The following is a 53,944-nucleotide window of genomic DNA, read 5'->3' as shown; positions in this document are numbered from 1 at the left end:
TGGCTGCCAACCCGGCCCGTTGTCCTTCCAACCTGCTCATACCAAACCAACGACTCGCCGAGCGGAAAGCCACGAGTTAATGATCTGCACGCCCTAAGAGGGCGCGCGGATAGGAGCGGTCGGGTAGACCGGCAGTGGGCAGGCACGGGTCGAGGTGATCATGGAGTTGCGACGCTCTGTGACCATCGGAGAGACCTGTGCCCCCCTGTGCTGCCGTCATGGCTGACCGAACCGCTGTGGAAGCAATTCGCGGCACTGCTGCCGAAGCGGCCGGTCCATCACTCGGATCATCCCCTGGGGTGCCATCGTCCCCGGATCAGCGACCGGGTCGTCTTCGACGAGCTGCTGCAACTGCTCCGGCTCGGTTGCTCCTACGAGGCGTCGGAGACACGACGTGTTCCGCCAGTACGATCCGCAGCCATCACGACGAATGGATCCGGCTCGGAGTGTTCAGCCGATTCAAGCAGATCGCGCTGGAGTCCTACGACCGGACTGTCGGCCTCGTCCTCGATCAGATGGCGATCGACGGCGCCATAACCAAGGCCCCCGGCGGCGGCGAGGTCGCCGGCCGTGCCCCGGTCGACCGGGGCACGCTGGGACTGAAACGTCTGGCATGACCGATGGGTACAGCATCCTGCTGGGACGGGTCCTGACCGGAGCCAACCGCCACGACTCCCCACTGCTGGCCCCTACCCTGGACCTCCTGGACCTCCTGGACGATCTTGGCCCACTGCCCGATGAGATCACCGTGCACTTGGACGCCGGATACGACTCCGCCGCCACCCGTGCCGAACTTGACGAACTCGGCCTGCACGGCAGGATCGCGCACAAAGGCGAAAGGCCCCGATCCAGGCCGGCCAGCGGTGGCACGTCGAACGCACCCACGCCTGGCAGAACAGTTTCCACCGCCTCGCCCGCTGCTACGAACGCCGCGCCGTCGTCATCGACGCCTTCTTCGACCTCGCAGACACGGTCATCACCGTCCGCGGCCTCATCCGCCGCTCCTGGAAAACCCACCGCTGGGACGGGCGGCCTTCTCGATGCCCGTGCCGCCATCGCGGCCGACATCGGAAGGCGTACGAGCGAGAATAGGCGCCACCATGGATGACGAGACCCCACGACCCAGGTGGCGATTCACCCTGCCCTGGGGAATCCTCGACGTGTTCGCCGACGGCCCCGTCCCCTTGACGCTACAACCCACCGCCGCAGTCCTCGCACACCTGGAAGACCGCTTCCGCCCAGCACTGCTCCGCCCGCACCGATGGCCGGACTGCGCCTACGCAGCAGTTTGGCCTGCAACCCGACCGATGCCTGAGCCTGCCGAAACTTCTGCCGAACCGGGCTTGCAGGGGTTGGAAGGCGTCGTCCTCGCAGAGATCCAGCCCCTGGCCTGCCACGTCTGCACGGCACGCTTCCAAGCGGTCTATCCAGACCCGGGCATCCCGTTCTTCGGTCGGCACCTGGCAGCACACCAACTGATCCGCGGATGCACCGTCTGCAGCAGCGACTTCGCAGCCTCCCGGATCCAGGCTCTCGCCCTGCTACCGACCCCGTAACGGCCATCCTGTCACTATCCGTCACCGCGGCACGAAATGCAGACCCCAATTCACCGCCCCCGGCTTCACCAATTCGCCTGAGTTCTAAGCCTCCTGGGACTGCACCACCGATACGTGAAGCGCAGGCATTCGGACAGTTCCCATACCCGACTCCACGATCAGCCGTCTTCGCCGAGAACATCGTCGCGTCCTACCGGCAGTTCCTGAACCACCCGGACCCTGCGGGCCGGAGGGCGAATACAGCGGCGTCACAGCCGAAGAACGGGCCGAGCTCGAAGAGCACTTCGACAAGCGCAAGGTCGAACTCGGCAACTGCGCTCGAACCTTGCGGGACGCCCCGGCGCCACGAGCACGCCTGCATCCGCTGCCCGATACTCCAGACCGACCCCACATTGCAGTCCCGACTCGCAGACATCGAGAAGGACCTCCTCATACGACGCAAACGCACACGGGAAGAACAGTGGCTTCCTCCACACCGAGCAAGCCGGCGCCGCCCGCCGCACGCAGCGGACCACCGTCGGCCCTGGCCTTCCCCGCCCCGCCCCGGAAAAGATCACACGGCGATGAGTAGGCCGCCGTGTGCCAGCGGGAGCAGTTCGGCCGCGTGGTAGACGGCAATGACGGAGTCGAGGAGGCGGAGTCCCGCGCTGGCGCCTATCGCGGGGTGACCCGGCCGTGCCGCGATTGGCCACGGTGAAGACCGCAGGCGACGTCGAGCCACCGGAGCACGGCGACCCCGACGAAACCACGCAACCACGCCTCCCGAAGCCGGCCTCGACGCCGTGGAAGTCCCCGACCCGTTTTCTCCCCACCGCAGCGACTGGCCCAGCACCCGGCAGCGCGCCTGGGTCGGCAATACCCTCACCGGATATGCTCGCCGCCCGGCACCAGGGCCCCACCGCACGGCCGTTCGTCGGACGGCAATGCCCCACGACCGCGCCGATCCCGACACACTCCCGCCCGGCTCCGGTCCGAATTACCTGCCGTTCACAGCAGCGCGGCGGCGATGTCCTCGACCGTCGACACCGGCACGAGTGCCGACTCCGCCGGTGTCCGCACGTCGTCGTCGGCGTACCAGCCGGAACCGTGGACCACCACGTCGCGACCCGCCTCGACCAGCCCGCGGTCGACGGCGTTGCACACGCCGGTCAGCGCCATGACCAGCGACCACTCGCGGAGCGCCCGCGGATCGCCCGGCAGCGGCCGCGGATGGTCCGCGACCAGTTCCCGCAGCGCCGGGTAGCGTTCGAGGCACTCGCGGCGCGAGACTACGATGCCGTCTCCGCCGTGCCGGGCGATGAGGGCGTTCATCGCCGGTGAGGTGGCCGGGCGGTGGGTGTAGAAGGTCGGGTCGAGGATCTCGTCCACCTCGTCGGCGATGCCCGGGAAGTGCGGGTCGGCCCGCTGCCGCCACAGTCCGTCGCCGCCGCGCTCGTAGCCCGGCAGCCCGGCTCGGTCGAAGCTTCCCCGGCGCAGGCTGAGCACCATGTCCGGGGTCCCCAGATGCTGGACGAGCAGGCTCGCCGGGCGGCTCGCCGGACGGGCTGTGCCGGCGGCCTCCAGCACGTCCCGGCCTGCGTGGTAGCCGAGCAGTCCGAACGCGCTCGACACGGCGTGTGCATGCAGCCGCGGCCCGGCGGCATCGGTCGGATCCGCGTCCTGCTCGAAAAAGGCCCGCGCGGTGTCGGCCACGAGGTAGTTGCGCAGGTCCAGCGAGAACCACAGGTTCACGCCGTGGCGCCGTTTGAGGTCCGCCGCGTACGCGTCGGTGAACTGCCGGGCCAGTGCCTTGACGTCCTCGGCGCGCTCGCCGTCGTACACCATCAGCGGGTTGCGGGCCCGTAGTTCCGCGTCGTCGGTCAGGCTTCCGGCCCGCAACTTGGACCGTCCGGAGGCCGGGGCCAGCGTGGCGATCCGCAGTTGGTCGGGGGTGGCCAGCCCGGCGGCCAGTGCCCGCGCGACGGCGTCGCGGAGAGCGGTCCCCTTGTTCGCCGACGTGGGCGTGAAGATCATGACCGGTTCGCCCGTACGGCGGATGTACTCCACAGCGCGGGCGACGATCAGCAGGGAGGGGAAGGTCTTGGTGGTGTGCGTGCCGGGGTTGCCTGCCAGGTCCAGCAGGACCAGCCGGTGGCTGCCGTACGTGCCCAGTTCCCGCCACTGTGCCCGGGCCGGCTCGAAGAAGCCGCGGACACCGGCGTCCGGTTCCGGCAGCGCGAAGCCCGGGGAGAACGCGCCGGGTTCGGTGACCGGCGCCGGGTCGTCCACCAGGGCCGCGACGGCCTGCGGCAACCGTTCGTAGTAGTCGAGGATCAGGTTGCGCTCGGCGACGAGTGCGGTGGTCATGCGGGTCCTCCCCGGTCTGCTGCCCGATGGGCCGGCGGATCGATCCAGTGCCGCCGACGCCGGAACGGATAGGCGGGCAACGTGCAGACCCGTCCCGGGCGGTCCTTGAAATAGCTCATCCAGTCGGTGTCCTCACCGCGCAGCCAGGAGTCGGCGGCCGCGTGCAGCTCCGGTCCGGCCTCGCCCGGCAGCGGTGACCCGGCCGGCAGTCCCGCCGCGGCCTGCCGCAGTGCCGCGGCCGCCTCGCCGGGCTCGCGGGCGGTGATCGCCGCCCGGTACGGCAGGACCCGGCGGCCCGCGGCCAGGGTGTAGGCGACATCGGCCAGGCGCAGGCCGGGGCCGGCGGTCTCCAGATGCCCGGCCAGCCGCCGGCAGGCCTCGGAGAGCGCCGCAGGGGAATGCGCGGAGAGCGGCAGCAGCTGCCAGCCGGCCGTCGGTGCCGGAGCGGGCCGGGCGGCCTGTTCCAGTACCACGTGTGCGTTACTGCCGCCCAGCCCGAACGAGCTCACCCCGGCCAGCCGGCTGCCGCCGTGCGGCCAGGGCCGCAGCGTCCGTGGCACGGTGAACGGCCCAGTCCCGAGACCGAGTTCCGGGTGGGGCTCACGGAACTGCACGTGGGCGGGGACGCTGCCCTCGCCGACGGCGCGGACGGCTGCCACCAGTCCGGCGATGCCCGACGCCGCGTCCAGGTTGCCGATGTTGGCCTTGACGGTGCCGAGCGCGCAGGACCCGCCGGGTGACGCGCCGGCCGCCCGCCAGACCTGGCGCAGGGCGGCGAGCTCGATGGCGTCGCCGAGGACCGTGGCGCTGCCGTGCGCCTCCAGATAGCCGAGCTCGTGCGGGCTCACCTCGGCGCGGGCGAGTGCCTCGGCGACCACTGCGGCCTGCCCGTCCGCCCCCGGCGCCGCGAAACCGGCGCGGTGGGCGCCGTCGTTGTTCACCGCCCAGCCGCGCAGCACGGCGTGCACGCGGTCGCGGTCGGGGTCGACATCGGCGTAGCGCTTGAGGACCACCGCGGCGGCACCGGTGCCGTACCCGGTGCCGGCGGCCGCCACGTCGAAGGCCCGGCACCGCCCGTCCGGTGAGACCAGCCCCTCGGGCGTGTGCCGGTGGCGCGGCAGCGAGACGCTCGCACCGCCGGCGAGGGCGAGGTCGCAGCCGTAGTCGAGGAGGCTCTGCGCGGCGACGCAGACGGCCGTGAGCGAGCTGGAGCACGCGGTCTGGACGGCCATCGCCGGCCCGCGCAGGCCGAGCCGGTATGCCACCTGCGCGGGCAGGTAGTCGGCGCCGGGCCGGGTGGCGAGCTGCGCCTCCCAGTCGTCCGGGCCGCCGCCCGAGGCCGCGGGGTTGCCGAGCAGGTGGAAGAGGAAGTACCGGTTGGTGGAGATGCCGGTGAAGACCCCGACATCGCCGTCGTGCCGCCGCGGATCGCAACCGGCGTCCTCCAGCGCCTCCCACGCCGATTCGAGGAACAACCGGTGCTGCGGGTCGAGCAGCGCGGCGTCATGGGCGTCGAAGCCGAACAGTTCCGCGTCGAACCCGGCGATGCCGTCGAGCACCCCGCCGGGCAGCACCCCGCCGGATCGCACCAGCGCCGGGTCGTCCAGCAGCCCCGGGCCGACGCCGAGTTGCCGCAGCTCCGCCTCGGTGTAGTCGTGGACGGCGTCGACGCCGTCGCGCAGCAGCCGCCAGAGTTCCGGCACGCTGTCCGCGCCGGGGAACCGGCCGGCGAGGCCGACGACGGCGACGCGGTCGTCGTACGCGCTCACCTCCGCCCCTTCCCTTCGCGGCGGGCCCGGCGCGCGGCCCGTTCGGTGACCCGACGCAGACCGGGCGCAGCGGTGGGAGCGGCGTCGCCGTCGAGGTGGCGGGCCAGCGCGGCGACGGTCGGATGCCGGTACATGTCCAGCAGCGGCACCGGTACACCGAGGCTGTCCCGCAGCAACAGCTGCACATCGGCCAGCAGAAGCGAATTGCCGCCCAGGTCGAAGAAGTTGGCGTCGGTGACGACAGCCGGTGCCTTGAGGACCGTGCACCACGCCCGGGCTATCGCCTCTTCGGTGGCGGTACGCGGGCCCGGGCCCTGTCCCACGGGCAGGGGCGCCTGCGGAGCGGGCAGTGCCCGGGTGTCCACCTTCCCGGTGCTGGTCAGCGGCAGAGCGTCGAGGACGGTCAGCAGGCGCGGCACCAGATGCTCCGGCACCTGGGCCGACAACCGGCGGCGCAGCTCCCCGGAGTCGAGCCGGGTGCCTGCGACGGGCTGCACATGACCCAGCAGTTCCGTGCGGCCGGTGTCGTCGGGCCGGGCGACCGCCACCGCCCGCAGCACGCCGGGCAGTGCCGCGAGGTGGTACTCGACCTCGCCGAGTTCGACGCGGATGCCGCGGATCTTCACCTGGCGGTCCAGTCTGCCCAGATACGCCAGCCTGCCGTCCGGCAGCCGGCGCCCCAGATCGCCGGTGCGGTAGCTCGACATGCCGCGTCCGGTGCCGCCGTCGCGGCCGAACCGGACGGCGGTCAGCTCAGGCGCCTGCCAGTAGCCCGGTGCGACGTACGGGCTGTGGATGACGATCTCCCCCTCGTCGGCCGACGGGTCGCCCCCGGGGCCGAGGAGCGAGACGGAGTACCCGGCCAGCGGGTAGCCGATGGGCAGGACGTCGTGCTCCAGCGGGGCGTCCGGCGGCAGGTGGTCCTGAACGGCGAAGCTGGCCTCGGTGGCCCCGTACCCGTTGACGAACACGCAGTCCGGCGCGAAGTGCTCGCGGCACCGCAACGCGTCGTGCCGGGTCACGGTTTCGCCGCCGAGCACCACCGCGCGGACCGTGTCCAGGCGCCGCCCCCCGAGCGCGTCGACCAGGTAGCGGTACACCGTCGGTGTGGAGTGGAAGACCGTCACCCCCCGGTCGGCCAGGGCGTGTGCGAGGTGGGCCGGGCCGTGCCGCCGCACGTCCACGACGACGACGGCCGCCCCGGCGAGCAGTGCCGCGAAGGTGTCGGTCACCGCCATGTCGAAACTGAAGGAGGACACCACGCTCAGACGGTCCGCAGGCGTGATGCGGAAGTTCCCGATGTGGTTGGCGATTCCGTGCAGCACGTTGCGGTGCGTCTGCGGCACGCCCTTCGGCCGGCCCGTGGAACCGGAGGTGCAGAGCAGATAGGCCAGGTCGTCGGTACGGGCCGGCTGCTCGGCGGGACGGACGTCCGGCCCGCCGGGACCGGCCGACCCCGGCGGCGGCACCACGCGCAGCGGTTCGGCCCGCAGCCGGTCCACCGGGCCGGCCCCGTCGGCGATCACGATGTCGATGCCGGCGAGGTCGACGAGCTGTGCCAGGCGAGGCACGGGATGGGCCGGGTCCAGCGGTACGTAGCAGCCGCCGGCGAACAGGACGCCCAGAATCGCGGCCACGGTCTCCGGCGAGTGCTCCAGCAGGATGCCGACTCGATCACCGTGCCGGACGCCGGCGTCCCGGAGTGCGGCCGCCGTCCGGTTCGCCGCGTCCGCCAGCATGCGGTACGTCCACGGCTCGCCCTCGCCGAGCACCGCCACGGCGTCGGGCCGCTGGGCGGCCTGTGCCGCGAAGGCGGCCGGGATCGTCCCATGGCCGGCGAGAGGCCGGTATCCGGTCTGCCGCCGGTGCCGGTCGGCGAAGGGCACCGGCGGCAGACCGTCCGGTTCCGGAGGGATCGGACGGTCGTGCGGAGTTCCTGCGGTCACGTGGCCCCACCGTTCTCTTCCGGTACGGCGGACGGCCCCGCCGGTGTGCGGCGCAGGCGCTCGCGCAGCGCGAGCAGCCGGCGACAGACGTCCGGGGTCCGCTCGGCCGTGAACTCCTCCGGCTCCCAGCCCGGTTCGGCCTCCGCCAACGCGGCCGCCGCGGCCGGGGCGAACCTGACCCGCCCGCCCTCGACGACGATCCCGTCGGCCTGCGACCACCGCTGGTTGGCGGCCACCGCCTCGGCCCGGCTCAGTCCGACCGGCAGACGCAGGGTAAGACGGCCGCCGCTGATCCTCACCGGGTAGCCGCCGGGCAGCCCGGTCACGCCCGGCAGGCTGGTGTCCAGCTCCGAGCCGCTCGCCAGCGCGTCGATCAGCATCGCCCCCGCCTGTCCGGTCACCTGGTTGAGGGCCGGCCGGTCGCAGGCACGCTGGCCGGCCAGCGCCGCGGTGACCCCGTCCAGCGGCTCGTCGTCCAGCCAGCCGAGGGCCTCGCCCGCCGGGCCCGGCGGGTTCAGGTGCACATGGTGGCCGACCACCCGCAGCCGGCGCTGGTCGGGCAGGCCGAGCCGGGCCTGCAGACTCGCGGCCAGCAGCGCGACGTTGCCGATGCCGCACAGCACCGGAACCCGCAGTGCGGCCAGCACCGGGTTGACCGCGTCCGGGAAACAGGCGTTGACGAACCAGGAGCCGCAGTCGGCCGCCGCCCGGCCGGCCACCACGGCGAGATCCGCCTGCAGCGGGAGGGTCATACCGAATCCACCGCGCGCGAGGAGGGCAGTCCAGGCGGAGGGCGCCCCGCGGCGCTCCCACGGCGACTGGTGGGAAGCGCACAACAGCACACCGTCCGGCGCCTCCTGACGGATCACCTCGGACAGCGCGGCCCGCATGTCCGGCCCGGTCGTCCGCGACCGGAAGCGCACGGCGCGACCGGCCAGCGCGGCACGCGTGTCGGCCAGAGCGCACAGTTGGCCGACGCTCTCCCCTCGGGCTGCCACGACCACCTGCAGCGGCGGGCCGGCCGCTGTCGCCAAGGCGGCGCAGACGGAGGCGGCCAGAGAACCGCTGCCGATCACCACGACCGTCGGCACCGCCGTCATCGCACCGGGGCCCGTCCGTGCGGTCTCGCGGTCGCGAAAGCGATCTTCGGTATCGGCACCGCTGGATAGTAACGCCTCACCGGCAGCGCCGGAGGCCGGTGCGGCAAGGTATTCGAACACTTCCCAAGCACCGACGTCGTGGTTAGCATGCCCACTCAGTGCGAGATCAACTAAGCCTGCTCCGACCGGTGTTCCTGCCGGCGGTGTGGTGTCGGCGGCGAACCAACGGACACCTGAGGGCGTTTTCCGGGGGGAGCTGGGTTGAGGGTGTCGCCGATGTCCGCGCCGGCCGTGTACGGCACGGGCCAGGAGCCGGTCGGGCTGGCCGACCTGCCCGGGACCCGCTGGCAGGTGTGGCGCGACGCCGTCCTGCGCTCCACCGGGTTCCCCGCGGAGGGCCTGCGCGTGTTCGCCTCGGCCGCCGCCGCCTCGGCCGCCGAGGCCCGTCTCGCCGGAGACATCGACGAGGCCGGCTATCGCGCAGCCTTCGGGGAGGCCGCCGCGGTCATCGGCGCCCGGCTGTACGAGATAGCGGGCGACCCACTCTTCCGCGAGGCGATCACCTGGCAGAACCCCGGTGTGCTGGCGTCCCTGGACGGGCTGCGCGCGGCCGGCCCCGACGCCCCGCCGGACCGCAAGACCCGCCGTCGGCAGGCGGTGGTGGCCCGCTACTGGCAGCGCTACTGCGCCAAGAACGACACCATCGGCTTCTTCGGCCCGGTGTGCTGGGTCCGGCTGACCGACGACGACGCTGTGGTGACGGCCCGTCCGGGACCCGGCCTGGTGACCGGGCGGCAGGTGTACTTCGAGTGGTGGGCCCTGGCGGCGTTCGCGGACCGGATGGCCTCCGATCCGCGCTTCCGGCCGCACCTGCCCGTGGCACTGCAGCCCCAACTCTCGGTACGGAAAGGGATGTTGCACCGTCCCGTGGCCCCGTCCGTGGAGCTCACCCCCGCCGAGGCGGCACTGCTCGGCCTGCTCACCGGGCCGCGCACGGCCGCCGGGCTGGTGGCCGAGCTCGTCGCGGACAGCGGCAACCCCGTCCGCCGCAGCGCGGACGGGTTCATGCTGCTGGAGCGCCTCACCGAGCGCGGCGTGCTGCGCTGGGGCATCGACCTGCCGCTGAACCTCACCGCCGAACCGACCCTGCACGCGGCCATCGACGCGATCGGTGATTTGGCCGCCCGCGAGGACGCCCGCGAGGAATTCGGCCGGCTGGACGCCGCCCGCTCCGCGGTGGCCGCCGCGGCAGGCGACCCGGCCGCCCTGCACGCCGCGACGGTCCGGCTGGACGAGGTGTTCACCGAGCTGACCGGGCTCGACAGCCGTCGCAGGGCAGGGCAGACGTACGCCGGACGCACGCTGTGCCACGAGGACTCCGTGCGCGACCTGGAGCTGTCGTTCGGCCGGCCGCTGCTCGAGGAGCTGGCGCCCGCACTCGACGTGCTGCTCACGGCCGCGCGCTGGCTCAGCCACGCCCTGGCGTCGGCGTACCGGCAGGCGCTGCGGGAGGTCCACGCCGACCTGTGCGCCGACCTCGGCACCCATGAGGTGCCGCTGGGTGATCTGCGCTATCTCGCCCACGGCTTGTTCTTCGGCGCCGGCCGACGGCCGGTCGACGACGTCGTGGCCGCCTTCGCCGAACGGTGGGCCGAGCTGACGGGCGGGACGGAACCGGCACCGGGCACCCGCCGGGTGCGGCTGCGCTCCGCGGAGCTGTCCGCCCGGGCCGCCGAGCTGTTCGACGCGCCGGGGCCCGGCTGGTCCACCGCCCGTATCCACAGCCCGGACCTGCAGATCGCCGCGCCCAGTCTGGAGAAGCTGGCCGCCGGCGACTACACGGTGGTGCTCGGCGAGCTGCACGCGGCGTATCTGACGCTGTGCACCGGCGTGTTCAGCCGGGCCCACCCCCGGCCCGGCGCCCTGCGGTCCGCGATCGACCGGGATCTCGGGACGGACCGGGTGCAGCTGCTGCTGCCGGAGGACTTCCCCCGGATGACCGCCCGGGTCGCCGACCTGCTGTGGTCGCCGGACAACTGGCAGCTCGGTTTCGTACCGGCGCCCGGCGCCGAGCACTCCCGGCTGCTGCCGGTCACCGCGCTGACGGTGACCGAGCGGGACGACGACCTGGTGGCGCGGCACGCCGACGGGCAGGAGTGGCCGCTGCTCGAGCTGTTCGCCGACTTCCTGTCCATGCACACGGCGGACGCGTTCAAGCTGGTCGCGGCCGGCCCGCACACCCCCCGGGTGTCGATCGACCGGCTCGTCGTGGAGCGCGAGACCTGGCGCAGCACGGCCGGGGCGACCGGCCTGGCCACGGCCAAGGGCTATGCCGAGCGGTATCTCGCGGCCCGGCGCTGGGCGTCCGAACTCGGTCTACCGGACCGGGTGTTCATCCGCCTCGGCACCGAACTCAAACCCACGTACGCGGACCTGACCAGCCCGCCGCTGGTGTACTCGCTCGCGTCCATGGTGCGCCGCGCCTGTCTGGACGCAGGGCCCGACGTCGAGGTGGTGGTCACGGAGGTGCTGCCGCTCCCCGAGGACACCTGGGTGCCGGATGCCGCCGGCCGCACCTATTACTCGGAGCTGCGCGTGCAGGTCCGCGATCCGCTGGTGCCGCCGCACGCCACTGGGAGCGCCGATGACTGAGGCCGTGCCCGAACCCTGGGGCAGAGGAGAGTTGCTCGCGGCGGACGCGCCGACCGTGCCGCGGGCCGTCCTGGCGGCGGCGCGGCGGCGCCCCGGCGCGATCGCCGTGCGGCAGGGCCGTCGTGCGGTGACCTACGCCGAACTGGCGGCCTCGGCCACCGGGCTCGCTCACACGCTGCGTGACCTCGGCGTCAGCCCGGAGACCACGGTCGGTGTGTGCGGCCGGCGCCGGCCGCACACGATCGCGGCGATGCTGGGCGTCATGCTCGCGGGCGGCGCCTACGTACCGCTGGACCCGGCGCACCCCCGCGACCGGCTGCTGGCTGTCCTCGACGACGCCGGTGCGGAGTTCGCGGTCGTCGACGCCGACGGCCGCGCCCTGCTCGCCGACGCGGCGCCGGACCGGCTGTTCGTGTCCGCCCCGACCGGCGGCCCGGCGGCTCCGGACCAGCCGGTCCCGGACGCCCTGACTCCGGACCACCCCGCGTACGTCATGTACACCTCCGGCTCGACCGGCGCCCCGAAGGGCGTGGTCGTCACCCATCGCAGCGTGACGGCGTTCCTGACGGCCTCCGCACACCGATTCGGGATCGGTGCGGACACGATCGCCCTGGCCACCGCGTCGTTCGGCTTCGACGTGAGCGTGCTGGAGGTCTTCACCACGCTGGCCGCCGGCGGCACCGTCGCCCTGGTCCCGGAGGCCGACCGCGGTTCACCGGAGCGCCTCGGCCGCTTCGCCGCAGCCCACCACGTCACCTGGGCCACCCCGCCGGTGTCGATGCTGCCGCTGCTGGACCCGGCCGATTTCGCCGCGCTACGGGTGCTCGTGGCCACCGCCGAACCGGTGGCGCCCGATCAGGTACGGCGCTGGGCGGGCACCGCCGAGGCGCCGAGACTGCGCTTCATCAACGCCTACGGTCCGACGGAGACCACCGTCGAGGCCACCGCGTACGACGCCGTCGGCGACTGGGCCCGGCCGGTGCCGATGGGCCGCCCGCTGCCGAACCTGCGCGTGTACGTGGTGGACGCGGCGCTGTGCCGGGTGCCCGTCGGTGTGGCGGGCGAGCTGCTGATCGGGGGCGCCGGGGCGGCCCGCGGATACCTCGGACGGCCGGGCCTGACCGCGCAGCGGTTCGTCGCCGACCCGTTCTCCGGGTCGGGCGGGCGGCTGTACCGCACCGGAGACCTGGCGGCCTGGGAGCCGGACGGATCCCTGCGCTACCTCGGCCGCGCCGACCGGCAGCTCAAGGTCCGCGGTCACCGGGTCGAGCCGGGGGAAGTGGAGACCGCTCTGGCCGGCCACCCCGGGGTCCGCCAGGCGGTCGTCGACCTGGTCCCGACCGCGGCGGGGCCCCTGCTGACGGCGTTTCTGACACCCGCGCGGGCGCCGGCGGACGCGGTCCTGCGCGAGCACTGCACCCGGCTGCTGCCGGCAGCCATGGTGCCCGCGCGTTTCGTCCGGCTCGACGCGCTGCCGCGCAACGCGTCCGGCAAGACCGACCGGGCGGCGCTGCACGAGCTGGCGACGCCGGCCACCGCGGAACCCGGCGGCGGCTGGCGGCCGGACGGCGAGGAGGCGGCCGTGGTGGCCCGGGCCTGGGCCGACGTACTGGGCGTGCCGGTGCGCTCCGGCGACGACACCTTCTTCGACGCCGGCGGCCACTCCCTGAGCGCGATGCGGCTGGTCGCCCGGCTGCGGGCCGACCTGGACCGGGACGTACGGATCGAGGACGTCCTGCGCGGCCGTACGGTCGACGGCATCGCCGCCGCCCTGGCCGCCGCCGCGCCGGCCGGCCCGGAACCGGCGCGCGGCAGCCCGCCGGCGCTGTCGGCGGCGCAGCGCCGGCTGTGGTTCCTCGACCAGCTCACGGCGCAGACCGGCGCCTACAACATCGCGCTGGCGCAACGGCTTCACGGCCCGCTGGACCCGGCGCTGCTCCGGTCCGCCCTGGCCGAGGTCGCCCGTCGGCACGAGGTGCTGCGCTGGCGGATACCGACCGTCGACGGCGCACCGACCGTGCTGATCGACCCGCCCGGCGACATCCCCCTGCCGGTCACCGACCTGACGACGCTGCCGTCGGCCGAGCGGGCCGGCGCCCTGGCCACGCAGCTCACGCAGGCCGCCGGCGCCCGCTTCGACCTGGCCGCCGACCGGCTCTGGCGGGCCCGTCTGCTCCGGGTCGGCGTGAACGAGCACGTGCTGGCGGTCACCGCCCACCACGCCGTCTTCGACGGGTGGTCACAGGGCCTGTTCCTGCACGACCTGGGCACGGCGTACGCGCGCCGCGCGGCACCGCTGCCCCCCTCGGCCGCCTCGTTCGCCGACTACGTGGCCTGGCGGACGGACCGGGCGAACCGCCGCGCCGACACCGATCTGCGCTGGTGGCTGGACCACCTCGACGGCGTGCCGCCCGTACTGGAACTGCCCGGCGACCACCCCCGCCCGGCCGAGCAGACCTTCCTGGGCGGTCGCGTGGAGACGCTCCTCGGAGCGGAGACCACCGCGGCGGTGCACGCGCTGGCCCGTGGCTGCGGGGCGACGCCGTCGGCGGTGCTGCTGGCCGTGCTCGGCCAGCTCGCCGGACGGCTCGCCGGGCGCGACGACCTGGTCATCGGCACACCCGCGGTGGACCGCCGGCACCCCGCGTTCCTGGATCTCGTGGGCTTCTTCGTCGAGGTGGTGCCGCTGCGGCTGCACCCGGCCGTCGGCCGGAGCTTCCGGGCGCAGGTACGGGACACCCGGGACGAGCTGCTCGACGCCCTGGCCCACCCCGAGGCACCCGTCGAGCGCCTGGTGGAGGCGCTGCGACTGCCCCGCGACGCGTCCCGCCAGCCGCTGGTCCAGGTGCTGTTCAACGCCTACAACTTCCCGCAGCCGCAGCTCGAACTGCCCGGACTGGACGTCACGGCGGAGCCCGTACCCGTGCCCGGGGCTCCGTTCGACCTGACCGTCTACGCCACCGAGGCCGACGGACGCTACCGGATCGAACTCGTCCACAACACCGATCGCTTCACGACCGCCCGCGCCGAACGGCTCCTCGCCGCCTACGCACACCTGCTGGACGGTTTCCTCGACGCGCCGGACCGCCCGGCCGGGGACATCGGCCTCGGCCCGTACGCCGATCTGAGAGAGGGAACGACCGCCGGGCCCGCGCCGGCCGTGCCGCCGGTCCTCCCCACGCTCCCGGCCCCCGGCGGCGGCACCGAGGCGGCTGTCCTGGCCGTCTGGCGGCAGGTCCTGGAGCGTGACGACATCAAGGCCACCGACAACTTCTTCGACGTCGGCGGAACGTCACTGCTGCTCGTCACGGTGCGGCAGCGACTCGATGACGCGCTCGGCCGGTCCCTGAGGGTCGTGGACCTGTTCCACCACCCGAACGTCCGCGCGCTCGCCGCCCATCTCGACGGGTCCGCACCGGCAGCCGGTGCGGACCGCGGCACCGACCGAGGCCTGGCACGCCGCCGTCGCGCCCCGGCCCGCGCCGCCCGGCGACGCGGGCCGAACTGAACAGCACCGCCCGGCTTCCGGACTCGGAGAGGCAAAAATGACGACCCCGCAGGACACCCCCGGCGGCGATGGCGACGCCGAACCGATCGCGATCGTGGGAATGGCGTGCCGTCTGCCCGGCGCGGCCGACGTCGACGCCCTGTGGCGCAACCTGGTCGACGGCGTGGTGTCGACCCGCACCGTGCCGCGCGCCGAACTGCTCGCCGCGGGAGTGTCTCCCGCGGCGGTCGACGACCCGTCGTACGTGCCGGTGGTGTCCTCCCTGGACCACCCCGAGTCGTTCGACCACGGCTACTTCGGCATGACCCGCCGCGAGGCGGAGCTGGCCGATCCGCAGATCCGGCTCTTCCTCGAACTGGCGGACACCGCGTTGCAGCACGGTGGTTACGACGCCACACGCTTCGACGGGGACATCGGCGTCTACGGCGGGGTCGGTCCCACCCGGTACTACTGGCGGCATCTCGGCGCCAACCGCGCCGTGAGCGACGCCCTGGACGGCTCGATGGCCCTGTCCAACGCCAACCTGGCCGACTACGTCACGACCACCACCTCGTACCACCTCGACCTGCGCGGACCGAGCGTCAGCGTGCACACGGCCTGCTCCACCTCGCTGGTCGCCGTGCACACCGCCTGCGAGTCGCTGAGGGGCGGCGAATGCGACCTGGCCCTGGCCGGAGGCGCGTCCATCGAGCTGCCGCTCGGCCGCGGCTACTCGCACGTCGAGGGCGGGGTGGAGTCCGCCGACGGCCGCTGTCGTCCGTTCGACGCCGGCGCGACGGGCACCGTGTGGGCCTCCGGAGGCGCCATGGTGCTGCTCAAGCGGTTGTCCGACGCTCTGGCCGACGGCGATCACGTGCACGCGGTGATCCGCGGCAGCGCGATCAACAACGACGGCGCAGGCAAGGTGGGCTTCACCGCGCCCAGCGTGGCAGGACAGGCCGCCGTGGTGTCGACGGCTCTGTCCGTGGCCGGGGTCGACCCCCGGTCGGTGAGTTACGTCGAGGCGCACGGCACGGCCACCCGCCTCGGCGACCCGATCGAGGTGACGGCGCTGTCGCAGGCGTACGGCCGGCAGGCCGGCGACCGGGGCTGGTGCGGCCTGGGCTCGCTCAAGTCCAACATGGGCCACCTGAGCCAGGCCGCCGGGGCCGCCGGGCTCATCAAGGCGGCGCTGGCCCTGCGCCACCGGATGATCCCGCCCAGCGTCGGCTACGAAACACCCAACCCCGCCATCGACTTCCGCACCGGTCCGTTCTACGTCAACGCCACGCTGGCCAAGTGGGAGACCGGTGACACGCCGCGCCGGGCCGGTGTCAGCTCGTTCGGCATCGGCGGCACCAATGCGCACATCATCCTCGAGGAGGCGCCGAGTCCGGCCGCCACCCGGACGGAGCGGTCCGCGCACCTGCTGCAGCTGTCCGCGCGTACCCCCGAGGCCCTGGCCACTGCCGTGGACGAACTCGCCGCGCACCTGGCCGACCGTTCCGAACCGGCCATCGCGGACGTGGCGCACACCCTGCGGGTCGGCCGGCGCGAGCACCGGCACCGTACGGCCGTCGTCGCCACCGACAGCACGGCGGCGGTGGCCGCGCTCAGGGCGGCCAAGCGCCGGCCGACCGGCGAGGCCGCACCGGAACGCCCCCGGCTGGCCTGGCTCTTCTCCGGCCAGGGCGCCCAGTACGCCGGTATGGGCGCGGCGCTCTACCGCACCGAGTCCGTCTTCCGCGACACCGTCGACACCTGCGCCGAACTCCTCACCCCTGAACTGGGCCTGGACCTGAGGCGGGTGCTGTTCGCCGACGGCAGCGGTCCGGACACCGAGGTCGCGCGGACCGAACGGGAGACCGCCGAGCAGCAGTTGCGCCGCACCGTGTACACCCAGCCGGCGCTGTTCACGATCGAGTACGCGCTGGCCCAGCTCTGGCGCTCGTGGGGCCACACCCCCGACGCGATGGTCGGCCACTCCATCGGCGAGTACGTCGCCGCCACTCTCGCCGGGGTGTTCGACCTCCCCGACGCGCTGCGCCTGGTCGCGCTGCGCGGGCGGCTGATGGACGCCCTGCCGGCCGGCGCGATGATCGCCGTACAGCGGGCGGCCGAGCAGGTGGCACCGCGGCTGCCCGCCGGACTGTCGGTGGCCACCGTGAACGGGCCGGACGTGTGCGTGGTGGCCGGCCCCGTCGGCGCGGTCGCCGAGTTCGCCGCGGAACTGAAGGCCGACGGCGTCCGCAGCCGCGAGCTGCGCACCTCGCACGCCTTCCACTCGGCGATGACGGACCCGATCCTCGCCGAGTTCACCGCCGCCGTGGCCGCGGTACCCCGGCAGGCCCCGCGACTGTCCTTCCTGTCCAACGTCACCGGCACCTGGTTCACCGCACAGGACGCCGCGGACCCGGCGTACTGGGCGCGGCACCTGCGCGGCACCGTCCGCTTCGGGGACTGCGTCGGCACCCTGCTGACCGACGGCGAATGGGCATTCGTGGAGTGCGGCCCGGGACGGCAGCTCGCCGGACTGGTGCGGATGCAGACCGGACGCGACGCGCTGGTGCTGCCCAGTCTGCCCGGACCGACCGAGTCCGCCGACGACCCGACCGTCTGCTACACCGCCGCCGGCACGCTGTGGACCCGCGGATTCCCGCTGGACCCGGAGACGTTCGGGCAGCGGGCGGCCCGGATGCCGCTGCCGGTCTACCCGTACGAAAGGGTCCGCTGCTGGATCGAGCCGGACCCGCCGGGGGCCGCGCCCGCGAAGACCGGGGACACCGCCGGCGCGGGCGCCGACGACCAGGTCCCGGCCGACCCGGCCGAGTGGTTCCAGGTGCCGGTGTGGCGGCAGCTGGCCCCCACCCCCACGGCCCGGCCGGCCCCGGCTTGCGTGCTCTTCGACTTTGGGGACGGCACGGACGGCCTGTCCGCCGCGCTGTCCCGGACCGGGACGGCGGTGACCCGGGTGCGCCCCGGCAGCGGCTACGCCCGCGACGGTGCCGGCGTCCACACCGTGCGCCCCACCGAGCCGGACGACTACCTCACCCTGGTGCGGACCCTGCTGGCCGACGGGGTCCTCACCGAAGGCGTACGGGTCGTACACGCCTGGGCACTGGCTCCCGGGACCGGCGAGGACCGCGTCGCGGCCGCCTGGTCGGCCCAGGAGCACGGTTACTTCAGCCTCCTCTGCCTGGCCAGGGCCCTGGCCGCCGAGGCCGCCGACGTCCCCGTGCACCTCGATGTGGTCACCGCCGGGGTGCACGACGTCGTCGGGGGCGACGCGCGGCGCCCCGAGCACGCGACCGTGGCCGGGGCGGTGCTCGCCGTCAACCGGGAGCTGTCCGCCGTCACCGCCCGCCACCTCGACCTCGACACCGAACAGGCCCGTACCGGCCACGCCGCGGACCGGCTGGTCGCCGCGCTGTGGCGCGATCCCGGCGGTGACCGGGACCGGCCGTTGGCGCTGCGCGGCGGCCGGCTCTGGGTACGCGGCTTCGACCGGGTGCCGCTGCCGGACGGCGGGGCCGGCCCGTGGCATGCCGGCGGCGTCTACCTGGTCACCGGCGGCTACGACGGCCTCGGGCTGGCGGTGGCGGAGGACCTGGCCCGCCGCTTCCGGGCACGGCTGGTCCTGCTCGGCCGCTCCGGACTCCCGCCGCGGGACCGGTGGTCCGCGCTGCGCGGCACCTCCGGCCGCGCCGGCGCCGCGGTCGCTGCCGTGGAGCGGATGGAGGCCGCGGGCGGGGAGGTGCTGCCGGTGACCGCCGACGTGTGCGATCCGGCCGCCCTGCGACGGGTCCGCGAAGAGATCCTGGCCCGGTTCGGGCGGCTGGACGGCATCATTCACTCGGCGGGCCTGCCGGGCGACGGCATGCTCGAGGTCAAGACGCTCGACGCCGCACGCGCGGTGCTCGCCCCGAAACTGGCCGGACCACCGGCCCTGCAGGCCGCGTTCGGGGACCTCCCCCTGGACACGGTGGTCCTGTTCTCCTCGGTGTCCTCGGTGGTCGGCGGCATCGGCGACACGGACTACACCGGCGCCAACGCCTTCCTGGACGCCTACGCCGCCTCGGCGCACGGCTGGTCGGCCCCCGTGCTGTCGCTGGGCTGGGGCGCCTGGGCCCGGATCGGGATGGCCGCCCGCTCCACCGCACGCGATCGCCCGGGCGCACCGGCCGTCTCCGGCGGCGTGGCGATCCCCGCCGCCGCGGCACCAGGCCGGACCGGAGCCGTACCGATCGCGCACCCGGTGCTGACCGAGCTGGTACCGGCCTCCGGCGGCGCCCCCGCGTACTGCCGCGGCACCGTCTCGGCCGAACAGCACTGGCTGCTCGACGAGCACCGCATCGGCGGGGTGCCCGTGGTGCCCGGCACCGGCCAGCTCGAACTCGTCCGCGCGGCGGTGACGGCCTGGCGGCCCGCGCCGGACGGGGAGAGCGAACTGGAGCTGTCCGAAATCGCGTTCACCGAGCCGATCACCGCCGCCGACGGCACGCGGACGGAGGTCCGCGTCGCACTGCGGCCGGACGCCGACGGGGCGGAGTTCACCGTGTCGAGCGTGCGCGACGACACCGTGCGCACCCACACCCGCGGCCACGCCGCGTGGGTCCGGCCGGACGGTGCCGCGGCGACGGTCGACCTCGCGGCGGTCCGCCGGCGGTGCGCCGAGTCGGCGGCGGAGGCCGAGCGCTTCGACGAGCAGCTCGACGGCAACCCTGTCCTGACGTTCGGGCCGCGCTGGCGATGCCTTCGCGAGGCATGGATCGGCGCCGACGAGGAACTCGTCCGCCTGGTCCCGGCCGAGGCGGACGGCGCCGACTGGCCGCTGCATCCCGCGCTGCTGGACGTGGCGACCATGCCGGTCGGGCCGGGCGGCAGCGGTACCCGGCTGCCGATCGGCTACGGCCGCGTGCGCATCCACGCCCCGCTCGACTCCGCGGTGTGGGTGCACCGGTGGCGCGACGGCGCGCACGACGACACCGCCGCGGTCCTCTCCTGGGACTTCGCCGTCACCGATGACGGCGGACGGCCGCTCGTCACGGTCGCCGACTTCATGCTGCGCGCCGTCGAACCGGACGCGATACGCGCGACGGTCGCCGCGACGCCGGAACCCGCGGCGCCGGACGCCGAGCCCGCGGACCCCTGGGCGATCATGCCCGCCGACGGTCTGGAAGCGCTCCACCGGGTGGTGGCTGCGGCGCCGGCGGCACACGTGCTGATCACCCCGGGGCGGTACGACGCCATGCTGCGCGGCAGTGCCGAGCGGGCCGACCGGGCCCTGGCCGTGCTGCGCGGCGAGACCCCCGAACCGGTCGTCGCCGGACCGTCCGGCCCGGGCATGACCGACGGCGACGACCTGACGGCCACCGTCGCCAGGGTCTGGTCGGCGGTCCTCGGCGAGGAGGACATCGCCGAGGACGACGACTTCTTCGAGCTGGGCGGGAATTCGCTCGTGGCCGTGCAACTGGTCGCGCAGGTCCGCAAGGCCACCGGCGTACGGTTGCCGATGCGGGCGCTGTTCGACGCCCCCACGGTCGCGGGCATGGCCGCACGCATCGCCGAGGTGGGGCTGTCACAGCCGGAGCCGGTGACGCCGCCGGCTCGCTCCGCTCCGGAGGCCACGACGATTCCGGTCCTCCCCCGCCCGCGCCCGCACTGAACGGGAGCGGGCCGGGCGGCCCGGCGGTCAGGGCCGGGTGCCGGGCGGCTCCGGATCGATGATCTGGAGCCGCAGCTCGGAGGAGTACCGCCGGCCCTGCCCATCGGCCAGCCAGGCGTGCTCGGCCGTGGGCAGCGCCTCGGTGACGATCACCTCCACGTCGTCGCCGCCCTTCGCCCGGGCCCCGCGCAGCATGGTGCAGAGCAGGCGCACGTACACCGGGCTGGTGAAGTCGACGAACTGCGGCTTGATGTCGGTGGCGACCCGGACGTAGACCTGCTCGGGTATGTCCGCGTCCCGCCGCCAGCGGCGGGCCGCCGTGTACCGCTGCTGCTCGCCGGTGACGTCGGCCAGCCCGCCGGCGCCGACTGTGGACCGCCAGGTGCGGCGGACGAGCACGAGGTCGTCCACCGTGATCCGCGGCGTGTGGCCGTCGGTGCCGGCCAGCTTCCAGGTGTCGAACGCCTGCAGGCCCAGCATGTTCGCGAAGACCTCGAGGATCGGCCACCGCCGGCCGTCCTCCGCCCGGGCGACGAGCCCGTCCGGTACGTCCGCGACGGTCAGGGCAGTGACCGGTACGAGCCGGTCGGGGTCCGCCCCCGGGGCCGGGACGAAGCCCAGTTCCACATCGTGCGGTCCGTGCATCCAGTAGGCGTTGCGGGAGCAGTGCCGCGGCCAGTCGTGCGGCAGCAGCAGACGGACCCGGCTGTCCGGCAGGTCGGCGGCCAGGGCGTCGCGCAGCACCTGCGGGTCGGGGTGCCCGAGCGCGAAGAACTGTGTGTCGAACGCGGCGGAGGCGATGTGCAGCTCACCGAGCACGAGGGTGTAGTCGCCGCGGGCCAGCGCCTCGGCGTCGGTGGCGCACAGGTGCACGTCCGGGCTGTGCACCCGTGCCTCGGACCAGCCCGGCCGCTCGGCGGGGAACGCCTCGGCGACGCGGGCGCCGAGCTCCTCGGCGGTGAAGCGCAGTTCGGCGGTGCCGGGGTCGGCATCCTCCAGGCCGAACACCGCCGTCCACCGGCTCAGGAAGTCGGCGACCACCGGGTCCGCCGGCCGCTCGTCGCCGAAGACCAGCGCCTGGGCCATGAACCACAGCTCCCGCAGCGGCACCTCCGCACCGCCGGCGTCGGCGGCCAGCTCGCGGTACAGCTCGGTGAGCGCCGCCGTGTACGCCGCCGCGATCCGGGCCGACAGCCAGCGCGCCGACTGCAGCAGCGGCGCCAGGCCGGCGAGCCGGGCCAGCACGTCCCCGCCGACGGTGACGTCCAGGTCGCGGACGCTGTCCAGGTAACACAGCGTGCGACCGGCGTACGTCTCGCCGGGCCGCCGCCGGGCGTCCTGGCCGGTGATGCCGGTGAACGTGTCCTCCAACACGGCCATGGCCCGGGCGAGTTCGTCCGGTCCGTCGGCGGCGGCCACCGCGTCGCGGGCGTCACTCAGCCGGTTCATCGTCCCCAGCGCCCACGCCCGGGCCCCGGCGTCGCCGATGCTGTCCAGCCGCTCGCGCAGCAGCCGTTCGGCGCCGAGGTCCATCGGCAGGTCGAAACCGAGCCGCAGGACCCCGGCGGCGGTGAGCTCGTCGAGCTGGGCGTACACGTCGGCCGGGCGGCGGAACGTGCCGGCCGCGGTCAGCTCGGCCGCGAGCTCGCCGGCCCGCCGGTGCCCGTCGCAGCGGGCCACCAGCTCGGCGGCGCCGGCCGGCAGGTCCTGCGCGGGCCGGTTCGGCCACACCAGTCGGCGGCCGTCGAGATGCAGCTGCGGCTGCCTGGCCACGGGCAGCCAGGGGCGCAGTCGTTCGTCGGCCGCGATGTGCGCCGCCAGCGCGTCGAGCGCCCACCACTCGAAGTGCACCGCTGTGTCCCGGACGAGCGCCGGCCCGTGCCGAAGGTCCAGCCGCGGACCGCCGTTGTCCACCGTCGACCAGCACATCGGGCCGAAGAAGCCGATCGTGTCGTTCTTCGTGCAGTACCGCTGCCAGTACTTGGCGACGATCTCCTCCCGGCGGCGGCGGCGTTCGTTCCGCCGCGCCCCGGGCCCGTCGCGCAGCACCCCGGCCACGGAGCTGAGCGCCCCGGGATTCTGCCAGGTGACCGCCTGGCGGAACAGCGGATCGGCGCACACGTCGTGGACGGCCCGGCCCAGTTCACTCATCGCGGCGGCGAACGCGGCGTCGACCCGGGCGGCTTCACCGGTACCTTCCAGGTACCGGTCCACGGTCCGGGCCAGCTCCGGGGCGCAGAACGCGGCGACGCCGTCGGCGGGAAACCCGGCGGAGCGCACCAGGGTGTGCCGCCACACGCTCCACGAGGTGCCGGGCAGGGGGACGAGATGATCGGACAAGGTGGTCACCGGCTCCCAATCAGTGGATGCTGCGGGTGAAACGACGGACGGCCCAGGCGGCCGAAAGACTCCCTACGAGGACCACGATCACCAGTGCCCGGACCACCGAGGGGTCGCTGTAGGTGCCGGCGAACAGCGCCCGGGACGCGACCACCGCGTGCTGCACCGGATTGAACTCGGCGGCCCGGCGCAGCCACTCGGGGGCATAGGCGACCGGGATGAGGATGCCGGACGTCAGCATCAGGGGCAGATTGATGATGTTGGCCAGGGCCGCGAGGGACATCTCCGACCGCACGACGGTCGCCAGCGCGTACGACAGCGAGGTTGCCGCCAGGGCCACGAACGCCATCAGTACGAAGGTCAGCAGCAGCGGTCCGATCCGCAGCGGGAAGCCGAACGGCACGGCGAGGGCCACCAGGACCGAGCCCTGGACGAGCAGCATGAAGATGTCCCGCGCGCACCGGCCCAGCAGCAGCGCCGTCCGGCTGACCGGCGTGACCCGCATCCGCTCCAGCAGTCCGGCGTGGATCTCGCTGACCAGGCCCACGCCGGCGAAGATGGTGCCGAACACGGCGGTCTCCACCAGGAGCCCGGGCAGGAACACCGAGTAGGACTGGTCGCGGGACATGCCCAGCGAGCGCTCCCACAGCGGTCCGAAGAGCACGACGAAGTACACGGGCGGGGCCAGCGCGACCAGAACCATGAGCGGTTCGCGCAGGCTCAGCCGCAAGGACCGGTTGAAGACGATCCAGATCTCCCGGGCCAAGGTGATCACTCCGGGCCCTCCTCGTCGGCCAGCGATCGGCCGGTGTGGGCCATGAAGACGTCGTCGAGGCTGGGCTGGTGCAGTTCGATGGCCACCGGTCCGGCGCCGGCCTCGTGCAGCGCGCCGAGCAGGCCGGGAATCGCCGTGGTGCCGTCGGGCACGTGCAGCCGGAGCCGGTGCCGACGGGTGTCGGCCTGCTGCAGGCCCGGTTCCCGCCCCAGCACCCCGGCGGCGGTCGCCGCGTCGGTCTCGCCGGCGAAGCGCAGGGTCACCACGTCGCCGCCGACGGCCCGCTTCAGCTCGGCCGGCGAGCCGACCGCGACGACAGTCCCGTGATCCATGACGGCCACCCGGTCGCACAGCGCGTCGGCCTCGTCCAGGTAATGCGTGGTGACGAAGATCGTGGTGCCGGCGGCGCGCTGCCGTCGCACCTCCTGCCACAGGTCGCTGCGGCTCGCCGGATCGAGCCCCGTGGTCGGTTCGTCGAGGAACAGCAGCACCGGTTCGTGCACGATGCCCAGGGCGATGTCCACCCGCCGCCGCTGGCCGCCGGAGTAGGTGCCGCACTGCCGGTCCGCGAAATCCGCCATGCCGAGCGCGTCGACGACCTCGGCCGCGCGGCGGGTGGCGGCCGCCTTCGACATGCCGTGCAGGCGCCCCTGCATCACCAGTTCCTCGCAGGCCGTGACCAGCCGCCAGGTGGCCGGGCCCTGTGCCACGTACCCGATCCGCCGGCGCACCCGGCGGGGGTGCCGGCGCAGGTCTGCGCCGGCCACCGTGGCCTCGCCGCCGTCCGGTGGCAGCAGCGTGGTCAGCATCCGCATCAGGGTCGACTTGCCGGCCCCGTTCGGGCCCAGGAAGCCGAATATCTCCCCCTCGGCGACGTCCAGGTCGAGGTCGCGTACCGCCGGAACGCTGACCTTGCGGCTGCGGAAGGTCTTGCACAGACCACGGGCCTCGATCACGACGCCGGCCCGGCGTCCTCCATCGACCGCACCAGGCTCCGGGGCCGCATGTCCGTCCAGTGCGTCTCGATGTGGTCCAGGCACGCCTGGCGGCTGTCCTCCGGGTGCGCCACCGTCCAGCCTGCGGGCACCTCGGCGAACGAGGGCCACAGCGAGTGCTGACCCTCGTCGTTGACCAGGACCAGGAAGCGGCCTTCGGCGTCGTCGAACGGATTGGTCATGATGTTCTGCTCCTTCAGGGCTGTGTTCTCAGCCGGATGTCGAGCTCGGCGCCGATCCGGCGCAGGTGCTCGGGCCGGGTCATGTCGTCGTGTGCGCACGCGATCCGGTGGACGCGCAGGTCACCGGTGGTGTGATCGGTCCAGGCCGTCGGCCGGGCCGTTCCGGGTTCTTCGGTCGCGTGGAACAGGTCGATGTCCCCGTCGAAGAACCCGGGACGGTGCGCCCCGGCCAGCCGGGCGTTGTTGGCCACCACCCCGGCCAGGTCGGCGGCCAGACCGGCGGCGGTGTCCGGGCCCAGCAGGCGGTGCAGCGCGGCCACCGGGTCGACGGGGGTGTCCGGTTCGCCGTCGGCCACCGGATGGGCGTCGAGCAGGGCCAGCAGGCCGACCGGCGCTCCCTCGTGCCGCAGCCGAACGGCCAGCTCGTGTGCCACCAGCCCGCCGTACGACCAGCCGAGCAGGTGGTAGGGGCCGGTGGGCTGTACGGAGCGGATCTGCTCGAGGTGGTCGGCGGCGACCTCGGCGAGCGAGCCGGGCAGCGGGCGGCCGGGAACCGCGAGCCGGGACTGCAGGCCGTAGATCGGCCGCTCGGGGTGCAGGTGCCGCAGCAGGCCCGTGTAGCACCAGGCGAGGCCGGCGATCGGCGCCACGCAGAACAGCGGTGCCCGTTTCCCCGTGGTGCGGATCGGCAGCAGCACGCCCAGTCCGCGTTCGCCGCCGCCGTCCAGCCGGGCGGCGAGACCACCCGCCGTCGGGTGCTCGAACAGCAGGCCGAGGCCCAGTTCGGTGCCCAGTTCGGCCCGGATCCGGCCGGCCAGCGTGGCGGCCAGCAGCGAATGGCCGCCGAGGTCGAAGAAGTTGTCGTCGACGCCGACGCGCGGCACGCCGAGCACCTCGGCGAAGAGCTGGCACAGCAATTCCTCGCGGTGGCTGCGGGCGGCGAGGCCCGCGCGCGTGGCCGCCGGCGCGGGGAGCGCCCGGCCGTCCAGTTTGCCGTTCGGCGTCCGAGGCAGCGCCGCGAGCGCGACGATCGTGTTCGGCAGCATGTAGGGCGGCAGCACGCGGCCCGCGTGCGTGCGCAGCGCCGCCGGGTCGACTCCGCCGCCGGCCTCCGGCACGACGTAGGCCACCAGCCGCCGGTCGCCGGGCCGGTCCTCGCGGGCGACGACCGCCGCCCGGGCCACGTCCGGATGGGAGACCAGGGCCGCTTCGACCTCGCCCGGCTCGATCCGGAACCCGCGGAGCTTGATCTGCTGGTCGGCCCGGCCGCGGTACTCCAGCTGCCCCGCCGATGTCCAGCGGGCCAGGTCGCCGGTGCGGTACATGCGCTCGCCGGGCGGCCCCCACGGGCAGGCCGTGAACCGTTCGGCTGTCGGCGCGGGCCGGCGCAGATAGCCGTTCGCGAGCCCGGCGCCGGCGAGGTACAGCTCCCCGGTCACCCCGGGCGGGACCGGCCGCAGCCGTTCGTCGAGTACATAGGCCCGGGTGTTGGCCAGCGGGGTGCCGATCGGCTGTCCGTCCACCGGGCCGGAGAGGCGGGCCGCGGTGGACCACACGGTGGTCTCGGTCGGACCGTACAGGTTGGTGAGCTCCCCGCCGGGGCCGGTCAGCCGGCCGGCCAGCCCGGCGGGCAGCGCCTCGGCGCCGGTGAACTTCCTTAGTCCGGGCAGCAGTTCGGGGACGGATTCGGCCAGGGACTGCCACAGCGACGGGGTGGCGTGCACGACGGTGACCGAGGCCTGCGCACACCGCCGGGCCAGCGCCGCAGGGTCGCGGACCGTCCGCGGACCGGCCAGTACGACGGCGGCGCCGCTCAGCAGCGGGCCGTAGAGTTCCGGCACCGACATGTCGAAGGCCGCGGTGGTCACCGACAGCATCCGGTCGCGAGGGGTCAGCCGCAGGATGCCGCGCAGGGCGGCGAGCAGGTTGGCGAGCGCCCCCCGGCCGATGACGACGCCCTTGGGCGGGCCGGTGGTCGCCGAGGTGTAGATGACGTACGCCGGGTCGGATGCGGACGGCGGCCGGGGCGGCCGCTCCGCATCGCCGGGGTCGCTGTCCGGACAGCCGGCCGCGGCCAGGTCGCCGTCGTCCGGCACCGCGTCCAGCACCAGATCGGGTGCGGCGTCGTCGAGTACGTGACGCAGTCGGTCGGAGGGGTGGTCGGGGTCCAGTGGCAGGTACGCCGCTCCGGCCTTGAGTACCGCGAGCACGGCGACCAGGAACTCCTCGGTCCGCGGCAGCAGCAGGGCGACCAGCGCGCCCGGACCGACGCCCCGGCCGGTCAGATGGTGCGCGAGCCGGTTGGCCCGGCGGTCGAGACCGGTGTAACTGAGCGTGCCGGTCTCGCCGATGACGGCATCGGCCTCCGGGGTGCGCAGGACCTGCCGCCGGAACGCGGTCAGGACGTCCGGCGCCGCCGGGGTCCCGGTGGCGTTCCACTCCTGGAGCAGCAGCCGGTGCTCGGCCTCGGTGAGCAGCCGCGGGCGGCCGACGGGCTGGTCGATGTCGGCGGCCATGGCGTGCAGCAGCCGTCCGAACCACCGGTGGAACGCCTGCGCGGTGTCGCGGTCGTACAGATCTCCGCGGTAGCCGAGGTGGCAGTCCAGGCCCTGCGGTGCGCCGTCGGTTCCGCGCCGCTCGGTGACTTCGAAGAACAGGTCGAACTGGGCGGTGGCCGGTTCGACCGGCAGCTCCTCGAATCCGCCGTCCGCCGCCGTGGCCGTCTGCAGCGACAGCACCACCTGGAACAGCGGGTGCCGGGCCGGCGTCCGGGCCGGGTTGAGCGCCTCGACCAGGGACTCGAACGGCAGGTCCGCGTGCGCGTAGGCGGCCAGGTCCGCCTTCCGCACCCGCTCCAGCAGCCGGCGGAACGTCGGATCGCCGCCGGTGTCGGCCCTCAGCACCAGGAAGTTGACGAAGCATCCGACGAGCCGGTCCAGGGACGCGTCGCCGCGGCCGGACACCGGCGTGCCGACCGGGATGTCGGTGCCCGCGCCGAGCCGGGTCAGCAGGGCGCTCAGCGCCGTCTGCAGCACCATGAACAGGGTGGTCCCGGTGCGCCTGGCGACACCCAGCAGGCGTGCGTGCAGGTCGGCGTCGACACCGTGGGTGACGGTGCCGCCGTGGTCGCCGGTCGCGGCGGTGCGTGGCCGGTCCGTCGGGAGCGGGGTGCAGTCGGGCAGGCCGGCGAGCGCGCGGCGCCAGTGGTCCAGCTGGCGGGCGTGAAGGCTGTCGGGCCGGTCCGGCGCACCGAGCAGGCCGCGCTGCCACAGCGTGACGTCGGCGTACTGGACCGGCAGCGGCGGCCACGCGGGGGCGCGGCCCGCCAGCCGGGACTCGTACGCGGTGTACAGGTCGTCGGCGAGGACGCCCAGCGACCAGCCGTCGCCGGCGATGTGGTGCAGGACGAGCAGTACGACGGCCTCGCCGGGGCCGGTGGTGAACAGGTGGGCGCGCAGCGGGGTTTCCGTGGCGAGGTCGAAGCCGCGGCCGAGCGCCGCGGCCATCGCGGCGGGCACGTCCTCGGGGGCGCACTCGAGGGTGCTCAGCGGCGCCCGGCCGTCGGCCGACACGTGCTGGTGGGGGACGCCGTCGGGCCCGGTGGGGAACACCGTGCGCAGGCTTTCGTGCCGGGCCGCGACGTCGTCGAGGGCGTGCCGCAGCGCCGTGGCGTCCGCGCCGCCGGGCAACCTCAGCGCCAGCGGCATGCTGTTGTTGACGGCGCCGCCGGCGAGCTCGTTGAGGAACCAGAACCGCCGCTGCCCGTACGAGAGCGGCAGCCGCGCCGGCCGGGCTGCCGGTTCCGGCCGGAGGCGTACCGGGCCGCCTTCGCGGCCGGCCAGCTCCGCCGCCAGGGCGGCCGGGGTGGGGTGCTCGAACAGCGCCCGGATGTCCACGTCCGCACCGAGGGCGTCCCGCACCCGGCCGATCAGCCGGGTGGCCAGCAGGGAGTGGCCCCCGAAATCGAAGAAGTCGTCGTCGGCACCGACCGCGGGCACGCCCAGCACGTCGGCGAACAGTTCGCACAGCACCTGTTCTGCCGGGGTACGGGCCGTCCGGGTGCCGGCCGCGGCGGACGGCGGCACGGGCAGCGCCTTGCGGTCGAGCTTGCCGTTGGGGGTGACGGGCAGCTCGTGGAGTGCCACCACGGCGGCCGGCACGAGGGCGCGCGGCAGCACCCGGGCCAGGCTCCGCCGCGCCGCTGCCCCGTCCAGCCGAGCGCCGGGCGCCGGTACCGCGTAGGCCACCAGGCGGGTGTCACCGGGCCGGTCCTCGCGGACGACCACGGCCGCCCGTGCCACTGCGGGCAGCGCGGTGACGGCGGCCTCGATCTCGGCGAGCTCCACCCGCACCCCGCGTATCTTCACCTGCTGGTCGGCGCGCCCCAGGAACTCCAGCCGGCCGTCCGCCCGTCGGCGGGCCAGGTCGCCGGTGCGGTACATCCGCTCGCCGGGCTCCCCGAACGGGCAGGCCAGGAACCGCTCCGCCGTGCGCGCGGGCCGGCCGAGATAGCCGCGGGCCAGCCCGGCGCCGGTGACGTACAGCTCGCCGGCGGCGCCGTCGGCGACCGGCTGCAGCGTGGCGTCGAGCACGTACACGCCGACGCGCGGCACCGGGTGACCGATGGGAGCGACGGCGGCGCCCGCTGCGGGGCCGCAGTCGGCGAGGGTCACCGTGTCGGCCGCCTCGGTCGGCCCGTACGTGTTGATCATCCGGCGTCCGGCGGACCAGCGTTCCGCCAGCTCCCCCGGGCACGCCTCGCCGCCGACCACGAGCGTGCCGACGCCGGCCAGCGCGTCGTCGGGCAGGGTGCCGAGGACGGCGGGCGTCAGCTGGACGTGGCTGACCTTGCTCTGCTCGATCCAGTGCGCGAGGGGTTCGCCGGCGAGCACGGTGCCGGGCGGGGGAAGCACCAGTGTGGCCCCGGAGAGCAGGGCGGTGCACAGCTCGGACACGGCCGCGTCGAAACTCCAGGACGCGAGCTGCGACACCCGGCAGTCGGCGTCCACGCCGAACCGGTCGATCTGCACGGCCGCCATGTTCGCCGCTCCGGCATGGGTGACGGCGACCGCCTTGGGCGTTCCGGTCGAGCCCGAGGTGAACAGTACGTAGGCCGGGTGCTCCGGCCGCAGCGGACCGATGCGGTCGGCGTCGGTGGGGTCGGTGTCCGCCGGGCCGGCAGACACCGGTCCGGCGAGCACCTCGTCGAGCAGCAGCGGCGCGACCCCCGCCGGCAGCGACCCGGCCGTCGCGGCGGTGGCCACCGCCAGGCGCGGCCGCGCGTCGGCGAACATGACCGCCACCCGCCGCGCCGGGTAGTCCAGGTCGACGGGAAGGAACGCGGCGCCGGTCTTCGCCACCGCCAGGACCGCGACGACCGCGTCCACGGATCGCGGCATCGCCACGGCCACCATCTGCTCGGGTCCGGCTCCGCGTGCGACCAGCAGGCGGGCCAGCCGATTGGCCCGGGCGTTGAGTTCGGCATAGCTGTAGGAGCGGTCGCCGTCGGCGACGGCGGTGCGCTGGGCACAAGCGGCGGCCCGGGCCTCGAACAGGTCCGGCAGGAGGCTTCCTGCCGGCAGCGGGGAATCGCCGGCCCATGGCCTGGCCGCGCCCGCGGCGAGCCGACGGGAGCGTTCGGCACCGGCCGGCGCCCCCAGCCGACCCACCGGAACCTCCGGTTCGGCCACAGCGGCGCGCAGCAGCTCCACCACCTGGTCGAGGACGGCCGCCGCCGCGTCCCGCTCGAAGACGTCCGGCCGGTGGCGCAGGACGATCCGCAGCCGCTCGTGCGGCACCACGGTCAGGTCCAGCGTGTAGTGCGTGGCGTCGTAGCCGCCCGCCCCGGAGACCTGAGGGGCGCCCGCCGGTCCGGTGTCGTCCTCCGCGCCGGCCGGGAAGTTTTCCACCACCACGGCGGTGTCGAAGAGCGCGTCGTGCCCGGCCGCCCGCTGGATCTCGCTGAGCGGCACGTGGTGGTGGGCGAGCAGCTCCGCCTGGCCGGCGGCGATCTCCCGGAACAGCCGGGCGACGGTGTCGCCCGGGCGCAGCCGGACCCTCACCGGCACCGTGTTGATGAACAGTCCGAGCATCTCGCCGGATCCGTCGAGCTCGCCCGGCCGGCCCGACACCGTGGCTCCGAACACCACGTCGTCGCGGCCGGTCAGGCGGGCCAGCACCGTCGCCCATACGCCGAGCACGGCGGTGTGCAGGGTCAGCCCGTGCTCGCGGAGCGCCGCGGTGAGGGCGGCGGTGGCCGCCGCGTCCAGTTCGGCCGTCAGCTCCCCCGGGCGGACCGGCAGGTGCCGCGTGCCGCGGTCGCCTGCCACCAGGGTGGGGCCGTCCAGCTCCGCCAGCACCCGGGCCCAGACCGCGACGGAGGCCTCCGTGTCCTGGCCGTCGAGCCAGGCGAGGAAGTCGCGGTACGGGCGCACCGGCGGCAGCGAGTCCGTATCCCCTCCGTCGGCGGCCAGTGTGAGGAGTTCCCGCACGAACAGCGGTGTGGACCAGCCGTCGATCAGCGTGTGGTGGTGCGTCACCAGCAGCCGGTGCCGGTCCGGCGCGAGCCGGACGAGGGCCATCCGCATCAGGGGCGCCCGGGTGAGGTCGAACCGCTGGTCGCGGTCGGCGGCCTGCAGCCGGTCCAGCTCCGTTCGGCGCGCTGCCTCGCCCAGTGCGCTCAGGTCGGTCTCGTGCCACGCGAAGTCGTCGTGGTCCGTGATCACCTGGACCGGGCGGCGCAGACCCTGCCAGCGGAACGCGGCCCGCAGGTTCGGGTGCCGGCGCAGCATCGACCGGCCGGCCCGCCGCACGGCCGTGGCGTCCACCGGGCCGACCAGGTCGACGTAGAGCTGCATCGTGTACAGGTCGGGGCCGTCGTCGTAGCCGCTGTGGAAGAGCAGGCCCTCCTGCAGCGGCGTGAGCGGCAGGACGTCCCGGACGTCCGGCTGCTCACGCGTCACCAGGTCGACCTCCTCCTGGTCCAGCCGGGCGAGCGGGAAGTCCGACGGGGTACGTCCGCCGCCGTGCGTCCGCACGTGCGCGCACAGCGCGTGCAGCGCCCGCTGCCAACCGTCGGCCAGGGCGGCGACGGTCGCGTCGTCGAGCACGCCGGGGGCCCACGACCAGGTCGCCGCCAGGGCGGGCCCGGAAGGGCCGCCGGTCACCATGGCGTTGAGCTCCATGACGTGCGGCATGGCCATGTCCGGGTCGAGCCCGCCGGCCGGCCCTCCCGATTCCACCGCCGGGCTCCACGCACCGGTGTCCGACGGCCCGTCGAACCGGCCCAGGTAGTTGAAGAGGATCTCGGCAGCGGCTCGGTCCGCGAGGGCGGCGGCCGTGCCGGGGTCGAGGTAGCGCAGCATGCCGTAGCCGAGACCGCCGTCGGGCGCCGAGCGCAGTTGCTCCTTGACCCGCTTCACGGCGCGGCCGGCCGCGGGACCACCGTCGAACAGCTCGGCCGGGTCCCGCTCGCCGAGCCGCAGCCGCACCGGATACATGCTGGTGAACCAGCCCACGGTACGGGTGAGGTCGACGCCTTCGGCGATCTCCTCGCGGCCGTGGCCCTCGACGTCGACCAGCAGACTGCCGTCGTCCGGTTCCCCGTGCCCCCGGCGGTGCTCGGCGACGGCCATGACCAGTGCGGTCAGCAGCAGGTCCTGGACGGTGCCGCCGAAGGCGGCCGGGGCCGTCGTCAGCAGTTCGGCGGTCAGCTCCGCGGGGACGACGCAGGTACGGAACCGGGCCCGGCCGTAGGTGTCCCGGGCCGGATCCAGCGGCCGCCGGGCGAGCGCCGGGGCCGCTGTCGGCGCCGTGACCCGGAGCCAGTACGGCAGTTCTGCGCGGGCCCGCGGTCCGCCGGCCTGCTCGTGCAGGAGCCGCGCCCACCGGCGCAGCGAGGTGCCCACCGCGGGCAGCCGCACCGGCTTCCCGGCCGCCGCCAGGTCGGCGGCCGCCGTCAGGTCGGGCACCAGCACCCGCCAGGAGTATCCGTCGACGGCCAGATGATGGACGCACAGCAATAGATGGCCGGACTCCCGCGGACCGGCGTCGAACCACACCGCCCGCAGCACCACACCGGCCGCGAGGTCGAACCCGCCCCCGTCGCCGGCACGTTCGGCGTCGATGGCGGCACGCAGGGCCTCCCGGTCCAGCCCCCGCACGTCGACGCGCCGCCAGCAGTCGGTCGCGGACACCGCGCCGCGCGGGGCGATCTCCAGGGTCCACCGCGGCCGCAGCAGCCGGAGCCGCAGCGCGTCGTGCCGGTCGAGCAGCGCGCCGATCGCCGCCAGCAGCTGCTCCTGGGTGGTGCCGGCGGGGGTGCCGAGCACGGTCGACTGGGCGAAGCCGTCCAGGGGCGCCGCGCGTTCGCGCAGCCAGGCGGCGATGGGCCACACCTCCATCGGACCGACCGCCACGTCCGCGTCGTCCTCGGCCCGTAGGGCGGAGGCGACCGCCGCCAGCGCTGCCGCCGTCCGGTGCTCGAAGATCTGCCGGGCGGTCAGCCGCAGCCCCGCCGCCCGCGCCCGGGCCACCAGCTGGATCGAGGAGATGCTGTCGCCGCCGATCCCGAAGAAGTCGTCGTCCGGGCCCACGGAGTCCAGGCGGAGGGTGTCGGCGACGGCGGCGCAGAGCACCCGTTCGCGTTCGGTGCCCGGCTCCCTGGGCGCACCGCGGCGCGGCGCCCCCGGGTCCGGCAGCGCGTGCCGGTCGACCTTCCCGTGGCGGTTGAGCGGCAGCGCGGTCAGCGGGACCACGACCGAAGGCACCAGGTTCCGGGGCAGCACCTCGGCGAGCCGGCCGAGCAGGTCGGCGGGCGACGGCAGTTCCTGGCCCGCACCCGGTGCGGCGTACGCCACCAGCCGGGGCGGTTCGCCCACCGCGAGCACGGCGGCCTGGCCGACACCGGGGCAGGCGGCCAGCGCGGCCTCGATCTCGGCCGGTTCGATACGGACGCCGTGCACCTGCACCTGCCGGTCGGCCCGGCCGAGGAACTCCAGCTCACCCCCGGCGGTCCAGCGCGCCAGATCGCCGGTGCGGTACATGCGGGCGCCCGGCGGCCCGAACGGACAGGCCACGAAGCGCTCCGCGGTGTCGGCAGGGCGGCCCAGGTAGCCGCGTGTCACGCCGGGGCCGGCGGCGTACAACTCGCCGGGCGTGCCGGGCGGGACCGGCCGCAGCGCGGCGTCGAGCACGTGGACCACCGCGTTCGTCACCGGGGTGCCGATCGGCACCCTCGCGCCGGAGCCGTCCGGCCGGCAGTCGGCGAGCGTCACCGTGTCGCTCGCCTCGGTGGGACCGTACGCGTTGATCATCAGCCGGCCGGGCGACCAGCGGGCCACGAGCTCGGGCGGGCAGGACTCGCCGCCGACGACCAGGGTGCGCACCCCGGTCAGGGAGCCTTCCGGCAACGTGGCCAGGACGGCGGGCGTGAGCTGTACGTGCGTCACCCGGGCCGTGTCGATCCAGCGCGCCAGTGCCTCGCCGACCAGGGGCTCCCCCGCGGGCGGCAGCACGAGGGCGGCGCCGGCCGCCATGGCCGTGAGCCATTCGGACACCGCGGCGTCGAAGCTCCAGGGGGCGAGCTGCGCCATCAGGCTCCCGGCGTCGAGCCCGAAGCGGCTCAGCTGGGCACGGACCATCGTGTGCGTGCCGCGCCGGGTGACGGCCACCGGCTTGGGGGTTCCGGTGGACCCCGAGGTGTGGAGCACGTAGGCGAGGTGGTCGGGGTGCGGCCGGGCCGGGAGCGTCGCGCCGCCCCGGTGGTCCGGAGCGTCCAGGTCCAGGACCGGCAGGCCGGGCGGCAGCGCCTCGCCGTGGCCCGCGGCCGTGACGGCGAGCAGCGCCTTCGCGCCGGACACCAGCCGGGCCTGCCGGAGCGGCGGCAGACCGGGGTCCACCCACAGGAACGCGGCGCCCGCCTTGGCCACGGCCAGCGCCGCCACGATCAGCTCGGCCGACCGGGGCAGCGCCAGCGCGACGACGGTGTCCGGCCCGGCGCCGCGCGCGACGAGGAGCCGGGCGTGGCGGTCGGCCCGCCGGTCGAGTTCCGCGTAGCCGAGGACCGTGTCGCCGTCGGTCACCGCGGTGCGGTCGCCCGCGACCGCGGCCCACCGGGCCACCAGGTCGGCGGGTCCTTCGACGGGGCCGGCGGGCCGGACCGGACCGGCCGCCCGGGCCAGCAGCGCCGATCGTTCCACCGCGTCGGCCAGCGCCAGCCGGCCGACCGGCGTCTCCGGGCCGCCGGTCACACCGGCGACGAAGCCCCGGAGCCGGGCGGCGATCGACCCGGCCTCGGCGGCGGAGTACAGGTCGGGCCGGTACTCCAGACGCAGCAGCAGTCGCGGGCCGGGCACCACGGTGAGGCTGAGCGGGTAGTGGGTGGCGTCGTCGACGGTCGCCCCGGTCAGCCGCAGGCCGTCCGCGTCGCCGGCGTGCGCCGCGGCGCCCCCGTTCAGGAGCTGTCCGGCGTCGGGGTAGTTCTCGACCGTCGTCATCGTGTCGAACAGGTCGCCGCCGCTGTCGCGTTGGATGTCGGCGAGGGCCGTGTGCTGGTGGGCCAGCAGCTCGGACTGCTCGTCCTGGACGCGCCTGAGCAGGGCGGTCAGGGTTTCCCGCGGCCGCAGCCGGACCCGTACCGGCACGGTGTTGGTGAACAGGCCGATCATGCGGTCGACGCCGGGGACCTCCGGCGGACGACCCGCCACCGAACCGCCGAAGACGACGTCGTCACGGCCGGTGAGCTGGCCGAGCACCACCGCCCAGGCCGTCTGCGCCAATGTGTTGAGGGTGACACCGGTGGCGCGCAGCGCGGCCGAGAGCGCGGTGGTCTCCTCCGCGGAGAGCGTCACGTCCACCCGCTCCGGCGTGACCGGGCGCCGGGTCACGGCCTCGCCCGGTGCCACGGTGCACGGGCGCGCTCCGTCCAGGGCCCGCCGCCAGGCCGCCCCGGACCGCTCCGGGTCCTGCGCGGCCAGCCAGGTGAGGTAGTCGCGGAAGGCGGGCGGCGGCGGAAGCTCCGGGCCCCCGGCGTACCCGGTGAGCAGCTCGTCGAGGAGCATCGGCACGGACCAGCCGTCCATCAGGATGTGGTGGCTGGTGAGGACGAGGCGGTGTCGGTCGTCGGTCAGTCGCAGCAGGCACATCCGGATCAACGGCGGTGCGGACAGGTCGAACCGGCGTGCCTTGTCCGCGGCCAGGAAGGAACGTATCTCCTCCTCCTGCCGGCCGGCGTCGAGCGGACGCAGATCCAGCTCCTGCCAGGGCATGGGACCCGGAGCCGGAATGACCTGCACCGGTTCGGTGCCGTCGGTCCAGAACGCCGCGCGCAGGTTGGGGTGCCGGCGCAGCAGTGCGGACCCGGCGGCGCGCAGCCGGCCGGCGTCCGGCCGGCCGGAGAGGTCGAGGACGAGCTGAACGGTGTAGACGTCGGGCGCCTGCTCGTCGTACTGCGCGTGGAAGAGCAATCCCTGCTGCAGCGGCGAGAGCGGCAGTACGTCGTGATGGCCGGGGTGACGAGCGGCCAGCCGGTCCCGGTCGGCGGCGTCCAGGCGTACGAGCGGGGCCGGCTCGCCACCGGCCGGGGCTCTGTCGGCCACCCGGGTGGCGACCTGGGCCAGTGCCGCGGGAGTGCGGTGCCGGAAGACCTGCCGTGCGGTGATCCGCAGCCCGGTGGCGCGCGCCCTGGCCACCAGGGTGATCGCCGAGATGCTGTCGCCGCCCAGCTGGAAGAAGTCGTCGTCGGCGCCGGCCTCGTCCAGGTGCAGGGCGTGTGCCACGGCCGCGCAGAGCACCCTCTCCCGTTCCGTCGCGGGCCGGCGGCCGGGACCGGACCGGGCCGGGGGCGGGGTGGGCAGCGCGGTGCGGTCGATCTTGCCGTTGGGGAGCAGCGGCAGCGCATCCAGCACGGTGATCTGCGCCGGCACCATGTGCCGGGGCAGCACCGCGGCCAGCTCCTCGCGCAGCGCCTCCGGGTCGGGCCTGGCCCCCGGCTCGGCCACCACGTGGCCGATCAGCCGCGGCGGGTCGGCCGCCACCACCGCGACGGCCTGCCGCACACCGGCGCATTCGGTCAGCGCCGTCTCGATCTCGCCCGGTTCGATCCGGTAGCCGCGGACCTTCACCTGCCGGTCGGTCCGGCCGAGGAACTCGAGGTCGCCGTCGTGGTTCCGGCGCACCAGGTCCCCGGTCCGGTACATGCGTGTGCCCGGCGCCCCGAACGGGTCGGCCACGAACCGCTCGGCGGTCAGGCCCAACCGGCCGGTGTAGCCGCGGGCGACGTGTGGGCCGGCGACGTACAGCTCTCCCGGGACCCCGGGCGGCACCGGGCGCAACCGGTCGTCCAGCACGTAGCAGGTGGTGTTCGGCAGCGGTCGCCCGATCGGCGCGACCGCGGTCGGCGGCTGCCGCCGGCCCGGCCAGGTGGTGGCGACGACGGTGGTCTCGGTCGGGCCGTACCCGTTGACGAACGACACGTCGGCGCCCAGCCGCGCGACCAGCTCGGCCGGACACGCCTCGCCGCCGACGAAGACCACCCGGAGGGCGGGCGGCGCACCGGCCGGAAGGGTGGCCGCGACCGGTGTGGGTGCGAGGAGGTGCGTCACCGCGTACCGGCGCAGCCAGTCCGCCAGCTCCGCACCGAGGAGGGCCGGCTCGTGCGGGGTGACGATCAGTGCGGCACCGGCCAGCAACGTCGACAGCAGCTCCAGCACCGAGATGTCGAAGGACCAGGCCGACCGGTTGGCCACGCGGTCGTCCGGCCCGATGCCGAGCAGCTCGATGTGCGCGTGGGCGAGGTTGCTCAGCCCGGTGTGCGGGACCGCCACGCCCTTCGGCCGGCCGGTCGACCCTGAGGTGTACAGCACATAGGCGAGGCCGGCCGGCCGCAGCGGGGCCGTCCGGTCGGCGTCGGTGAGGTCGGCGTCGTCGGCCCCGGCCAGCTCGGCGAGCACGGCCGGGTCGTCCAGCACCAACACCGGGGCCTCGGACAGGTCCTGGTCCGCCGTTGCGGCGAGGGTGAGGACGAGCCCGGGCGCGGAGTCGGTCAGCAGGAACTCCCGGCGGAGCCGGGGAAGGTCCGGATCGACCGGTACGTAGGCGGCGCCGGCCTTGAACACCGCGAGCACCGCGACGATCATCTCCGCGGACCTCGGCAGAACCAGCGCGATCCGCCGCTCGGGACCCGCACCGCGCCGGACGAGCAGCCGGGCGAGCCGGTTGGCGCGGCTGTTCAGCTCGGCGTAGCTCAGGCAGGCGTCGGCGTCGACCAGCGCCGGGGCCCCGGGCCTCGCGGCCACCCGGGCCTGGAACAGCTCCGGCACCAGCCCGGCCGGCAGCTCCCGGGACGGGCCCCGGCTCCCGTCCGCCGGCCGGGCCCGCTCCCCCTCCGCGCCGGCCGGCGGCAGGTCCGCCAGCCGGGTCTCCGGCGAGGCAGCGGCCAGTAACCTGACGTAGCGCTCCGCCAGGGCCTGGGCCGTGCGGCGGTCGAACAGGTCGGTGCGGAAGCTCAGCCGCCCCTCCCGCGGGCCCAGTTCCAGAACGAGCTCATCCTTCGCGGTGCCGGTGTCGACCAGCTCGTTGCCGGAGTCGGGCAGGTAGTTGAACGCGATCTGGTAGAGCGGGGAGACACTGGGGTCACGTTCGGGTGAGATCTCCTCGACCAGCTTCTGGAACGGCAGCTGGGAGTGCTCCAGCGCGTCGGCCACCGCATCGCGGGTACGGGCCACCAGCTCGCCGAAGGTCGGGTTCCCGGACGCGTCGGTGCGCAGCACGACCGTGTTGACGAACATGCCGATCAGCGCGCCCACTTCGGGCAGGACGCGCCCGGACACGGGAACGCCGACCACCACGTCCGTACTGCCCGAGGTACGCGCCAGCAGGGCCGTGAACGCCGCGAGCAGCACCGTGAACGGCGTGGTGCCGCCGCGCCGCGCGAGCGCGGCCACCGCGTCACCGACCTCCTCGGGCACGGCGAACCGCACGGTGTCACCGGTGTTGCTCCGGACCGGGGGACGCCGCCGGTCCAGCGGCAGGGCGTGCACCGGCGGCAGCCCGGCCAGCCGCCGCCGCCAGTAGGCCAGGTCCGGCTCGAACTCACCGCTGTCGTAACGGGAGCGCTGCCAGGCCGCGTAGTCGGCGTACTGCACGGGCAGCGGCGGAAGCTCGGCGGGGCGGCCCTCCGCGGCCGCCCGGCACAGCTCGGTGACCTCGTGGTCCAGCAGGGCCACCGAGGCGGCGTCGAACACACTGTGGTGGACCACCACCAGCAGCAGCCGGTCCGCTTCGGAGAGGCGGACCAGCCGGGCGCGGATCAGCGGGGCCCGCGTCAGGTCGAAGGGCGCCGCGGCCAGCTCGGCGAGGAGTTCCTCGGTCCGCCTGCCGGCCGCCGCCCGCTCCAGGGACCGCAGGTCCTCCTCGTCCACCGTCAGTTCCGCGTGCTCGTGGACGGTCTGGTGGAGCGAGCCGTCCACCGCCTCCGCCAGGGAGGTCCGCAGGGCCTCGTGGCGCCGCGCGACGGTACGCAGAACCGCTGCTACATCTCCGGCGCCGAGCGCGACACCGGACAGCGGCACGACGGTGGCGACGTTGAATGCCGGGGAGTCCGGATCCAGCCGGCTCGCGAACCACACCCGCTCCTGGTCGAAGGAGGCCGGAGTACTCCAACCCGTCATGGCCACCAACCCCCGGTCCCCCTTGCTCTTCCGCCGCACGCCGAATCCCCTCAGCCCTACGACGGCACGCCCGTTCCCGACCCCGCGTGCGGAGGCACATGGTTCCACCTCCCGAAGCGCTCCCACAAGATCTTGACCGCTACAGATAGCCGCACACACAAAGGGGGTTGACTGAATCTCACTTCAATAACGGGCACGATCATGGCAGTTGGCCCGGCGCAGTGCGTGGGCTACGCTCCGACGCGGGGTATGTGCCTCCGTCTCAGCCCTCCTCGCCGACGCGGAGCACCTCGTGAACATCACGATCGTTTTTCCCCCTGCCGCTGATCCTTCACTGCCCTACGGCGCCCTGCCGCTGCTCGGTGCGGTCCTGAAGCGGGGCGGTTACGAGGAGGTGTCACTGCGCGACGTGAACCTCGAGGCGTTCGACGATCTCTGGCGACCGGACGCACTGGCCGAGGCGCTGCACCGCGAGAACGTTTCCGGTCGGACGAGCGACACGGCGGCGGAACTGATCGCCGACATCGACGCGGCGCGCGCCATTCTGCGCGACCCGGTCGACTTCTACGACCCGATGAAGCTCCTGTTCGCCAAGCGCCTGTTCCACCTCGCCGGCGACCTGCTCTCGGCATCGCATCCGCGGGTCCGGTTCGGCAAGTACTCCTATTCGCCGAGCTCCTACGACTCCTACGAGGAGATCGAAGCAGCCGTCCGGACCGACGCGGGCCCGCTCGCCCGGTACTTCGAGACGACCACCGTTCCGTCGCTGCTGGCCGCGGCCCCGAAAGTGATCGGCATATCCGTCCCGTACTTCTCCCAGCTGATACCCGCGTTCATCCTGGCCGACCGCATCCGCGCAGCGGATCCGGGCATCCACCTCACCTTCGGCGGCCCGGTGATCACCTGGGGCAAGGAGGTGCTGATGGCGGACGGACGGTTCGGACGCTGGCTGGACTCCTTCTTCGTCGGTGAGGCCGACGAGACGTTCCTGCACTTCGTCGACGCGCTGCACGGCAAGCGCGACCTCTCCGCCGTCGTCAACATGGTCCGGTACGTGGACGGCAGGGTCGTCAGCCAGCTCGATGACCACTACCAGCTCGATCTGGACTGGTCGCCCACGCCGGACTTCACGATGATGCCGATGGACCGTTACTTCGCGCCCAAGCGCATCATCTGTCTGATGCCCACGCGCGGCTGCTACTTCAACAAATGCGCTTTCTGCAACTACGCGTTCATCAAGATGACGCCGTACCGGATGCGCTCGCCGCATCTCATCGCCGAGGACGTCGCCACCATCCGGCAGGCCACCGGCGAGAGCGTGTTCTCGTTCGAGTCCGACGTCATGCTGCCCCTGCACCTGAAGCAGATATCCGAAGCCCTGATAGCCCGCGGCACGGACATCAAATGGCACGGCGTGGCCCGCTTCGAGAAGGGGATGACGGACGAACTCTTCGCCACCATGCGCAGGGCCGGCTGCGTGCGCCTGTACATGGGGATGGAGAGCGCCAACGAACGCGTGCTGGAGGCGATGGTCAAGGGGACCGACCGGCAGCGCATGTCGAAAATCCTGCGCATGTGCAGCTCGGCGGGGATCTCCGTGGAGGCCGGGGTGTTCAGCGGCTTCCCGTCCGAGACGGCGGAGGAGGCGGACGACACCTACCGGTTCGTCCGCGACCACCGGCACGTCATCGCCCGTGCGGACGTGGGCACGTTCAGGCTGCTCAAGGGCGCTCCCATCGCCGACACCCCCGAGAAGTACGGGATCATCGTCCTCGGCAACCCCAAGAAGCGCTGGTACCACCTGGACTTCCGGCACACGGAAGCGCAGGAGGTGTCGGACGGCGCGGCGGCCATGGAACGGATCCAGCGCCTCTACCCGGAGGTCGCCCTGATCGACGTGCCGGAGGACATCCTGTACAACGCAGATGTGGGCCCGGACGCGTTCCGCCGGTTCTTCGCCGCCGCCGGCGAACCGGCGACCCCGTCGGAGACCGTACCGGGCGAGGCGACGGTCGCCCTGTCCCCCGACTGCGAACTGCAGCGGGTCCATGTGACCAACTCCGGGGCCGTGCACTTCGACGACCCCGCCGCGCAGGGCGCGCGCCCCGTCTTCGAGGTGTCACGCATGACGCTGACCATCGCCGTCGACAGGGCGGCCTCGGCCCTGTACCCCCTGAGCCGTGCGGAGGAGTTCGTCCTGCGCCGTCTAGGAGAGGGCCCGATGTCCGCCGCCGGTCTGCGTGCCGAGATCCAGGAGTACGCGGAGTCGGACCCTGACCACGACGACACGGTCGACGTGAGCCTCCTGGACCACCTGGTGGCCCTGGGGGTCGTGGTCGTACGCGCGGTGGACGTCGTCACTGACGCTTCCCCTTATTGCGGACGCCTGGAGACGGGGACCTGATGCTCCGGAGGAAGCAGTGCCAGGCCTCGCAGAACCGATCTCCACCAGTTCTCGCTCTCAGGTCCACCTTTGCGACAACATCGTCACCCGCGGCATCGACCTGCCCGAAGGCGTCCAGGCAGCCGCGCCCGGAGACCGGGCCCGTATGACCGTCACCCTGACCCGCCCCGTCGCTTTGGAGGAAGGCCTGCGCTTCGCAATCACCGAAGACGGCGAGGCCATCGGTTGGGGAGCCGTGTCGAGCTCATTCGCTCGGTAGGCGCCGTTGCGGACAGAGCGGGAATGTGGCGAGTTTGACCTTGCGTCATTCACGGTCCGGGCTGCTCAGGGGCGGTACGGTAGCGCCGTCCAACTCTGAAGGAGAGCAGCATGGCAACGGGCAAGGTTAAGTGGTTCAACGCGGATAAGGGCTTCGGCTTCATCGCGCAGGACGATGGCGGCCCGGACGTGTTCGTCCACTTCTCCGCCATTCAGTCGACCGGTTTCAAGGAGTTGTACGAGGACGACCTGGTCGAGTACGACGTGACCCAAGGGCCCAAGGGGCCCCAGGCAGAGAACGTCACAAAGCTCTAGCCGACGCGGGGAGCCGGCTGGGCAGCCGGCTCCGCCCCACCTAGGGCCCGGGGTGTACGTCGCGGAGCAACCGCCCCGGGTCGGTCGTCCAGGTCGCTCCATTCGCGTGGGCGGCATGTGGCGCCAGTGGAGCGAATGCCGGTAAGACGCAGGCGATGGACATCTTCCCGTCTGTCTGATCAGGGATGCGGATCCGGCCTGGCAGGCAGGCAGGCAGCGGAAGGTTCTCCCCGCCGGCCACCGGCGGATAGTCACGACCTGTGGATCGGCGTGCCACGCTCTTCCTCCCGCCCGCCTCGTCGTCGATCACGCGGACCCTCTACCTTCTTGGCCGTGGTAGAGCCCCCAGGGGCCGCGTCCGGGGCGGCCGGACTCCAGGAGTCCAAGGGCTATGAGTCTCGCCTTGGTTGCCGGTCTGTATTCCCCACACCCGATCAACCGCACTCAGGGAGAGCGTCATGACCGCTACCTACACATTCGACGTCTTTTCCAGCCTTGACGGCTTCGGCGCCGCCGGCGGCAACTGGACCGGCTACTGGGGCAAGCAAGGCCCCGAGCTCCTCGACCACCGCCTCGCCCTGTACGGCGAGGAGCAGCGGATGGTCTTCGGGGCCAACACATATCGGGCGTTCGCGCGGATGCTGGCCTCGAGCACCGAGGAGTCCGAGGTGCGTGACCCATGGGTCACACGGATGAGGAGCCTGCCGGCAACGGTGGTGTCGACCACCCTGGAAGGACCCCTCGACTGGCCGGATGCGAACGTCGTGAGCGGTGATGCCGTCGACGTCGTCGCTCGGCTCAAGGAGGAGTCCGAGGTGCCGTTGCGCTCGCACGGCAGCCTGTCGATGAACCGGGCGCTGATGGCCGCCGGCCTGGTGGACCGTGTCCAGGTCACGCTCTTCCCTGTGATCACCGGTCGGACCGGGCTGGACCCGATCTTCCAGGGTGCGGCCGACTTCGACCTCGAGCTGATCGAGCGCCGGACGCTCGACGGCCATGTCCAAGAACTCATCTACCGGCCCACCCTGCATGTGTGAGTCCGTCCAACCCACCCCGTCAAGCAGCCGAACCTGACGGAGGTTTCCGCTGACCGACATGCCGACCGGTCTCCTGGCCGCCCTGGTCACGCGGCTTGCTGATCGCCTCCTGATTCGTCGGGTTGTTCGACGAGCCGGCCGTTCTCGAACCCTCGCGCCAGCGGTGTGCCCGTGAGCGTTGCACTTGGCCCGTCCAGCCAACAACGCAGGCGCACCGCCACTCACTCCCGCCCGTCGGGGCCCCCATGTATACGTAGGGTGCTTCGATCCAGGACGCGCTTCCACCTCGTACGCCGCCCGCAGGGATCCGCTCCACCAGCTCACGCCCGGCACGCTCCTCAGGCCACGGAGTGTCTACCATGAGCCGGCCGCTGGGCACACGGACCGAGGTCACCGCGCACACCTCCGCCACCTCCACGAACGTGTGCGGAGCGTCATGGCGCACGCCCAACCGCGCCCCCGCCGTGTAGACCTCAGCCGGCTACGCGGCCTCCTCCGGTCCAGCCTCCACCACCGCCCGCTGCATGGATTCCGCCCCCTCCCGACGAGCAAGCAAACCCGGACGAGTTATTCCAAAAGGTCGGTCATGTCAGTTGCTTGTGCATGACGATGCAGGGCCGGGCGTGCTGTCTGTCGGCGCGGCGGTCGATCTCCTGCCAGCCCAGTGAGCTCCAGAAGTTGAGGGCGGCGGGGTTGTTCTCCAGGACGGCGAGACGGATGCCGTTCCGTTCCTCGCTGCGGTACCGCTCCTCGACCAGGTCGGTCAGCAGCCGGCCGATGCCCTTGCGGTGAAAGCTGCCGTGCACCATCAGCAGCCCGATCCAGGGCCGGCCGTCCGTGGGGTGCCGGTCGAGCAGGCAAAGGAGCCCGACAAGCTGTCCCTGCCCATCGCGGGCGAGTAGTACCTTGCAGCCTTCGGTACCGGCTTCCTCACGCAGGTCGGCTTCAACCCGGTCGGCCTGGATGTTCTCGGGGTCGTACTCGCCGGCGGCGCGGCAGTACTCCGGGTTGCTCGCGTAGAGCTCGACGACCTCGGCGATCTCCTCGGCAGAGAAGTGAAGCGGCGAAAGGGAGAGGGTAACCATGCGGGCAAGGGTAGCCAGCCCGGATTCCGAGCTGGTCTGTTCGGCGGTGGCCCGGACGACGTGGGGTTCAGGTCCGAGGCCCGGTGGTTGCGGTACGCAGGGAGGAACCTGACGTCAATGGTCCACACCTGACCAATGCCGGGCTGGAACAAGCGGCTGCGGACCGCTTGCCGCCGGCCAAGAAGGCGATACCGTTTTCTGACCTGGGCCGATGTGGACCCCGCCCGCCATCCCTTCGACAGCGCGTCGGCGCCGCAGGTGGTGCGGTCGCCAGGGCCCCCAGAGGGTGCCCGGCCGCCCCGACAGTGCGGCTGTCCCCGCTCGAGCACAAGAACCGCAACGCCCTGGGCCGCCATGGCTTCACCGCCTCCATCAAGGTCGGCGGCGGCCTGCGTCCGTTGCGCGACCCGGACGCGGTCGAACTCGACGAGGGGACGGAGGACTATCTGTTGCGGCTCACGAGATCGTTGCCGACGGTCGACGCGGTGCTGCTTACCGCTGTGTCCATGTGGGTGTCCAAGTCTCGCTGTCGGGGCGGTCGGGCTGTGTGGAGCCGAGGTAGTTGCGGAGTGTGGTGAGTGCGGGGTGCGGGTTGTCGCGGCGCCAGATCAGTGAGTGCGGGTAGACGGGCGTCGGATCGGTCACCGGGATGCGCCGCAGACCGTGGCCGGCGGGCCAGACGAGGCGGGTCTGCTCGCCCATGAAGGTGGCCAGGGCCGGGGTATCGGCGATGGTGTCGAGGAGCGCGTCGGAGCCGAAGTTGGGGCCGGTCGCCTCGATGGTGAGGCCGAACTCGGCGACGAGATCGTCGTAGTAGGCGGCCCACTCGGTACCGGGGACGATGCCGGGCATCCAGATCCGGTGCCCGGCGAGCTGAGCGACGGTCACCGACCGGGCGCCCGCCAGCGCGTGGGCGGGGCCGGTGAGGAGCTGGAGCGGCTCGTCGAGCACCCGGACGGACTCGATGTCGTCGGGAAGGGGCCGGCCGGGCACGGCGACGGCACGGAAGGACGCGTCGATCGCACCGGACCGGATGGCGGCGACGGCCGCCTCGATGTCGAACAGCATCAGCACGTCGAGCTCGATCTCGGGGTGCGCGCGGTGGAAACCGCGCATGAGGCCCGACGCCGCGACGCGCGAGGCGATCACGTCGACCCGCAGCGGACGGCGCCCGGTGCGCACGGACGCGACCGCGCGCTCGGCGACACGTAGCAGCTCGCGCGCGTGGGGCAGGAACGCCTGCCCGTCGATGGTGAGCTCGGCGCCACGCGCGGTGCGGGTGAACAGCCGCACACCGAGGTTGCGCTCCAGCGCGGCGATGCGCTTGGAGACAGCCTGCTGGGTGACCGCCAGCTCGGCGGCGGCCTCCCGGAACTGCCCCGCGTCGGCGGCGACGACGAAGGTCCGGACGGTGTCGAGGTCCATGCCGATCGACCTTAGTGGACAACGTTTGGTTGTGACTCGCCGGCAGGTTGGTTGTTTGACCTGCTGTTGCGCTGCTGGCTTTGCTCTTACTGGTCAACGTCGGTTTGTTCGGGTGGTACATCAAGGGGTGCGCTGAGCATGGTGGGCAGGAGACGGTTGGGCCGGCAGTTCGGGTGGCTGTGGGGGGCGTACGGGGTCAGCGCGTTCGGCACGTGGCTCGCGTTCGACGCGTTTTCCCTGATCGCGATCCTTGTGCTGCATGCCGGGCCGACCGAGGTGTCGGTCCTGGCAGCCGCGGGGCTGGCGGTAGGGGCCGTGGTCGCGGTGCCGCTCGGGCCGTGGGTGGAGTTTCGTCGCAAGCGGCCGGTGATGATTGCGATGGACCTGACCCGGTTCGTGGCACTGATGAGTGTCCCCGCCGCGTGCGCACTCGGTCTGCTCGGTTTCGTCCAGCTCCTGGTTGTGTCCGTCGTCGTCGGTGCGGCCGACATCGCCTTCAACGCGGCCGGTGGCGCGTATCTGAAGGCGCTCGTGCGGCCGGAGGACCTGCTCGTCGCAAACGGGCGGTTCGAGTCCACGACTTGGACCGCCACCGTGCTCGGACCGCCGGTCGGCACGGCCGCGATCGGGTTGTTCGGCCCGGCGATGACCGTGGTGGCCAATGCGGCCAGCTATGTGCTCTCAGCCGCAGGGATTCGTGCGATCGGCGGCAGCGAGCCGCGCCCCGTCCGCACCGGTGCGCACGGGGCGCGGCTCCGGCCCGGCGACCTGCTCGAAGGGTGGCGGTACATCCTGACCCACCCGGCCCTGCGCCCCCTGTTCTTCAACACGGTCCTGGTCAACGGCCTGATCCTGGCAACCTCGCCGCTGCTCGCCGTCCTCATGCTCGGCGACCTCGGGTTCGCCCCCTGGCAGTACGGCCTCGCGTTCGGCCTGCCCTGCGTCGGTGGCATCATCGGCTCACGGCTGGCCCGTCGACTCGTCGCCCGGTTCGGACGGCACAAGGTCATGGTCACCGCCGGGGTACTGCGCGCGTGCTGGTCGCTCGGGCCGGCATTCATCCGGCCCGGCGTGGCCGGGCTCGTGCTCGTCATCGCGGTCGAGTTCGGACTGATCACCTGCATGGGCGTGTTCAACCCGGTGTTCGCCACCTACCGGCTCGAGCAAGTCCCGACGGACCGGATCGCCCGAACCCTGTCAGCGTGGTCGGTCACCAGCAAGGCAACCGTCGCGGCCATGACCGGGCTGTGGGGCCTGCTGGCCGGCATCGCCGGCCCCCGCACCGCGATCGCCGTCGCCGGTCTTCTCATGCTGACCACCCCCTTCCTGCTCCCCCGGCACGACCGCACGCCGCACCACGAGCGAGATCTGGACCGGAGCCCCATGTGACAGACCGCATGCGCCACCCGCCCGAAGGCAGGCTGTGACTGGTCCGCCGATGCGCGTCCCGTCCTCTTCCTCGCCGGGCAGCAACGGCCGACTGGGGCGTTCTCGATGCGGGACCACGAGGCCGGTGTTCATACAAACGCCATCGCCGAGGACCGTGACACCGCCGCAGTGATCGGCACGTCCGGATGCCCGCCACACCCGGGCATCGGCCCCGTTGCCCAGCACCGGACGGTCCGCGGCGATGACCAGACGTGAGTCCGTATCGATGATGACCTGCACGTTCGCCGAGAATCAGTAGGTGCGCGAAGAGGCTGCAACCTGCGGACGCGGATTACGGTGGCGTCCATGGGCGCGGTCTGGCCGGTTGCGCCGAGGTGGGCGACGCTCTGTGCGGTGTCGTGCAGGGGCAGGTTCGGCAGCCCGGTCGAACGTGCGATCCGGTCCTCCGTACGAGCCCGCAACCGGTGACGGAGCTCGAGTTCCGCGATCGGCGGCGCGTCGCTGTGCCTGATCCAGTGCCTGCTCGTGGGACAGCGGCCGCGGCGTTTCCCGGATCTCCACCCGGACCTCGCCGTGCCGTACACGGTCTGGACGGGTCCCTGGGGCCGGTCGACGAAGGTGGCGCGCGGCGCCTCGTGCCTGCGGATCAGATGGGCGACCATCTCCACGACCTGTCGGCGGATATTGAAGTAGTGGTTGTCCTTTCCAGATGGCGTGCTGTCCCCGGCTGAACGGTGCGGAACCGGAACGGAGACCAGTGAAGCGCACCGTTTCGGAACGCAGAAGGCGAAAGCGTGGAATCGTTATCGGACACCTTTGACGGGCACCACGAAACGTCCTTCCGGCGGAGCCGGCAGGAATTCGACGATGCGAAGGAAGGGTTTATCGATCGATGCTGCTGATGACGCGGAACTGGGCAGCGCCTAGCAGTTCCGGCGAGGCGGGCGCCCTATGTCGTCAAGAGGGGCGATCGATGGACTTGGCAGCACGACGTGGGCAGCAGGAAGGATGTCGATCAGCTTCACCTGCAAGCCAGCAACAGCGTCGAGCGTTTTTCTAGACCACCCGAGGGGTCCTCGCGGCGGCCGCGTCACGGCGCTCGACCCGGCTCCGGTGTCGTCCGGTCGCCCGGTCGCCCGGGCGTCACTTTCGCGCACTCTTCGGACGGAGCGTCCGGCCGGCCGATGTCTCGCCATGTGAACTCTCGAGAGAACTCCTTGCCGATGTGCCGGACCGACTGGCAGGCTGAATCGTCCGACGGGGGCCTCGGAGGCATGCCTTGGCAATGTCGCTGCCATTCCCCACCGATTCGCATTTCACTTACGGGGAATCCCGGAATGTCTGCCGAGGATACGGAGGAAAGGCTCCATATGGGCAAGGTTTACGAACGACTGGACGGCCGCACCCGAGAGTTCATCGAAAAGCAATCTGTGTTCTTCGTGGCGACCGCACCGGCGGACGGCGGCCGGGTGAACGTGTCCCCCAAGGGGTACGCCGACACCTTCACCGTCCTCGACGACACCACGGTGGCCTACCTCGATCTGGACGGAAGCGGCATCGAGACGGTCGCCCACGTGCGGGAGAACGGCAGGATCACCCTGATGTTCTGCGGCTTCGAACGCCGGGCGGTCATCGTCCGGTTGTACGGCACCGGCCGGGTGGTCACCCCTCACGACGACCGCTTCCAGGAGTTGCTGGCCCGATTCGGCTCACATCCCGGCGTGCGCTCAGTCATCGTCGTTGATGTCGACCGGATCGCCGACTCCTGCGGCTGGGGCGTACCGATGATGACTTACGCCGAGGACCGCAGCACCCTCGACCGCTGGGCCGTCCGGCAGGACGTACAAGCGACGCGCGCTTACCGTGCCCAGCACAACCGCACGAGCATCGACGGCATCCCGGGGCTTGCCCCCGGAGAATCCGACCCGGTGACGGTCCGTTCCTGAACGGGCCGCTGAGGCGCCATCGCTGAGCGGTCGGGAGAACGGGCTTCCGGCCGGCAGGCTGCCGGCGTCTTCGCCTCACTTCGAACCCAAGGCCGACTGCTTCCTCGCCTTCGTCGGCACAGCCACGACGCTCATCTGCCGTCGGCGTCCGGTCAGGACGTCATGCAGACGACGCACCATGTGCAGTGTGTCGCCATCCCTGAACCGCCCACAAAGGGCGTCTGGCTGGTGAGCTCGTCGACAAGACGTGTCCGATCCGGTCGGAATCCGGTCGGTGCCGGGGAGTTCTTCGTCGGCTTCGGCGCCGAGACCATCTCCTGACACTCTGCACCCACTGTCGGACACAGAGCTGGAGAAACTGATGCGGGAAGAGGAGATCGACCACAGACTCCGAGCCATGCTCGCCCGGCCTTGGCGAAACCCATATCGAGCCGACGCCACCACTTCAGCGAGTTCGGTATGCGGGCCGGGCCGTCGGCCGACTGGAACGCGCAGCCAACTATCGGCCAGCATCACATGGTTCATGAGCGTAGTCCCTGACGTTGCGGAAAGCCGGAGGCAGAGGGGGCTGTCCCCGTGGTGTGGTGCGTCGCTGTTGAGACGGTGGAGTCGACCGCGACGAGGCCGTTGATCTCGTCGGCGAAGTCGAGACCCGGCAACAGGAGGTCTACGTCCGGTTCGTCGGTGACGTAGAGCACGGGTTCCCGGCGGAGCTACAGCCTTTCTGGATCGGTGACACCTGATACCGGCGCCCCAGTTGCCAGGTTCACTCCAGCGCAAGCGCGGAGATCTTCTCCACCCGCTCCACGGCCGGCACCAACGCGGTGCCCGTCGTACCGGCGGCGTACGCGGCCGCTCCGGCCCCGGACCCGCTTGTCTTCGTGGACCTCCGGAAGTGCCGCCAGGGCCGGGCACGTCCTGAGAACCGTGTCGGTCCACCCAGCGTCCTCTCCGGGAACGGACCCGGAACGCACAGAAGGCTCCTCCCCATGCCCACGCAGCACGACCGCACGGTGCCACCGACGAGCGGGAGCCCGCAACGCGGATTCACCGCCACGACATTCGTCGTCCTGCGGCGGCACCGGGGCGCTCTGGCAGGTGCGACGGTACGCATCGTCGGCCTGTCCGGACTGGCCGGGCTGCTGATGACGGCCGCGATATTCGCGCTCGCCTGGCCCGTCTTCACCCGTATGCGGAACCAACGTACCTGGTACCACCATGTCGAGGACCCCTACCTGCACGACCACACCGACCTGGCACTGGTCGCCCTCTGCACTCTCCCGCTCTTCCTGATTCTCCTCGGCACCGGCAGCGCGGCCGTGCAGACTGCGTGCTCGCGGGCGGTTGCAGCGGAGTCGCGCGAGCTCGCGCAAGGGGACTCGTCACGTGCCGTGGCCCCCGCGCGGCTGCAATCGGTGCTCGCCGTGTACACGCTGCGCAGCCTGATCGTATGGCCCCTGCCGCTGCTCTTCGCAGCCGTGGCGGACAGCCTCACCGGCCTCCATCTCAACACCGACGAGCAGCTTCTGGAACGCGGATCGTGGCCCCACACACTCATCGCAGCCTCCCCGGCGGTGGCCGCGTTCGCCGCCGTGCTGCTGCGCCTCGCGCTGGCCCTCGCCCCGGCCGCCGCAGCCGAGGGCCTCGGCCCCCGCGCTGCTCTGCGCCGTTCCTGGTCACTGACGAGGACGCGCGCCGGAGCGGCCCGCGTCCTCGCCCTCCCGCTGGCCGCGCTCACCGCTGGGGTGCTCCGGCTGGTGGTGCAGCTCGCCCTGCCGCTGCGGCCCCTCGTGCGAGCCCTCCTCGAGCAGGCCACGGGTAACTTCTTCGCCGCGTATTATGCCGGCATCCTCGCCCCCGTCATCGCCGGCATCCTGGTCACCGCGGCCGTGACTCTCCCCGTCACGTGCACGGCCTTCGCGGCCCTCCACGACCAGCTGCGGTCGCCCCGTACCTCTCCCCGAGGCGCCGGGGACACGGCGGACTCCGCCGCCTGACGTTTATCGCCCCCGCCGGGTCCGAAGCAGCGCAAGCTGCTCGAGATGCTGCGCCTGGCACTCGCCGTCAGCGACGCCGGTCTCGTCGACGAGCTGGTGCTCGACGACATACCCAACTACACCCGGTCCGTCCGCGCGATCCTCCGGCGCGCCGGGATTCTGCGGGTCTGGGACGAGCCGCCAGAACCCCGAGAGGGGCCACGGCCCAGGACCGTTCGAACGCCGCGACGCCGGCCCGAGCCACGCCGCCGGGTAACTCCGCGGTCCTGCCGAAACTGCGGCTGCTGGTTCTCAGCGAACGCTCTCCGATTCCGCCCAGTCCAACCATTAGTTCCAAAACCGCAGTTCAGAGCCACCGTATTGACGCAATTTTAAAATTCGACCACCCTAAAGCGTCGACTGCTCGCGTCTGGGGCGAGCACACCCAGCGAAAGGAAATGCTGTGGCGAAGGGTCATAAGTGTCCGAACTGTGGCAAGAACACGCTTCAGCCGTACACCACCAACCAGTTGAGGTGCTCCAACTGCGACACGACCGTGAAGAAGGATCAAGTCTCCTGAACTACGAGCACCTGCTCCGCTACCTCAACGGCGTGCACATCTAATAAGTTGTTGTCGTTCCGACTGTGGTCGCCGAGTTTCCGCTGGTCAGGTGTGAAGTCGCTTTTCCTGCAGTAGAGATGGCACGTCGCGCTCTCTCTGCTGCGGAGGTGCCGGATGCCGTTGGTGATTGGGATTGCTCGAGGAGGAGGTCGCGGCCCGGATGCACTCTTCGGCAGCCGGCCCCGTCGCCCGTCGTGCGTCTGCTCTGGCTTGGAACCCCGCTGACGAACCTCCCGGTGCGCCCGCCCGCAGCCGACGCCTTCACCGAGGAATGCTCACTGACTTCACTGCTGGGTACTGCGAACTGCACTGAGGGGTAGTGCCGCTGCGGTACAAGGGTCTGTTGCGAAAGTGGAGGCTGAGCACAGGGCGGGGGCTCCGGGACGGCACTCAGCGGGGTCCGAGTCCTGTCCGTCCGTCGAGGAGTTCGCGGACGATGTCCAGATGACCAGCGTGACGCGCGGTCTCTTCGATCACGTGCATGACGATCCCGCGCAGGTCGGTGACTTCGTCCCCCAGGGGACCGGGGTGACGGCCCCGCGGGGGTGCCGACAGTGGCGTGCGGGCGATCACGGCGTCGGAGCGCCGACACTGGTCGTCGTAGAAGGCGAAAACCACCTCAGGCGGTCGTGGTGTCGTCAACGGGGCATGGTCGTCGGGCCATGCCAACGGCTCGACCGCCCCGGTGACGACCTCCTGGAACCAGTGCCGCTCCGCGTGTCCCAGGTGTTCTATGAGCCCGAGAGGCGTCCAGCCGGAGGGCAGGACCGACGTGGTCAGGGCTTGCGGGTCGAGGCCGTCGACAATGGCCAGCACGCTGGCTCGCTGCGCTACGAGGAACGCCGACAGAGCCTTCTTCTCCTTGTCGTCTGAGTTCATACGCGCATGGTGCCAGCAGCCACTGACAAGAAGTGCCGTGCGCGCACCAGCGGCAGGGGCGCGAGCGGGGCGGCAACCCGCGTCGGCCCAGGCCGGCTTGAGGGGTGGGCGCGTCACGTCTCCTGGCCCTCGGCGGAGTTCCGCTCGCGGAGTCGAGGCCAAAGGCTGTTGTGTAAGTTGATCTTGGCTGGAGATGATCTATGTGTGATGCGAGGGGATCTGACGGATCGACAGTGGGCGCGACTGGAGCCTTTGCTTCCAGCGGGGTTGAAGCAGGGGTGGCCTCGAACGTGGACCCGTCGGCAGCTGATCGACGGGATTAGTTGGCGGACGCGGGCAGGCACGCCGTGGCGGGACGTGCCTGAGCGGTATGGCCCGTGGGACCGAGTCCATGACCTGTTCCGCCGGTGGCAGCGCGACGGCACCTGGAAGCGGATCCTGGAAGAGCTGCAGGCACAGGATGAAGCGGGGGGGGCTGATCACCTGGGACGTGAGCGTGGACTCGACCGTCTGCCGTGCCCATCAGCACGCTGCAGGCGCCCGTAGTGGCATGACAGCCCGCAGTTCCACAACTCGGCCTTCGGCCGCCCCGTCCGCGCCATGGAGCAAGCCTACACATATCTGAATAGAATTCCCGACTCAGAACACTAGGGCCTGTTGCGAAAGTGCTGGTCACAGTCACTCGTTGATGGCTGCGACCAGCACTGTTGCTTCATGGCGCACGGCCAATTTTTTGTATCGCGTGGCTACCGCGCGGTGCCGTTTCAGCCGGTTGATCCCGCGCTTTACGGCGTTGCGCTCCTTGTAGTCGTCCTTCTCGAACTTCGGCGGCCGACCGCCTCGAAAGCCGAGCTTCTTCCGGTTGCGAACCTGGTCGGCCTTCTCCGGAGTGGTGCACCCGATCCTGCGTCTACGCGGGTAGGAGCGGTTCGCGTGAGACCCGTAAGCCTTGTCTGCGCGGACCTTGTCAGGGCCGGTCCTCTGGCCGCCCCGGCCCAGGACGAGGGACGCGGATACCGTCGAGCACGGGCTGACACTGTCGGACGACGAACGAACCGCACTCGAGGAATGGGTGCGGCGTCGTTCCACGCCGCAGGCGTGGGCCTTGCGGTGTCGGATCGTCCTG

General features: G+C 72.7%; 23 protein-coding genes and 3 pseudogenes. 12 read left to right on the top strand and 14 right to left on the bottom strand.

All coding sequences use genetic code 11. The features are described from left to right. The first annotated feature begins 195 nt into the window (after window positions 1–195). A pseudogene (locus tag ACFWBQ_RS35295) lies at window positions 196–1,092 on the top strand (IS5 family transposase). Between the two features lie 1,451 nt (window positions 1,093–2,543). Here the strand turns inward: ACFWBQ_RS35295 and ACFWBQ_RS35290 are convergent. Genes ACFWBQ_RS35290 through ACFWBQ_RS35275 form a run of 4 tightly spaced genes read right to left on the bottom strand, consistent with a single transcriptional unit; the run spans window position 2,544 to window position 8,717 of the window. Next, complete coding sequence (locus ACFWBQ_RS35290; protein ID WP_385506980.1) at window positions 2,544–3,902, bottom strand: DUF6002 family protein; 1,359 nt, start codon at window positions 3,900–3,902, stop codon at window positions 2,544–2,546. Then, window positions 3,899–5,671, bottom strand: a complete 1,773-nt coding sequence (locus tag ACFWBQ_RS35285) for a beta-ketoacyl synthase N-terminal-like domain-containing protein (RefSeq protein ID WP_385506973.1) — start codon at window positions 5,669–5,671, stop codon at window positions 3,899–3,901. The genes ACFWBQ_RS35290 and ACFWBQ_RS35285 overlap by 4 nt, the downstream gene beginning before the upstream one ends. Further along, window positions 5,668–7,617, bottom strand: a complete 1,950-nt coding sequence (locus tag ACFWBQ_RS35280; protein WP_385506969.1) for an amino acid adenylation domain-containing protein — start codon at window positions 7,615–7,617, stop codon at window positions 5,668–5,670. Before ACFWBQ_RS35280 ends, ACFWBQ_RS35285 begins: the two co-directional genes overlap by 4 nt. Beyond that, window positions 7,614–8,717, bottom strand: a complete 1,104-nt coding sequence (locus ACFWBQ_RS35275; protein ID WP_385506957.1) for a hypothetical protein — start codon at window positions 8,715–8,717, stop codon at window positions 7,614–7,616. Before ACFWBQ_RS35275 ends, ACFWBQ_RS35280 begins: the two co-directional genes overlap by 4 nt. A gap of 276 nt (window positions 8,718–8,993) precedes the next feature. Here ACFWBQ_RS35275 and ACFWBQ_RS35270 point away from each other — a divergent pair, with 276 nt between their 5' ends. Genes ACFWBQ_RS35270 through ACFWBQ_RS35260 form a run of 3 tightly spaced genes read left to right on the top strand, consistent with a single transcriptional unit; the run spans window position 8,994 to window position 20,521 of the window. Further along, window positions 8,994–11,369 (top strand): lantibiotic dehydratase, encoded by a 2,376-nt coding sequence (locus ACFWBQ_RS35270; protein ID WP_385506950.1) that lies wholly within the window; start codon window positions 8,994–8,996, stop codon window positions 11,367–11,369. Further along, on the top strand, window positions 11,362–14,877 hold the full coding sequence (locus ACFWBQ_RS35265) for an amino acid adenylation domain-containing protein (protein ID WP_385506947.1): 3,516 nt from the start codon (window positions 11,362–11,364) through the stop codon (window positions 14,875–14,877). The genes ACFWBQ_RS35270 and ACFWBQ_RS35265 overlap by 8 nt, the downstream gene beginning before the upstream one ends. Window positions 14,878–14,914: 37 nt before the next feature. Then, window positions 14,915–20,521, top strand: coding sequence for an SDR family NAD(P)-dependent oxidoreductase (locus tag ACFWBQ_RS35260; protein WP_385506945.1), 5,607 nt, complete (start codon window positions 14,915–14,917; stop codon window positions 20,519–20,521). Between the two features lie 27 nt (window positions 20,522–20,548). Here ACFWBQ_RS35260 and ACFWBQ_RS35255 read toward each other — a convergent pair whose 3' ends face one another. Genes ACFWBQ_RS35255 through ACFWBQ_RS35235 form a run of 5 tightly spaced genes read right to left on the bottom strand, consistent with a single transcriptional unit; the run spans window position 20,549 to window position 39,482 of the window. Beyond that, the gene (locus ACFWBQ_RS35255) at window positions 20,549–22,870 is read right to left on the bottom strand and encodes a lantibiotic dehydratase (protein WP_385506936.1); all 2,322 of its coding nucleotides are present in this window, start codon (window positions 22,868–22,870) and stop codon (window positions 20,549–20,551) included. Between the two features lie 10 nt (window positions 22,871–22,880). Further along, window positions 22,881–23,636 carry an ABC transporter permease gene (locus ACFWBQ_RS35250; RefSeq protein ID WP_385506920.1) on the bottom strand — a complete coding sequence of 252 codons (756 nt, stop codon included), beginning with the start codon at window positions 23,634–23,636 and terminating at the stop codon, window positions 22,881–22,883. Beyond that, on the bottom strand, window positions 23,633–24,592 hold the full coding sequence (locus ACFWBQ_RS35245; protein WP_385506904.1) for an ATP-binding cassette domain-containing protein: 960 nt from the start codon (window positions 24,590–24,592) through the stop codon (window positions 23,633–23,635). The genes ACFWBQ_RS35250 and ACFWBQ_RS35245 overlap by 4 nt, the downstream gene beginning before the upstream one ends. Further along, window positions 24,589–24,813, bottom strand: coding sequence for an MbtH family protein (locus ACFWBQ_RS35240; protein WP_385506900.1), 225 nt, complete (start codon window positions 24,811–24,813; stop codon window positions 24,589–24,591). Before ACFWBQ_RS35240 ends, ACFWBQ_RS35245 begins: the two co-directional genes overlap by 4 nt. 14 nt (window positions 24,814–24,827) lie before the next feature. Beyond that, window positions 24,828–39,482: an amino acid adenylation domain-containing protein gene (locus tag ACFWBQ_RS35235; RefSeq protein ID WP_385506898.1), complete on the bottom strand. Its 14,655-nt coding sequence runs from the start codon at window positions 39,480–39,482 to the stop codon at window positions 24,828–24,830. 292 nt (window positions 39,483–39,774) lie between these two features. Between ACFWBQ_RS35235 and ACFWBQ_RS35230 the strand changes: the two genes are divergently transcribed. From ACFWBQ_RS35230 to ACFWBQ_RS35215, 4 genes are all read left to right on the top strand, one after another. Next, window positions 39,775–41,886, top strand: coding sequence for a B12-binding domain-containing radical SAM protein (locus tag ACFWBQ_RS35230; RefSeq protein ID WP_385506894.1), 2,112 nt, complete (start codon window positions 39,775–39,777; stop codon window positions 41,884–41,886). Window positions 41,887–41,902: 16 nt separating this feature from the next. Beyond that, window positions 41,903–42,145, top strand: a complete 243-nt coding sequence (locus ACFWBQ_RS35225; protein WP_385506891.1) for a hypothetical protein — start codon at window positions 41,903–41,905, stop codon at window positions 42,143–42,145. 110 nt (window positions 42,146–42,255) lie between these two features. Beyond that, window positions 42,256–42,459 (top strand): cold-shock protein, encoded by a 204-nt coding sequence (locus tag ACFWBQ_RS35220; protein WP_356943514.1) that lies wholly within the window; start codon window positions 42,256–42,258, stop codon window positions 42,457–42,459. Between the two features lie 458 nt (window positions 42,460–42,917). Next, window positions 42,918–43,496, top strand: coding sequence for a dihydrofolate reductase family protein (locus ACFWBQ_RS35215; protein ID WP_385506888.1), 579 nt, complete (start codon window positions 42,918–42,920; stop codon window positions 43,494–43,496). A gap of 584 nt (window positions 43,497–44,080) precedes the next feature. Here the strand turns inward: ACFWBQ_RS35215 and ACFWBQ_RS35210 are convergent. Next, window positions 44,081–44,581, bottom strand: a complete 501-nt coding sequence (locus tag ACFWBQ_RS35210; protein WP_385506886.1) for a GNAT family N-acetyltransferase — start codon at window positions 44,579–44,581, stop codon at window positions 44,081–44,083. 492 nt (window positions 44,582–45,073) lie between these two features. Beyond that, entirely contained in the window at window positions 45,074–46,006 is a 933-nt protein-coding gene (locus tag ACFWBQ_RS35205; protein WP_385506883.1) for a LysR family transcriptional regulator, read from the bottom strand. Between the two features lie 138 nt (window positions 46,007–46,144). Between ACFWBQ_RS35205 and ACFWBQ_RS35200 the strand changes: the two genes are divergently transcribed. Next, on the top strand, window positions 46,145–47,395 hold the full coding sequence (locus tag ACFWBQ_RS35200; RefSeq protein ID WP_385506991.1) for an MFS transporter: 1,251 nt from the start codon (window positions 46,145–46,147) through the stop codon (window positions 47,393–47,395). Between the two features lie 60 nt (window positions 47,396–47,455). Here the strand turns inward: ACFWBQ_RS35200 and ACFWBQ_RS35195 are convergent. After that, window positions 47,456–47,713 (bottom strand): annotated as a pseudogene (locus ACFWBQ_RS35195) (IS5/IS1182 family transposase); the annotation flags it as partial. Window positions 47,714–48,732: 1,019 nt separating this feature from the next. On the opposite strand from ACFWBQ_RS35195, the gene ACFWBQ_RS35190 reads away from it, so the two are divergent. Then, complete coding sequence (locus ACFWBQ_RS35190) at window positions 48,733–49,341, top strand: pyridoxamine 5'-phosphate oxidase family protein (protein WP_385506880.1); 609 nt, start codon at window positions 48,733–48,735, stop codon at window positions 49,339–49,341. A gap of 989 nt (window positions 49,342–50,330) precedes the next feature. Continuing rightward, window positions 50,331–51,338, top strand: coding sequence for a hypothetical protein (locus tag ACFWBQ_RS35185; protein ID WP_385506878.1), 1,008 nt, complete (start codon window positions 50,331–50,333; stop codon window positions 51,336–51,338). Window positions 51,339–52,329: 991 nt separating this feature from the next. On the opposite strand, the gene ACFWBQ_RS35180 is transcribed toward ACFWBQ_RS35185, so the two are convergent. Further along, a complete protein-coding gene (locus tag ACFWBQ_RS35180) occupies window positions 52,330–52,818 on the bottom strand; it encodes a DinB family protein (RefSeq protein WP_385506875.1) in 489 nt (162 codons plus the stop codon). Window positions 52,819–52,824: 6 nt separating this feature from the next. Here ACFWBQ_RS35180 and ACFWBQ_RS35175 point away from each other — a divergent pair, with 6 nt between their 5' ends. Beyond that, a complete protein-coding gene (locus ACFWBQ_RS35175) occupies window positions 52,825–53,364 on the top strand; it encodes a transposase (protein WP_385506872.1) in 540 nt (179 codons plus the stop codon). Between the two features lie 132 nt (window positions 53,365–53,496). On the opposite strand, the pseudogene ACFWBQ_RS35170 reads toward ACFWBQ_RS35175, so the two are convergent. Further along, window positions 53,497–53,944, bottom strand: a pseudogene (locus tag ACFWBQ_RS35170) (hypothetical protein); the annotation flags it as partial.

The organism is Streptomyces sp. NPDC060035 (assembly GCF_042736635.1).
Classification (GTDB): Bacteria; Actinomycetota; Actinomycetes; order Streptomycetales; family Streptomycetaceae; genus Streptomyces.
Note: the sequence above shows the minus strand (reverse complement) of the source record. Positions and strands in the feature narration are given on the sequence as shown.

Excerpts from the sequence above, each read along its gene's own strand:
- ACFWBQ_RS35290 (WP_385506980.1), bottom strand. The coding sequence starts at position 3,902 with ATGACCACCGCACTCGTCGCCGAGCGCAACCTGATCCTCGACTACTAC.
- ACFWBQ_RS35275 (WP_385506957.1), bottom strand. The coding sequence starts at position 8,717 with ATGACGGCGGTGCCGACGGTCGTGGTGATCGGCAGCGGTTCTCTGGCC.
- ACFWBQ_RS35270 (WP_385506950.1), top strand. The coding sequence starts at position 8,994 with ATGTCCGCGCCGGCCGTGTACGGCACGGGCCAGGAGCCGGTCGGGCTG.
- ACFWBQ_RS35265 (WP_385506947.1), top strand. The coding sequence starts at position 11,362 with ATGACTGAGGCCGTGCCCGAACCCTGGGGCAGAGGAGAGTTGCTCGCG.
- ACFWBQ_RS35260 (WP_385506945.1), top strand. The coding sequence starts at position 14,915 with ATGACGACCCCGCAGGACACCCCCGGCGGCGATGGCGACGCCGAACCG.
- ACFWBQ_RS35240 (WP_385506900.1), bottom strand. The coding sequence starts at position 24,813 with ATGACCAATCCGTTCGACGACGCCGAAGGCCGCTTCCTGGTCCTGGTC.
- ACFWBQ_RS35235 (WP_385506898.1), bottom strand. The coding sequence starts at position 39,482 with ATGACGGGTTGGAGTACTCCGGCCTCCTTCGACCAGGAGCGGGTGTGG.
- ACFWBQ_RS35220 (WP_356943514.1), top strand. The coding sequence starts at position 42,256 with ATGGCAACGGGCAAGGTTAAGTGGTTCAACGCGGATAAGGGCTTCGGC.
- ACFWBQ_RS35215 (WP_385506888.1), top strand. The coding sequence starts at position 42,918 with ATGACCGCTACCTACACATTCGACGTCTTTTCCAGCCTTGACGGCTTC.
- ACFWBQ_RS35210 (WP_385506886.1), bottom strand. The coding sequence starts at position 44,581 with ATGGTTACCCTCTCCCTTTCGCCGCTTCACTTCTCTGCCGAGGAGATC.
- ACFWBQ_RS35205 (WP_385506883.1), bottom strand. The coding sequence starts at position 46,006 with ATGGACCTCGACACCGTCCGGACCTTCGTCGTCGCCGCCGACGCGGGG.
- ACFWBQ_RS35200 (WP_385506991.1), top strand. The coding sequence starts at position 46,145 with ATGGTGGGCAGGAGACGGTTGGGCCGGCAGTTCGGGTGGCTGTGGGGG.
- ACFWBQ_RS35190 (WP_385506880.1), top strand. The coding sequence starts at position 48,733 with ATGTCTGCCGAGGATACGGAGGAAAGGCTCCATATGGGCAAGGTTTAC.
- ACFWBQ_RS35185 (WP_385506878.1), top strand. The coding sequence starts at position 50,331 with ATGCCCACGCAGCACGACCGCACGGTGCCACCGACGAGCGGGAGCCCG.
- ACFWBQ_RS35180 (WP_385506875.1), bottom strand. The coding sequence starts at position 52,818 with ATGAACTCAGACGACAAGGAGAAGAAGGCTCTGTCGGCGTTCCTCGTA.
- ACFWBQ_RS35175 (WP_385506872.1), top strand. The coding sequence starts at position 52,825 with ATGGTGCCAGCAGCCACTGACAAGAAGTGCCGTGCGCGCACCAGCGGC.